We start from the raw sequence: 57671 nt of genomic DNA, 5'->3' as shown, positions 1-57671 counted from the left end.
TATTACAAAAATGAAAACAAAATTGAGTTTGTTCTACTGTTGTTGGGCCCTCTAAACAAATTGTGTCAGTTCCATAATTCACAATTTCAAATTGAAGTTTGTAATTTTTAAATATGCGGTCGTTAAACGTGTTGAGTGCTATTTTTATTGCCTCAGCAGATAACGTTAAAGTAGGACTGGAAACTGGAAATTCATAAACAAAAATTCCTGTATCCTTTGGATCTTCAGGAAAGCATATTATAATCCTCTCCTTTCCATGGCAATGTTATGTTCAAGCGATTTTGCTAATTCTATCGAGTATTAATAGAGGAAAAAGAATTAGTCAAAATCATTATTGACATATGTTCAAAATCAAGTATAATTGACCAAAAAGGTATATGTCAATAATAAGAAGGGGGTAATCCGAATGCCAGGGAAAAATATGATGGGGCAAAGGACACGAGGACTCTCTAGGGGAAAAGAAACCGGGGTTTGTAACAGAGCAAATCCTGTAGACCAGAACATTGACAAATTTATGACACAGAAAGAATTACTGCAAGAACATAAGGGGGTATTCTAAAGTGAAAATTGCAGTTGCCAGTGATAATGGTATGGTTGCCGAGCATTTTGGTCATTGCCGTAGTTTCAGTATTTTTTCTGTGGAAAATAATCAAATTGTTAACGTCGAATCATTACTAAACCCTGGGCATAAGCCTGGCTTTTTACCCAACTTTTTAAATGACTTAGGAGTAGAAGTTATTGTTTCAGGTGGTATGGGCGGTGGCGCAATAGAAATATTTAATGAAAAGGGAATTCAAGTGATAACAGGCGCCGGGGGACATGCCCAGAGCGTTGCAGAGCAATATCTGCAAGGTACTCTCAAAACTAACGGTGCTGTTTGTAATGAACATATGCAACATAACGAATGTGGCCATTAAGATTTGAAAAAAGGCTCTAATTCTTATATAGTAGTAATTGGTAACTATTATTTTTTACTCAGGGAGAACAAATTAAGGAGGTTATATTAATGATTGCTGAAGTAAATCAAGATGAATGTATCGGGTGTGAATCCTGCCCTGCCTTTTGTCCTGAGGTATTCAGAATGGGTAATGATGGGTTAGCAGAAGTTTATACAACTCCAGTCCCCAGCGAATGTGAGGAAGCTGCTAAAGAAGCCGCTCAGGGTTGTCCTGCACATTGTATTTCTATTGAAGAGTAGTATATAAGAAAAGAGGAAAGCTGTAGAGAGGGTGTGATCACATCCTTTAATACAGCTTTCTTTTATTTCTATAATTAAAGAAGAAAATAAAAAGTGCAATCGGCAAAGAACCTAATAATTTCAAATCATGATTTGCTGATTTGAGTTAGGAGCAACACCTTTGGAGGATAGGCTTGTCTCAAATAGCACTACTCCGCAAATGGAGTTTAGTGCTATTATGTTTACTGAAAAAAGAGAGTTATCCAGACCAATGATTATTAAAAATATTAATTGGTAAGATAGCGATTAACTATAGACTTTAGACTTTGAGAATGTTATCCTTTACACAAGATCAATGGTGAGAAAGATATTAATAAAGTATAAGCATCTAAATGTATTTGAGAATGTGAATGTAAACACTATCTCATAAATAATAACTCAGTAGGCCGCACTTATCCCCCAGCTAATTAAGATTTTTTCCTTAGGGAATGCTATTTCAAGACCTTGAATTAAAGCTATAAAGGAGGCGTTGTATATGTTCGCATGGATTTCGATGATAATGTTAGCTATTTTTCTTGGGGCCTGCGCTGTAGTAATTGCTACTTCTTGTTATCACATTTCGAAACTGATTCGCAGGCATTTCAGTAAGCACAATTATATAATTAAACCTCAGCAATTAAAGACTAGTCATGGATAAGAATACTGGGAAAAATTCATAGAAATCAAGTCAAAAGGGGCTATCACTTTAAAAAAGTGGTAGTCCCTTTTAAAATAACCTGAAATCTTCAATTGGTATTTCCTTCGTAAAAGTTTCTGTTGGCGGGTTATTTCTATTGACTCCCGATAGCATAGCCTTGATGATTTGAGAACATTCCTTAATAAAGTTATCTAAACTCGAGCTAGTCATTCCCTCTTCATAAACCAGTTTACTATTTAAATAATTATTGAAATGATATTCTTTGCTTGAAAAGTATTCATCAAATCTTGCTTCAATTTGCGGCGGTCCAAATTTAGCTGCTTCCCGGCAAACATATAAACGGCACAGTGGTGTCGTGGCGTCTTTGGGTAAAATACAACCTGTATTACTTGCAAAGGGACAATGATTAAAACTAGATTTCATTTCCACCATTATTCCGTTATAGCCTTCGATTATTTGACCCTCATTTAAGATTAAGGTATAGATATCTGGATAATTTAGATATAAAAATACTAAATCGAAAAGACAAAATTCTGGTTCATAAGAGCAACAACCTAATTTTTCAGGATCATTTGCAGCATTTCGGCAACAAACTGAACAGAGATTGGTACAAATACTTGGGCGTAAAGGGTCATTAATAATAGTAAATTCTGCTATCATTCGCAAATCCCTCTCTCTAATCTTCTGTTGTTGAGTTCTTAATAACTGTAACTAAAACAGATTAATTATACTTTTTAACGTGACAATGCATCTTAACGGTACTATGATTATATAAAAATGGAGCATTTCTTACATTAAGACTAAAAAGTGTGACTAGTTTAACAAAATGCTTAAGGCTTGTAAAGTAGAAAAATGATAATACTAAATTATTAGATAGCCAATGTGAGAACGTTATGAAATCATGTGAAGAAAAGAGGATGGCAAGTGCATTTTGAAGCGGGATATTTTTCTGAACCAGACAAAAATTTAACAGCTACTTGGTTATTATTTAAAGGGAACAAAATTGTCACTCTAGATAGGAAACTGCAATTTAGTCCTTCAGAAATTGAGTCCTATAAATTGAAAAATTATTTAGTTCGAAGCCAGCAAATTGAAGGAGCAGACGGGCATTTGTTAAATATTGCGGAGCTCAGTCAGGAGACGGTTTTACCGGAGGAGATGACATGTATAAATCTTAGACAGTTACTGGGCGAAATTCCAGACGAATTATTTTTTTTGGCGGGAAAAGCTTCCCAACTATTGTTCTGGGATTATACCCATCAATTCTGCAGCCGGTGCGGAGGTCAAACAGAGAATAAGTACGATGAAAGAGCTAAAATTTGTCCTTCATGTGGGTTTGTCAATTATCCACGAATCTCTCCGGCAATTATTGTGGCGATTATTAAAGGACATGAAATTTTATTGGCCAAGGGAAGCCGCTTTCAAGGCGGTTTCTATAGCGTTTTAGCAGGGTTCGTGGAGCCGGGGGAAACCTTTGAGGAGTGTGTGCAACGGGAAGTCAGGGAAGAAGTAGGCATTAAGGTCAAAAATATCAAGTATTTCGGCAGTCAGCCCTGGCCATTCCCCGATTCATTAATGGTCGGTTTTACTGCTGAATATGCGAGCGGGGACATAATAATTGATAATAAAGAAATCATCGATGCCGGATGGTTTGCTATAGAAAATATGCCTTTAATACCAAAAACAGGGAGCATAGCCCGGCGATTAATTGATTGGTTTGTTGAAAGCCAAGATAAACAGGCAAGGTCTTGAGGAAACTGATTACGGTATTACGTGTTACGTATTATATGGGCAAGAACAAGGATATTAAAGGAGACCTATATTTGGAGGTTAACGATGACAACAAACATGATCTTGATTATCGCAGCTATCGTTATTGGAGTATTTATAGTTGTAAAATTTATACGATTTATAGTTAAAGGAATATTTTTATTGGCAGTGTTAGCTTTGGCCCTATTCCTACTTCTGAACTTGACTCAGGAAACACCATTAAAAAACATTACTAATGGTAAAGTACAAACTACAGTGCAAAGCGGGATCGGTAATGTTACTCAGAAACTTAAAACCATTAATTATAAGCAAGCTCAAACAAATTTCCAAAATGCTCTAACTCAAAGCATTGATTATGGTAAACGAGCATTAGCTAAAATAGGTCATTGATTTGGATGTTATAAAAAGAATGAAGCAGAATCTTACGGTTAAAAAGATAACACGGTTATATGAAAGCTGCTAGAAAATATAAAAGATTATAGTGGCAGAGCATATTTGCTTTTTCCTAATGAGAATGAGGATCTTGACACAAATACTACTAAAGATTTTCCGAAAGATGAGAAGGGATTTGTTTTAATAGATGGGGCATGGAAAGAAGCGAGAAAAATTGTCAGAAAGAGCAGCTGCTTAAACGATCTTCCTGTAGTTTCGATCAAGCCTTCTCGGGAATCGAGATTTCTATTGTGGAGAGGCAGAATTAAAGGAACTTTGTGCACTATTGAAGCAGCAATGGAAATCCTGAAAATTACAGGCGAGATAGAGCAGCAGCAAATTGCAGAGAATTATTTCAACATCTTTCTGTGTCATTATAATGCAGGGGCCAGTTCGCATCCACCGAAAGAATAGGTAAAAAAAGAAAAGGCCTAGGCTTTGCACCTAGGCCGAACCGTCTAAAAATGGAAAGGTTGGGGTGGCACATGAGGTCTCAATAGTTTGCGTAATACCCACAGTTCCCAGATGATTATTGACAACAGGACAATTATAATAATCAATGCCGTTATAATCATATAGTTCACTCCTTTATTTTGTGCTAATCTTAAGTGCGAGAGGATTCCTAATACATGCTATTCAGCATGTCCAGCAGATGTTCATGACTTTGAAAATTTGCATGAAAAAGCTCGAGAAATTCTGTAAAATTCTTGATGATTTGCGGTTGACAAATCCAAACAAGATGAGTATGATACATAGTAATTAAATAACTCACCCTAAACCGTTGAAGTGGAGATAAAAACAAATCGTGCACTTCCAGAGAGCCGGAGTTGCTGTGAACCGGCAGAACGCAGATTGTTAAATGGACCACGGAGGGCGCGATCAAAGGCTTTGACCAAGTATTTCGCGACGTGAAGGCATACGTCAGTTGCCAGGAATATGATGGTATTCTGTTAAGCGTGCGGAATTTTTTTCCGTGAAGCAAGGTGGCACCGCGGGTATTGTATTGAATTCAACCCGTCCTTGACTATAGTCATTGGACGGGTTTTTTGACGTTTGAAAACAAGGCCCTCCCGTCCATGAACGAAGAGCATGTTCAAAGGAGGTAATTATGTACAGACCAAGCTTAGATGAAGCCAGAGAAATTGCAGCAGATTACAACCTGATTCCCGTCAGCCGTGAAATATACTCGGATATCAGGACTCCCATCGAAGTGCTGAAAATCCTGAAAGGCGTCAGCAGTCACTGTTTTTTGCTGGAAAGTCTTCAGAGCGCCGAAACGTGGGGACGTTACACCTTTTTAGGTTTTGATCCCAAACTGGAAGTAACCTGTACAAACGGAACGATCACTACCAAATCATTATCGAAAATCAGTTCTCAGACCACGGAACACCCCCGAGAGTATATTCAACAGATCCTTGATGACAATAAAAGCCCGCGGTTAGAGTACCTGCCGCCTTTTACCGGCGGCTTGGTAGGGTATTTTTCTTATGATTATATCAAATACAATGAACCTTCCCTCAAACTGGATGCGGAAGATCAGGAAGGCTTTAAAGATGTAGATTTAATGCTCTTTGACAAGGTCATTGCTTTTGATAACTTGAAACAAAAAATCATTCTTATCGCCAATGTAAGAACGGATAAACTTGCTTCAAATTATAGCAAGGCTGTCAAGGAAATCGAAGCCATGGCTGACCTCATCAAACACGGGGTCTATCGAGAAACTCAACCTGGTAAAGTCACTTCCGAATTTCGCCCGTTGTTTAAGGAAAACGAATATTGCGAGATGGTAAACAAAGGTAAGCATTATATCCATGAAGGGGATATCTTTCAAGTCGTGCTCTCAAATCGTTTCGAAGCAGATTTTGCAGGCAGCCTTCTTAATGCTTATCGTGTGCTGAGAACCTTAAACCCATCTCCCTATATGTTTTATATCTCCAGCAATGATTTGGAAATTGCCGGCGCTTCTCCGGAAACCTTAGTTAAACTTCAAAATGGAACACTCTTCACTTTTCCTTTGGCAGGAACTAAACCAAGAGGAAAAAATGCTGAGGAGGACATTCAGAACGAAAAAGATTTGCTCTCCGATCCTAAAGAATTGGCCGAGCATAATATGCTGGTGGATTTGGGCAGAAACGACTTGGGCAGAATCAGCAAATTTGGCACCGTTAAGGTTGAAAAATATCAGTCGATCGAGCGTTTCTCACATGTTATGCATCTCGGATCGACGGTTAAAGGGGAAATAAGAGAGGATAAAAAAGCTTTAGATGCTGTTGATGCTGTACTGCCGGCCGGCACGCTTTCTGGGGCCCCTAAAATCAGAGCCTGTGAGATTATCAATGAACTTGAAAATAATAAGCGCGGCATCTACGGGGGAGCCATTGGCTATATCGATTTTACCGGCAACTTAGATACCTGTATTGCCATCCGCATTGTCTTTAAAAAGAACGGTAAGATCTTTGTCCGTTCCGGAGCCGGTATTGTTGCCGACAGTGTGCCGGAAAAGGAATATCAAGAATGCCTCAACAAAGCCCAAGCTGTCATGAAAGCTCTTAAAATGTCTGAGGAGGTTATCGACTGATGATTCTCTTAATCGATAATTATGATAGTTTTTCCTATAACCTCTATCAACTTATTGGTTCCATCAATCCTGATATTAAGGTCATTCGCAACGATGAACTAAGCATACCGGAAATCGAGGCTTTGGAACCTGAAGCAATTATTCTCTCTCCCGGGCCGGGTAAACCGGCGGACGCCGGCGTCTGTATTGAGAGTTCCAGATATTTCGCAGGCAAAATCCCTGTCTTCGGGGTTTGCCTAGGCCATCAGTCGATTTGCGAAGCCTTCGGGGCCACAGTGTCCTATGCTCGAGAGCTAATGCACGGCAAACAATCGACAATAAAGATAGATACGGATTGTTCGCTTTTCCAAGGCTTGCCGGATACTATCGCAGGAGCGCGCTATCATTCTCTGGCCGCTCTGGAAGAAACCATACCCAAGGAACTAAAGGTCATCGCCCGAACGGATGACGGGGAAATAATGGCCGTTAAACACAAGGATTACAAGGTTTATGGCGTTCAGTTTCATCCGGAATCGATCCTCACACCACAGGGGAAAACCATTATGGAAAATTTTTTGAGGGGGAATAAGCATGATAACCGAAGCAATATACAAGGTCATTAAAGGTGAAGACCTGGACTTTGAGACGGCCAAGACGGTTATGGGGGAAATGATGGATGGGAGCGCTACCCATGCCCAAATGGGCGCTTTCCTCGCCGCCCTGAGGATGAAGGGCGAAAGTATTGATGAAATTACCGCCAGCGCTCAGGCCATGCGTGAAAAAGCCCTGCACCTTGATCAGGTTCACGACGTTATGGATATTGTAGGCACCGGCGGAGACGAGGCGGGGACGTTTAATATTTCGACAACGACAGCCTTTGTTGTTGCTGCCGCGGGAGTCCCTGTAGCCAAGCACGGCAACCGTAGTGTTTCCAGTAAAAGCGGAGCAGCCGATGTATTAGAAAAGTTGGGCATTAATATCGCTATTTCTGCTGAGCGGAGCCGCAAAATTTTAGAATCTATTAATTTGTGTTTTATGTTTGCTCAAACCTATCATAGCTCAATGAAACACTGTGCTCCTGTACGGCGTGAGATGGGCGTCCGCACAATCTTCAATATCCTTGGCCCTCTTGCCAACCCTGCCGGGGCTAAGCGGCAGTTAATGGGTGTCTATGACGAGAAACTTGTGGAACCTTTGGCAAGGGTGCTTTCCAATCTCGGTGTCAAGCGGGGCATGGTGGTTCACGGTTGTGATGGCTTAGATGAGGCAACGCTGACCACGAGGACGAAGGTTTGTGAAATAGAGGATGGGAACCTTAAAAGTTATTATCTGGACCCTCAGGAATTAGGATTTAATTATTGTAATTTGGAGGAGCTCATTGGAGGGGATGCTGAAGAAAATGCTCAGATAACCCGCAATATCTTAAACGGTTCTGAGCGGGGTGCCAAACGTGATGTTGTCGTTCTCAATGCTGCTCTCTGTTTGTACCTGGCTGACAAGGCTGCGACGATTCAGGCTGCTGTCCCTCTTGCCCAAGATCTTATCGACAGCGGCGCAGCTTTCAGCAAGCTTGAAGAATTTGCCGGACTTTCCAACGAGGTGCTGGGACATTGATTTTAGAGAAAATAGCGCAGCGAACCGTGGAGCGAGTCGCTGAACTGAAACGAAAAGAAACGGAAGAGCAAATTATTTTAGAAGCCAAGGCTTTAGATCCCAATACAGGCTTTCCCTTTGAAGAGGCTCTCAGAGCTGAGGGACTATCTTTTATCTGTGAGGTAAAAAGAGCGTCACCATCTAAAGGAATTATTGCTCAAGATTTTCCCTATTTACAGATTGCCAGGGACTATGAAGCGGCAGGCGCTGCAGCGATTTCCGTGCTGACGGAACCCTATTGGTTTCAAGGTCAGGACCGCTATCTCACGGAGATTCGCCAGGAAGTAAAGCTTCCTCTCCTGCGCAAGGATTTTATTGTGGACAGCTATCAAATATACGAAGCCAAGATCATTGGGGCCTCTGCTATCCTGCTCATTTGCGCTTTGTTGGCTGCGGATACACTCAAAACCTATCTGGAAATTGCTCATAGTTTGGGCTTAAGTGCCCTTGTGGAAGCTCATACTGCAGAGGAGGTCAGCTCGGCCTTGCAGGCCGGGGCCAGAGTGATCGGAGTCAATAACCGTAACCTTAAAACCTTTGAAGTTGATCTGAACACCAGTATCAGGCTGCGTAAATTAGTCCCTAAAGACATTCTCTTTGTCTCGGAAAGCGGCATTAAATTGCCGGAGGATGTGGCTGTCTTAAAGGCCAATAAGACCGACGCCGTTCTGATCGGGGAAACCTTGATGCGCAGCCGTCATAAAAAAGAAGAGCTTGCCCTGCTGCGGGGGGACAATTAAGCTATGAAAATTAAAATCTGCGGACTCTTTCAAAATTGTGATATTGACTTTGTCAATGAGGCTAAACCAGATTTTATCGGTTTTGTTTTTGCCAAGAGCCGCCGACAGATACCTGTGGAATGGGCAAAGGCCATGCGGCCGAAACTAAGTCCGGAAATCACACCAGTGGGTGTCTTTGTTAATGAATCGTTAACCAAGATCGCTGAACTTTTGAATGATAATATTATTGAAATGGCTCAGCTCCATGGGAACGAAGGTGAAACCTATATCCGGGAATTAAAAACCTTGACCTCTAAACCAATAATTAAGGCAATTCATGTGAAAACACACGTTGATATTGAGGCGATGCAGGACAGCGCGGCCGATTTTTTACTCCTCGATCACGGAGCAGGCGGGACCGGTCAGACTTTTGACTGGAGTATGGTCGGAGAAGTAAAAAAACCCTTTTTTTTGGCCGGAGGACTAAAGGCAGATAATATTGAGCAGGCAATTAGGGCAGCAAAGCCTTTTGCCGTTGATCTCAGCAGCGGAGTGGAGACAGATGGGAAGAAAGACAAGGCTAAAATTCTAGAAATAGTTAGGAGAATGCGATATGAGTAAAGGCAGATACGGCATTCACGGGGGGCAATATATCCCGGAAACTCTGATGAATGAAATCATCAACCTGGAAAAAGCTTACGAACATTTTAAGAATGACCCCGAGTTTAAGGCAGAGCTTAAAAAGCTGCTGAACGAGTATGCGGGAAGACCTTCGCTGCTCTATTATGCCGAGAAAATGAGCAAAGACTTAGGGGGCGCCAAAATCTATTTAAAGCGTGAAGACCTGAATCATACCGGTTCCCATAAAATCAACAACGTTTTAGGGCAGGCTTTGATGGCTAAGAAAATGGGCAAGACACGCGTTATTGCCGAAACTGGGGCCGGACAGCATGGTGTTGCCACTGCTACAGCGGCAGCCCTGCTCGGCCTAGAGTGTGAGATTTTTATGGGTAAGGAAGATACGGACAGGCAAGCGCTTAACGTTTACCGGATGGAGCTGCTGGGAGCCAAGGTTCATGCGGTAACCAGCGGCACTATGACCTTGAAGGATGCTGTAAACGAAACAATGCGTGAGTGGACGGCACGTGTTCATGATACTCATTATGTTTTAGGGTCTGTGATGGGTCCTCATCCTTTCCCCATGATCGTCCGTGATTTTCAAAGCGTCATCAGTGAGGAGGCCAGAGAACAGATTCTGGAACTTGAGGGCAAACTTCCCGATGTGGTGCTTGCCTGTGTCGGCGGCGGCAGTAATGCGATGGGGATGTTCTACAATTTCATCGCTGACGAAGGCGTTAAATTAATTGGCTGTGAAGCGGCGGGACACGGAATTAATACGGAAAAGCATGCTGCTACCATCGCTAAAGGAAAATTAGGGGTTTTCCATGGCATGAAGTCTTACTTCTGTCAGGATGAATATGGGCAAATTGCCCCGGTCTATTCGATTTCCGCCGGTCTCGATTATCCGGGGATAGGACCGGAACATGCCAATCTTCACGATTCAGGCAGGGCGGAATATGTCCCTATTACTGATGGCGAGGCGGTAGAAGCTTTTGAGTATCTAGCCAGAACTGAAGGAATTATTTGTGCGATTGAAAGTGCTCATGCTGTGGCTCATGCCAAGAAAATTGCCGGAAATCTGAGTAAGGATCAAATCATCATCATCTGTTTGTCAGGACGAGGAGATAAAGATGTTGCCGCGATTGCGCGCTACAAGGGGGTAAGTATCTATGAGTAATATTGCAGAGGCCTTTAAAAACGGGAAAGCCTTTATCGGATTTGTCACAGGGGGAGATCCTTCACTGGAAAAGAGTGAGGAATTCATTTTGGCAATGGTTCAGGGCGGTGCTGATTTAGTGGAAATTGGTATTCCTTTCTCTGATCCCATTGCTGAGGGACCGGTTATTCAAGAGGCGAACATCCGGGCCCTTGCAGCCGGAGCAACCGTGGACAAAATTTTTGACTTGGTGGTTTCAGTGCGCCAAAAGACTAAGGTGCCTCTCGTTTTTCTAACCTATTTGAATCCCGTCTTTAATTATGGGTACTCCCGCTTTTTTCAACGCTGTGCTGAAGTCGGGGTTGACGGCATTATTATCCCTGATCTGCCTTATGAAGAAAAAGGTGAGCTGACTGAAATTGCCGCTGGTTTTGGAGTTGACGTGATTTCCTTAATCGCCCCCACTTCGGAACAACGCATTAAACAGATTGCCGCGGAGGCGACAGGTTTTATTTATGTGGTCTCTTCCATGGGTGTCACAGGTATGAGAAGTGAAATTAAAACAGATTTGAGTTCGATCATAGGGGTTATAAGGGAATCAAGTTCTGTTCCTACGGCGGTAGGCTTTGGTATTAATACGCCAAAACAGGCTGAGGAAATTGCCAAAATTACCGATGGGGTGATTGTGGGCAGTGCGATTGTCAAAATTGTTGAGAAGTATGGTGAAGAGGCCGGTCCTCATATTTATGACTATGTTCGAAGTATGAAAGACGCGGTTAGAGATATTGATTAGATAGAAATATTATTTGTTTTGGCGGCTAAAATAACGGCAATACAACGGAAATAACAGCTCGAAAGGGCTGTTATTTCTTATTTTCGAATACTTCGGTTGTATACATTCCTCTAGCGTCAGGTACAAACTAACCTGCCACTTTCGTTGGAGGATAACAAATTCGAAGACAGTGTCTCGAATGCCAGCTAAGTTTTCTTCCTTACTTTAGCGTTGTTATTTTTAGAGAGAGCCGTATTTGAGATACCAGGATATAAAATGTAATAACCCTTGTTTAAATTAGTAGGATATTTCAAAAAAATGTTGAAACTTTATTTGTTGGGTTCCAATTTGAAGCAGATTTTTCGTAACTGTCGGGGGCATAATTTCGTTGCTGGATTGCATTAATATTTTTCAATGGAGCCGCATAATGCTTCATAGTTAAAACTATTTGGGGGGATTATGTATGGAAGAAAATCAATCAATTGTAAAGCTTACTATGGTTATCGTCATGATAACATCCTTTATCACCCCATTTATGAGTAATGCTATAAATCTTGGCATTCCCCAGATTGCTTTGGAATACGGGGTTGATCAATCCTGGCTGAACTGGGTGGTAACCAGCTACTTGTTGGCCACGGCAGCCTTTTTATTACCCTTTGGCCGTTTAGCTGATCTTGTCGGCCGCAAAAAGATTTTTATTCTGGGAATGATTGCTTTTGCTGTAACATCTTTGGGCTGCGGATTGGCTTTTTCTTTTCCCGTTTTAATTGTATTTAGGGTTTTTCAAGGAATTGCCAGTGCCATGATCTTTGGTACTTCGATGGCCATCTTAACATCTGTCGTCCCGGCAAAAGACCGGGGAAAGGCAATGGGGTTAAGTGCAGCAGCTACCTATATTGGCCTCTCTTTAGGTCCCGTCCTGGGAGGATTCATCTGCAGCACCATCAGCTGGCGCGGGATATTTCTCTTAAATTTTGTGATTTCTTTGGTAATTCTTGGTTTGACTTTAACCAAACTATCCGGGGAATGGATTGGAGCAGATCATGAAAACCTGGATAAATGGGGGAGTATTCTGTGGATACTTGGCATTTTGCTTTTCCTTTATGGATTATCTGATATTGCTGCAGGATACAACTATATGATTGCCTTTGCCTGCGGGCTTCTGCTTTTGGCTGCCTTTGTTATCTATGAAAATAAACTATCATATCCTCTTCTGCCCATGGGCTTGTTTCTCAGCAATCGTTCCTTTACCTTTTCCAACCTTGCTGCCCTTATTAACTACAGCGCGACGTTCGCTTTGGTTTACCTCATGTCAATATATCTGCAAAATGTCCAAAACGTTGAAATATCTCAGTCAGGTTTAATTCTTTTGTCTCAGCCCATTATTATGGCTTTTCTTTCTCCTTTGGCTGGCCGTTTATCGGATCGAATCAATTCTCAGATCCTCGCTTCTTTAGGCATGGGTATAACAACCTTAGGCTTGTTTTCATTCGTTTTTTTGCTTAAGAATACGTCTATTTTGCTTATTGTTCTTAATCTGGCCTTCATCGGACTCGGTTTTGCCCTCTTTTCCTCTCCTAATACTAATGCTGTAATGAGCTCTGTTGAACGGTCCCTTTATGGAGTAGCCTCCTCAACTCTGGGAACCATGAGGTTGCTGGGTCAAACATTAAGTATGACCATAGTGGCTTTAATTACTTCCTTAGACATGAAGGATATGACTCTTGATTCCCCGTATTACGTGACAAGTTTCCTAAAAAGCTCGAAAAACAGTTTCATTGTCTTTAGTTTTCTTTGTTTGATCGGTACCTTTGCCTCCTTAGCAAGAGGAAAAAGGATAAAATCTCCCCTTGAGTAGCCTTTGCCTCTGACTGATAACTTGAGCGGATTCTTGATATTTTAAAAAGTGGGAATTCTTAATGCCTAGGAATAAGGCAAGCTGAAGTTACATATTAGTAGGTAAGAACTCCGCCAGGGGGGCATGTTATGAAGAAAAGGGGATTATGGTTTCTCATTGGGATCAGTATCGTGTTGTTGGGGGGTATCATAGGATGGCTTAATTGGCCGCCAGACCCTACTAAGCTGGTAACACACGGCTTGGAAAAATTAAATGCTGCGCCCTCTTTTCGCTACAGTTTGACCCAGCATCAATGGGTTGAAGGAAAAGATCGGGTTCTTGCCCGAGTACAGGGGGAAAAAACCGGAGGAAACACTAGGATTTTAGGAGAATTGACGGGAAGCGAAGTTGAGCTGATCAAAATCGGCAAATCAACGTTCAGCAAAGATCCCTTTAGCAAAAAATGGATTAAATTTGCTAACGGGCAGGCTGCAGAAGAAGTCTTTCTGGCGGAGCTCGACCCCCTATCTTCATTACAAATGAAAGAACTTGGTGAGGTGGTGCTTAGCGGTCAAGGGAAGGTCAACGAACAAAAAGTTTGGGTTTGCCAGTTAAAGCCCAGTGTGCAAAATAAAATGATGGAGGAATTTTGGACCGATTTCCAGTACACACTTTATATTCGAAAGTCGGATAAAACGTTGGTAAAAGCGACAATCGAAGCCAAAAATAAAGCCAAATCTGACCCTATGACAATGACACTTGAGTTTTGGGATATTGGAAAGAAGATAACGATACAGGCCCCTACTCTTTAAAAGAGCGATAAAATAAAGTTTAGAAAGAGTCAAGGACATAAGCCAGGAAACCCGAGAGGTGTTCCTGGCTTTTATTTTTCTGTTTGCGGCGAGAAGACTGGTGAGATAACGAAGTGTAGGTAGGAGAGGTTCGCTTGCAGAAATGACAAGGCTCTGGTATAGTTTTTAAATAAGTTTTAATTGATTTTTTGTGTGGAGGGGTCCATTGTGGAAGAATATATCGGGAAGGTATTGATTTCCAAGGAGGGGTTAGCAAAACGCGTTGCCGAATTGGGAGCACAGATTACTCGGGATTACGAAGGTAAAAATCTTTTAGTGTTAGGGATCTTGAAAGGAGCCGTCCCTTTTATGGCGGATCTTATTCGTGAGATCAAGCTGCCATTGGCTTACGACTTTATGGCCTTATCGAGCTATGGTGTGTCAACAAAATCTTCTGGAGTCGTGCGGATTCTTAAAGATTTGGAACGTAGTGTGGATGACGTTCATATTTTGGTGGTCGAAGATATTGTCGATACCGGATTAACCCTGAAGTACTTGAAAGAAAATCTCAAAGCTCGTAACCCTTTGAGTGTTAAGGTGGTTACCCTGCTCGATAAGGCTGCCCGCCGGCAGGTGGAAGTAGTTCCTGATTATAACGGGTTTGCTATTCCCGATGAATTTGTTGTGGGCTACGGTTTGGATTTTAATGAAGAATATCGGAATTTACCCTACGTAGGAGTTCTGAAACAGGAAGCTTATGAAGTTAATTAACAAAGAAATGGTGATGAAATAACGTGACAAAGGAAGTCGTTTTAGTTCTGGATTTTGGAGGGCAATACAATCAGCTCATTGCAAGACGAGTACGTGAAGCTCATGTATATTCTGAGATGATTTCTTATAAAACGTCTATCGAGGACATAAAGGCACGGCAGCCTAAAGGCATTATCTTTTCCGGAGGGCCTGCCAGTGTTAATCAGCCGAATGCTCCAAAAGTGGACCCCGAAATTTATAACTTGGGAATTCCTATCCTGGGGATTTGCTACGGCATGCAGCTTATGGCCCTGCAATTGGGAGGTGCGGTGGAACGTCCCATAGCCAGTGAGTACGGTAAAGCCATGCTTACTGTGGACAAAGCAAACGATTTATGGGCCGGTTTAGGCGGGGAGCGTCCTTGCTGGATGAGCCATGGCGATTCTATTAAGTCTTTGCCTGAAGGCTTTGAGATTGCTGCCCATACTGGGCATACATCTATCGCAGCAATGATGGATTCTGCGCGCCATTTTTATGGCGTTCAATTTCATCCTGAAGTTAAACATACTCCTGACGGTCAAAAAATGCTTGAGCAATTTTTGTTTGATGTCTGTCACTGTGCCGGGGATTGGACTATGGAGTCATTCATTGAACTGCAAGTAGCTGAGATCCGGGCTAAGGTCGGAAAGGGACGAGTCCTCTGCGCCTTGAGCGGCGGTGTTGATTCTTCAGTAGCTGCCGCTTTAGTTCATAAAGCTGTAGGTGACCAATTGACCTGCGTTTTTGTCGATCATGGTTTTATGCGCAAGAACGAAGCGGAACAAGTCCGAAAAGTTTTCACGGAGCAGTTTCAGCTTAATTTAGTGTTTGTGGATGCTCGCGAGCGATTTATGGCCAAGCTTGAAGGAGTATCTGAGCCCGAGGTTAAACGTAAGGCGATCGGCAATGAGTTCATTAGAGTATTTGAAGCTGAGGCTGCAAAACTCGGTCAAGTTGACTTTCTGGTGCAGGGGACACTCTATCCGGACATTGTCGAGAGCGGCACGGAGACAGCGGAAACTATCAAGAGCCATCATAATGTTGGCGGCCTGCCGGAGGATATGCAGTTTAAGCTGGTTGAACCGCTGCGCATGTTATTTAAAGACGAAGTGCGCGAATTAGGGACGGAATTGGGCATGAGTGAAGAAATCGTTTGGCGTCAACCTTTCCCGGGACCTGGTCTGGCAATCCGTATTCTCGGTGAGGTAACCCGCGAGAAACTAGATATTCTGCGAGAAGCGGATGCCATTATTATCGAGGAAATTCGCCGCTCAGGCTTATATCGGGATCTGTGGCAAAGCTTTGCCGTCCTTCCCTCCATCAAAAGCGTTGGCGTAATGGGAGACGGCCGAACTTATGAATATCCAATAATCTTAAGAGCGGTGACGAGTGAAGACGCCATGACCGCTGATTGGGCCAGACTGCCCTATGACCTTCTCCACAACATCTCCTCACGGATTGTCAATGAAGTCCGCGGGGTAAACCGCGTCGTTTATGATATCACCAGCAAACCACCCGGAACGATTGAGTGGGAGTAGATGGACATTTAAAATAGTCATTATAAGCTATAAAATCTTGCGCTTTTTCACAATCTGCTATATAATAAGCTTATTAAATAAACGATTGGCGATGAGGCCTTACCGTGCTAAAGCATGTGTAAGGCTTTTTTTGTTCTTGTATACAATGTAATAGTAGTAAAGGTGCTGCTTTTCCTAGGTTTATCGCCGGGATTAAGCGGCTTTTTTTATTTAAGGGAGGTGAGTTCTGAAATGGGAGAATATTTAACTTAAGTGGAGGTGGAAAAGAGAAGGCTTCTAAAAGCAATTTAGCGACGTGTGTAAATTCAAAGGTTAGGATGTGAAAAATATGACGATTAAATTATCAAGAAATGAGATACTGCAAAGAGACTCTCAGCGTCTAAAAGAATTGGGCTATAAACAAGAATTGGCCCGTTCCATGAGTGGGTTTACTAATTTTGCAATTTCCTTCACGATTATTTCAGTTCTGGCTGGATCCTTAACTTTATTCGGTTTTGGCCTAGGTGCAGCCGGGCCCAGTGCCATGGTCTACGGTTGGCCCATCGTCAGTCTCTTCGCTATTTTGGTTGCTGCTGCTATGGCGGAAATTGCTTCTGCATACCCCACTGCCGGAGGTCTCTATTACTGGGCGTCAAAACTGGGCGGGCCCGGTTGGGGGTGGTTTACAGCCTGGTTTAATGTGATCGGGCAAATTGCCGTCACTGCCGGGATTGACTATGGCTTGGCGCTTTTTGTCAATGCTTTGCTGAACCAATATATACCTGCCCTGCCTACGGATGGAGTGGCTGGTTCCGTTGCCACATTGATTACTTATGCCATAATTCTTTCAGCCCAAGCCTATATCAATTCCCGAGGAATTCGACTGGTCTCTTTGCTCAATAATATCAGTGCCTGGTGGCATATTGGCGGTGTAATTCTCATTGTTGGCATTTTAATGTTTTTGGCACCACACCACGCCAATCCCATCAGTTTCATGTTCACTACTCGATTCACGAGTACAGGCTTTCCCTACTGGTATGGTTTTGCTCTAGGATTATTGTTGGCATCATATACGTTTACAGGGTATGATGCTTCCGCCCACGTTTCGGAGGAAACTGAAGGAGCCGAACTTTCGGCACCACGGGGGATCTTAATGGCTGTCGTCATCTCAGCCATTGCCGGTTATTTGCTGCTTATGGCGCTGCTGGTGGCTATGCCGGAACTGAAGGATACACTTAACTCCACGAATCCCGTGCTCTATATTTTAAATACCCGTTTAGGGTCAACCCTTGGTACGCTGCTCTTTCTAATCGCCATAGTTGCTCAGTTCTTCTGCGGCACAGCCTCGATCACTTCAAACTCGCGCATGCTTTTCGCCTTTGCCAGGGACGGTGGTTTGCCGGGTTCCAAGTTTTTGTACAAGCTCGATGGAAGACATGTTCCGATTAACGCCCTGCTGACTTCTATCACAGCTGCTTTTATTCTCGCCCTTCCGGCTCTCTTCAGTTCTGTCGTCTATGCTGCGGTCACTTCTATAGCTGTTATCGGTCTTTATATCGCCTATGTGATCCCCGTCTTTTTAAAGAACATTCACCCGGAACGATTTACGCCAGGGCCTTGGAACTTAGGTAACTGGAGCAAACTTGTCGGCTGGATTGCTATTGTTTGGGTCCTTTTTGCCAGCGTTTTGTTTGTTTTGCCTGTACAATCTCCCATAACCTTTGCCAACTTTAACTTTACCGGTGTTGTACTCTTAATCGTTTGGGCTTTGCTCATTCCATGGTATCTCATCAGTGTCCGCCGCTGGTTCAAAGGGCCGAAGTCGGCTTTTGATGACTCCGAAGATTTGGATTCTTCCGCATCCCAAGCAGTAAGCGCCAAGTAATAAAGAAGGAATTAAGTTGACACAACGGATGAGTTACGCTAAATTATTATCAAACTTAGGCAGCGAAGCCTTCAATACTCTGAACAGACCGTAACGATGTTCAGAATTTGAAGGCTTTTGTTTTTTCAGAGCTAGTGTAATGAGCAGGAGGCGGAGAAATGCTTGAGGTCAACGGTCTCTCTTTAAATCAAATGTTGCAGGTGCATACTCATCTCTCGGCAGCCGATATGGAGATCATTGAAACTCTCTGCGGAATTTTGGATTATATCGCCTCTTTGACGGAATCCGACATTTTTATTAATGCTTTGACTGTTAATGGTTACGATTCCGTCGTCTTAAAATGGGCCAAACCTCAGAACGGGTCACTTTATACACATTCTGTTGTTGGTCAACTGGCACACCCTTTTAATGAACCGGCGGTTTATCAAACTCTTGTTTCCGGAAAACCAAGTTTTGGAGTTAGAGGTTTGAGTCAGGAACGCATTCCCATTGCCCAAACTGTTGTGCCTGTTCGTAATCCTCATGGAAATATCATTGCTGCCTTAATTATGGAGCGTGATATCACTGAGCAAGTAAATCAGGAGGCGCAAGTGGAACTATTAAGCGAGACGGCGGAACATTTGGCGCGGACATTAATGGGCGTGTCGGTCAATAAAACGAGTTTTCCCGATCATCTGCGCGAAGGGGTTATCGTTTTAGATGGCCAAGGAGATATTCAATATATGAACCATATGGCGGACGGCCTCCTGCAGGTGGCCGTCGGTACAACGGAAATTCCCTGTCGCTTACAGGCGCTTCCACAACAACTCAGAGAATCTCTGGAGATTCCGGACCATAATCGAGCTTGGAGTCGTGAAGCTACCTTCGCCCAAAAATATTTAAAAATTGAAGGTATTCCTCTCATAACTAGGGGAAATGTTGAGGGAGCGGTAATTATTTTAAGTGATATTACAGATTTGCGGCTAAAAGAGAAAGAACTAATTTTGAAATCCGTTGCCATTCAGGAAATCCACCATCGAGTGAAGAACAATCTGCAGAATATAGCGAGTTTGTTGCGCCTGCAAATGCGTCGCCTCGATCATCCGTTAGTTAAAGATGCCTTTGCGGACAGTATTCGGCGGATTCTTTCCATGGCCATGGTCTATGACGTTTTAGCCAATCAAAGTATGGATGAGGTGGATCTGAAAGAACTTTGTGCGAAAATCATTGAACTGAGCTTTGCTGGTCTCTGCTCACAGGAGTGTAAGATTGACTGGCGGATCGTAGGTATTTCTTTTATCCTGCCCAGCATCCAGGCTGCAACTCTCTCCTTAATGCTTAATGAACTGATCAGCAATACTTTTAAACATGCCTTTGCCGGACGGGAAAATGGCAGTATTTATCTGGGAATTGAGGATTGTGGTTCGGAAATCCAACTGCAAATAAAAGACGACGGCGTTGGATTTTCACCCCAAATGGATGAAAAAGGACACCTGGGATTGAAAATTGTGAAAATCCTCGCCGAAGAAAAATTGAATGGATCTTTTTATATTATTAAACAGCAACAAGGAACATGTGCTGTCATTAGGTTCCCTAAAGAATTGTAAAGGAGGTCAAAGGTTATGCCCAAACTGCGCCTTGTGATCGCGGATGATGAAGTAATCATCCGGATGGATATTCGTGAAATCTTGGAGGATGCCGGCCACATGGTTGTTGGGGAAGCAGGCAACGGTAAGCGGGCCATTGACCTCGTGCAGACTGCGAAGCCCGACCTGGTGCTGTTGGATGTAAAAATGCCTGTTTTGGATGGCATTGAAGCTACGAAAGCCATTACAGACCTGGGTTATCCCGTGCTTCTGCTTACAGCCTTCAATCAACTGCAAATGGTTGAACGTGCGAAAAAGGTGGGCGCCATCAATTACTTGGTTAAACCGGTATCAGAAAGGGAACTTTTACCGGCCATTGAAATGGCCTTTGCCCTGCATCAACGGATAGCCTCGCTGCATCAAGAAGTGGCAACAGCCCGTACTGCCCTGATCCAGCGTAAAATCATAGAAAAGGCGTGTGCCGCCTATGCCCGCAGCTTGAGAATTTCCCACGACGCCGGATACAGGCGCATGGCCAAACTTGCCATGGATAAAAACAAACCTCTCTATCAGGTAGCCGATGAAATTCTTAAGCTTCTTTCCCGCAAAGAACGAAGCTTTAAAACCGGACCTCGGGCATCATCTCTTTAACTGAGGGAATAGCCCATATAAAGAAATAGCTTGGGTAAATAAGCATAAGCGCAACTAACCTGCCGCTTTCGCCAGAGGCTGCAAGAAGGGTTAATTCGTGCGAAGACAGTGTCTTCGAGCGCCAGCTAAGTTTTCTTTGCATAAAGGAGGCCAGCCATGATTCACAACTCAGAACGCCTTTTAAGTGTTGGCATCGATATCGGGACTTCCACAACCCAGCTTGTAATCAGTCACCTGACGATTGAAAATACTGCTCCGCTTACCGCGATTCCGCACTTTTGTATTACAGCCAAGATCCCTATCTTTATTAGTCCGGTCTATTTTACTCCTTTCGTCGATCGGCTGCATGTAGATGCATCGGCCTTGCGCAAGATTGTAGCTACGGAGTACGATCGAGCCGGTTTTAAGCCGGAAGAGATTGATACCGGAGCGGTAATTATCACAGGAGAGTCTGCTAAAAAGGAAAATGCCGAGGAAATTATTCATTCTTTGGCCGGATACGCAGGAGATTTCGTAACCGCTACTGCCGGACCTGATCTGGAGAGTGTGATCGCCGGCAAAGGGTCGGGAGCTTACCAATTGGCCAAGACCTTGGGCAGGTGCGTGATTAATGTCGATATTGGCGGTGGTACGGCCAATATTGTAGTCTTTGAGCGGGAACGGATTCAAAGCACTTCATGTCTGAATATTGGGGGACGATTGATTGAAATAGACCCTTATAACCATAAAGTCCGCTATATCGCCCCTGCTGCGGCTGCAATTCTCTCGGACCTCGGCGACCCCCTCAAGGTTGGTGATCCTGTAGACAAAGAACGCCTCATGCCGGTTGTGCGCAGGATGGTAGATATTTTGGACCAGGTTCTCCTTGCTGAAGACCTTGATTACCTTGGCTCCCGCTTGCTGATGACCGCTCCGCTTAGGTTGGATTTACGGGAACCCTTAATCATGTTCAGCGGAGGAGTAGGAACATATTTCAATACTCGAAGTGAAGACTGGTTTGCCCACGGAGATCTGGGGCCGCTCTTGGCTGAGGCTTTAAAGGAGGCGCGGGTTCTGAAGAAATACCTCTTCCTTCCTGCGGCGGAAACACTTCATGCCACGGTTTTAGGTGCAGGAACCCATACGCTGGAGGTTTCCGGAAGTACTACAAGTTTTGATAACCATTGTTTACCTTTGCGAAATTTGCCAGTCATTCCTCTGGAACTTGACTGCCGGGATCGCTTCGACAAATGGGCTGAGTTCCGTTTACGATACCCGCCAAACGAAACGGTCGCCTATTGGCTCCCTTCTCTTCCCCAACCGAACTTCTCTGAAGTCAACGTCTTAGCCCAAGATCTACTTCTGCTGCTGGCTAAATTCCCCCAAGACCCACTGATAGTTTTAACGAAAGACGACATCGGCAAAGCATTGGGTCAATCGATCCGCTTTCACACGCACCTGCCACTTCATCTTATTTGTCTGGACCAAATCACTGTGCAGAACGGAGACTACATTGATATCAACAAAGCTTTGCCCGGTCAGGAAGCCGTGCCCCTTATCGTAAAAACCCTGGTCTTTGGACAGTAAGAACTGAACTAAGTATAGTAAAGGAGAAGCGACATGAGACTGAATGCGAGGCTCTTAGGACAAACTTACGCTTTTCACACAGTCAAAGAAGTATTAGCAAAGGCCAATGAAGAAAAAAGCGGTGATATGTTAGCTGGAATCGCCGCTGCTTCGGCTGCTGAGCGCCTTGCCGCTAAACAAGTATTAGCGGAAATAGCCCTTGAAGATTTGCGAAAAAATCCCGTCGTTCCTTTAGAAGATGATGAAGTTTCCCGTATTATTGACGCCGATATTCGTGAAGAGGTTTATCAGAAAATCAAGAGCTGGACGGTATCGGAACTGCGTGAGTATATTCTTGGTTCTAATGTCGGGCCCGTGGAACTCAGGGTATTAGGAACCGGATTAAGCAGTGAGATGGTTGCTGCGGTGACGAAACTGATGAGCAATCTTGATCTAATGCTCGCAAGCAATAAGATGGAAAATCTGGCTCATGCTAATGTAACGATTGGCCAAAAAGGATGTCTGGCCTCCAGGCTGCAGCCTAACCATCCGACCGACAGCCCAGAGGGTATTCTCGCTTCCGTTCGGGAAGGCTTATCTTATGGTGTCGGTGATGCAGTCATTGGTTTAAATCCAGTAGAGGATACTTTGCCGGCTGCCGCTCGTTCCCTTAGTACGTTGTATGACTTTGTAGAGAGATGGGAGATCCCCACGCAAATCTGCGTTCTGGCCCATTTGACGACACAGATGAAGGCTATTTGTGAAGGAAGCCCAATTCACCTGCTTTTTCAAAGTCTGGCCGGTACGGAAAAGGGAAATCAGGCTTTTGGTATTCACAAAGGCCTGCTCGATGAGGCTTTTGATTTAGGACGTAAACTTGGGCGGGCAAAAGGACCCAACATTATGTACTTTGAAACCGGTCAGGGCAGTGAACTTTCGGCGGAAGCTCACCATGGTGCCGATCAGCTTACCTTGGAAGCCCGTTGTTATGGACTGGCCCGTCATTATCAACCGTTTTTGGTCAATACTGTAGTCGGGTTCATCGGGCCGGAATATTTATATGACTCCCGTCAAGTGACCCGGGCAGGCTTGGAAGATCATTTCATGGGTAAGCTTACCGGCTTGCCGATGGGCGTTGATGTTTGTTATACCAATCATATGAGAGTCGACCAAAATGACATCGAAAATTTAGCCACCTTGTTAACCGCTGCCGGCTGTGCGTATTTTATGGGAATTCCCATGGGTGACGATGTTATGTTGAATTACCAGTGTACTAGCTTCCATGATGTCGCCAGCTTGCGGGAGATGTTTAACCTGCACCCCCTGCCGGAATTTGAAGCTTGGCTGGAAAAACATGAGATCATGGTCAATGGAAAACTCACTGCCCGTGCCGGCGATGCCAGCCTTTTTCTAAAATAACACAGCCCAAAAATATTGACAGCATTTTGGAGGAGAATGTCATGCAAAATCCTTATGAGACTGTTGCCTTGCTCAAGGAAAGAAAGGAAGAAAGAGAAAAGATAGATCAGGTTTTGCCTGATCTGGCGAAGATTAATATTCAAGAACAGCTGTTGGTTCCGCAGCCTGCAGACGAATCCCTTTATCGGGAAATGATGCACCTCACTCCGGCACGTATCGGGGTGTGGCGCACTGGGACTAGGCCTCTCACCAGGACTATGCTGCGTTTTCGGGCTGATCATGCTTTGGCCCAGGATTCTGTGTTGGGTATGGTTCCGGAAGAGTTTGCCTCTGCTCATGGCCTGCTTCCAATTCAGACTCAGGTGGAGAATAAAGAGCAGTATTTGACTCGGCCGGATTTGGGCAGGAAGCTAAGCCTTGAAGCCAGAGAAACATTAACTAAGGGAGGTACTGCAGCTTGTCAGGTTCAAGTTGTCGTTGCGGACGGTCTAAGTTCAAAAGCAATTGGGGCCAATATCCCCGATCTCTTGCCTGCCTTAATGCAAGGACTAGCCCATTATGGATTCATTATCGGAAGACCAATCTTCGTGAAATACGGACGAGTAGCTTGTATGGATGAAATCGGCGAAATACTCCATCCCGAAAGTTTGGTTATATTAATAGGCGAACGGCCCGGACTTGGTACTGCTGAAAGCTTAAGTGCTTATATGGCTTATAAACCACATCGAAGTATGCTCGAATCGGAACGTTCCGTTATTTCGAACATCCACCGTGGAGGGATTCCTCCGCTAGAAGCTGGAGCACATTTAGCCAGCCTTATGAAGCAAATTTTAGCCTCAAAGGCCAGCGGTGTCCGCTATTAAGCAAATTAGTAAAACAATAAGAAAACTATAAGAACTACCTTTGAACATGGGTAGTTCTTATAGTTTTACGGCAAATTAGATTTCATGATTAAAATGTATATCTAATGTTCTAGTGAATACCGCAGTGATTTTCAACATCTGTTGAAGGTTGGGTAAGCAAATGTGATGGAATTGATAACGAATCAGTAAAATTTGAGGAGAGTATTTTATCTTCGTTTTGTTTAGCCTGAGCAGAAGGGAATACTGATGGATGAGCTAACCACACCATTGAGAGAGCGGATGTTATACCATAAAGAAAGTTGTGAAATAGGTAGGAATAATGTGTTTTCGTTAAATGAGGTTTAGCTGAGTAGAATCCTTTTTTTATGCCAAAAGAATATAAGGTTCCCCATGTCAACAAACCGCAAAAACCACCTTTAAGAATCAGGTAATCCCTGCCGGTCTTTTTAAGGATATAAAATAGAGGTAAACCTAAAGTTGCTCCTGTTATCAAATGAAAAAATTGACCGATTATTATGTTCTTTTTCTGGTTTGTTCGGTAGGGCCTCATAAACATGGAGGCACCTAAATGGGCATAAAGCATTTCAGTCCGATTCTTTTTCCATAAGATAAAATTGGATACATCAATAAATAGTGTTCCGATTAAACCTCCAAAGAGACCTATAGCTATCGAATCCTTGAGTTGCAGGCCTCTTGTTATAAACTTGAAAAGTTTTATCAGCCTTGAATTATTCATAGAATCTTCTCCTTTCTTCACTCTCAAAATGTCTTACAAATCCCAAAAAAGCCTCGTTAAGTAGATTTCATAGTTTTGTTTCGATTATTTCATGGCGCTGACTGGGATTCTGAAATAAATAATAATACTGACGCCTATTACTGTTGCAAGTCCCCAAGCCCAAGGCGGATGTTTATAATGAATCCGCATTAATGGAAACATACAAGAGTTGAAAATAACGGACCAGACGATGTCCCATCCATGACTATATTTAAGATAACCGAAAAAGCCTAAAATTAACTCAAATACAGAGAAATATGAAATCCAAAAGATAATATAACAAATTCGTTGTAAACAAATTGCCTTTTGGGGATAATTTGCTAAATATATTAGTCCTGCGAATGGAAAGACAAATACACAAAAAATTAGTTCATTAAACGTAATCTTTTCTCCGGGAGACGTTAATTCCCAAAGAGGATAATTATATGTAAGAAATAAAGAGATTAAATTACCTATGATCCAAAACTCAATTGTTGAGTAATAGTTTCTCCAATTTCTGAAATTTCCAAGTTTATAGGCTATAAAACTATAAATAATACCCATAACTACTCGTAATACCATGATTCCTCCAAATAGGAAAAATATTTTTTGAATATTATTAACATATATTGCGTTTTTATTCTCCCTTTGCTTAGTAACTTGGTTAAAGTCATTTATGAATTGATTCGAAGGAACAAAAAGAAGACGCCCGACAAGGCGTCTTTTAGCTTTATCACGATTGATGAAAAAGAGATTTAGTAATCTCTGAAAATGTTATAGGGAAATTCGGAGTTATCGTGTCCGCCTACTGGATTATGAGAACCGCAAGAAGGACATTCCCAACCACCGCCATTGAAACTAAAATTTGTTGACTTCTTGCACTTTCTGCAATAGGCAGCTACTGTGCGAGTCATTTTAAAGCCCCCTCTACAAAGAACAATGCTAAACGTTACTCTAACCATAAAATTTATTCTTAAACATTTTTTTCATCTTCATAAAATCTTAAAGTCTTGGTCACAATCTCATTAAAAGTTCGATGTATGCTATATCATGGTTGATAGGGCCGGATAGAATTTCGTAAAACAAAGACCACGCTGAAAAGAAAAACTTGTATGAATAGGGGGATATTAAGTTTATGCAGAAACGATTCCTAGTCCAAAAAGCTTGGAAAAAACCATCATTATTAATTGGGGTATTACTTTTGGCCGCACTGATTGGAGTAAGCGGCTGCAGTTCAACTACTGCAAGTTCGTCAAATTCTGATCAGTCAACGACACAGTCCCAATCAACTCAAGGCCAAACAAGTCAAGGTCAAGCTACTCAAACGAAGAGAACGATTAATCCTGCTCAACAGGCCGCTATGGAAATTCGTCGTTTAGAAAATAGCCAACAAAACCCATTAACGAGTGACCAGAAGAATAAACTCAAACCCATTCTGCAAGAATTGATTAAGACTACGAGTCCAAGTCAGGATTTTTTACAGCAGCAAGCTGATGCTATCAATGCTGTATTTACTGATCAACAAAAAACCGAACTAAAATCGGCTCCGCAAAGACCTTCTAAAGGGAACAATCAAAACGCAAATAGTCAAAGCCAAACTCAAAATAACCAAAGCAGTACTGCTAATGGGTCGAATTCCCAACGCAAAGCCGGCGGGCAACGAGGTACATTTAATCCACAGCAATTGTATCAACAAGTATTAGATTCTTTGAATAAGTAGTAAACCTCCCCCACCTACATTTCGTTTAGAACGAAAACACTGTTTTCGCAGAAGGATGGGAGTCTTCTCGCTGAAATATATGATCCTATAGTATGCTCCTTAATAGCAGGTAAACATCCCTACTATGAGGGAGCATTTTTGGTTCCTAAAACATGTAACCATTAGTTGGGATAAACAACAGATTAAGCTATCCGTTCGACAATAATTTACCTAAAATTGGATAATTTATTCTTGTCATTTCAGCAAAAAAACAATACAATTCTTACTGAAAAGACTTTTCGGGAGGAATCCAAGTGGAAAAGAAACTTTTGAAAAGAATTGAGGTTTTACGCAGAAGACTCAACAAATTTGGTCTCAATCGGGAATTAATTGATAGTGAAGTTGTCGAGGTTAGTCAGCAATTAGATAGATTATTGAACCAGTACCAGCGGATTACTTCTATGGAACAGCTTAGTTTTTGGTAAATACACAGCCATAGCTAGAGTTATAGTTATATAGTTATAGTTATATAATTATGGTCTGAAATGTAGTTATAGTTTTAACCTGGTGAGGCAAGAAGTCTCCCATCTCTAAGCGTTAGCGTAGGTTCACAATTGAGCCGTCATTTTTTGATGGCTTTTTGTTTTGACCTCTTCTTCATGGCCATTAATTTGTGAGCCATGGTACTTATTTCGCAGAATAAGATTTAACTTTTGCAGATTTGGTAAGATTACGTGAGTGCGTTTATGGTAAGGAGGGATTATAATAGAGTTATAGTGCAGGAGGGGCGTATGAATTACATTGTTTTTGATTTGGAATTTAATATGTTTTTTCGCTTTAAAGAGGGAGATTTAGCAAACCCTGCTTTAAAAAATGAAATTATACAGATTGGTGCCCTAAAACTGAATGATCAATTAGAGAAAATTGATGAGTTTAACTTATTAATCAAGCCCTTTGTTTATAAACGATTAAATCCTTATGTAAAGAGAAAGACAAACATCAACACAAGCAAAATCATTCCAAGAAGGCCTTTTATGGAAGCCATGGAAAGCTTTGAAGCCTGGGTCGGAAATGAAGCCGTTTTATGTTCTTGGGGGCAGGATGATATCCTGGGATTACGAGAAAATTGCTCCTTTTTTGGTGTCGATGCGAAATTCTTCAATAAGTATATAGACATTCAAAAAATATATATGAAGTTTGAAGGCTTGCATCAACAACCGAGCCTGGAGAGCGCCGTGGATGGCTTAGAAATCGCAAAGGAATTGCCTTTCCATGATGCGTTTAGTGATGCTGCCTACACAGTGGATATTTTCAGAAAGGTTTATGATTTTTCTCAAGAAGCTATTATTAATTGGGAAAAGGTACAGCGGGAAAATGAACTAAAGGTTAATGAATTAAAAGGCTTACTAAGTCAAACAGTCATTTACTGTCCTGAATGTGGAAATAGCGTGGAAAAAATCAAGGAAGCGAGTAAATCTAAAAAGTATTTTGCTCATGGGTATTGTCATCAATGCAAGATTCCCATAAAACACGTTGCCAGGATTATAAATAAAGACGGAGAATTTACGATAAGTTGCAAAGATAGTATTTATAAAAGAGATAGTTAATAAGGGCATAAACCTTAAGGTTAGATGAGGCTGTAATTGACTTTTTAAAAGTCGTGCAGCTTCTTTGCTTTCTTACGGTTCTTTGACAGATGGTCTGTTTTCAACTTATTTGAACATTGCTGCGGAAAAAGAGTTAAGCAAAACGTGTAATTCGAACGTTACATACAAAACATTAAATATTGTTCGAATTTGTTATTGACCTTTATAGTTCCTTCTTGTACAATGAACGTAACAAATACATACGAGTTCATATAATAGCGGAGATATGGTCCGCAAGTTTCTACCAGACTGCCGTAAATGGTCTGACTATGAGCGAAAGTGTACCTAGGGCAATCAGATTGTCCGAGTGGTACAGATTTGATTGCAGGATCAAATTACACCGAAGGGATAAAAGCCCAGGCGGGTAGGTTTCACTCTTTCTTTTTAAGGGGGAAATTTACTCGACTGGGCTTTGATTTTCATGGAAGTGAGGGATTTCTTTGAATCTGATCGGAGTCATTATGGGAAGTGATTCAGACTACAAGGTGATGGAAGATGCGCTTAAAATCCTAAGGCAATTTGAGGTGGGCTTTGAAGTAAAGATTTCTTCAGCTCATAGAACCTTAGAACGAACTCTTGATTGGGTCAAAGTTTTTGAGAATCAAGGAGGGAAACTCATTATTGCAGGTGCAGGGTTGGCAGCTCATTTGCCTGGAGTGATTGCGGGGTCAACCACCTTACCCGTGATTGGTGTCCCAATGAACAGCGGCCCCTTGAATGGCGTCGACGCTCTCTATGCCATTGTTCAGATGCCTCCCGGAATACCGGTTGCCACCGTTGGAATTGGCGCTGCTCGAAATGCGGCTTTGCTCGCAGTTCAAATATTAGCAACAGAAAATAGTGCTTTAAGAGCAAAGATTAAGGACTACCGGGCGAAGATGGCAGCGGATATTGCAGCCAAGGATGAGGCTTTGCAAAAGAAATTAATCGAAGGTTGAAGTAGAGAAATAGAAAGGAGATTCCACTTTGATTGACCGATATACACTTCCTGAAATGGGAGAAATTTGGACAGACGAACACCGACTTTCTCTGTGGTTGAACATCGAAATTGCCGCCTGTGAAGGTTGGGCAAAACTTGGCAGGATCCCTAATGAAGCTGTTGAGGTAATCCGAGAAAAGGCATCCTTCACATGGGAACGGGTTCAAGCGTTGGAAGAAGTGACTCAACATGATGTTTTGGCGTTTTTAACCAATGTGGCTGAGAATGTAGGCGATGAAGCCAAGTATATTCATCTGGGCTTAACCTCATCCGATATTCTCGATACGGCTTTATCCCTGCAGATGGTTGAAGCAACGGATCTACTGCTATCTAAGATGGAGGCCTTGGAGACAGTTCTCCGCCGCAGGGCAATCGAACACCGGGACACTCTGATGATGGGACGAACACATGGAATTCATGCTGAGCCCATTACCTTAGGCTTGAAGTTTGCACTTTGGTATGATGAAATCCGGCGTCAAAAAAACCGCTTGAGTATCGCTCGTGAAGAAGTTCGCGTTGGGAAAATCTCGGGTGCAGTTGGTACCTTTGCCAATGTGGACCCACAAGTTGAAGCCCATGTCTGCCAAACGCTCAATTTAAAACCTGCCTTGATTTCCACTCAAATCCTTCAGCGTGACCGTCACGCTTTCTATATGACGACTCTGGCGGGGATTGCCAGTTCTCTTGACAAGATGGCTACCGAAATCCGCAACTTACAGAGAACGGACGTTCATGAGGTTGAGGAGGCCTTCGGCAAAGGGCAAAAAGGGTCGTCAGCCATGCCGCATAAAAAGAACCCCATTACTCCGGAACGGATCTGTGGTATGGCCAGAGTTGTGCGGGCAAATGCTCAAGTGGCCCTGGAAAATGTTGCCTTGTGGCATGAACGGGATATCTCCCATTCTTCGGCGGAACGGATGATTTTGCCGGACAGTACCCTGGCCCTTTATTACATGCTTCATAAAATGGTTCAGTTAATCGATCGTTTGCAAGTTTTCCCCGAGCAAATGAAAATCAATATTGATAAAGGATTTGGATTGATTTTCTCACAACGTGTAATGCTGGCTTTAGTGGGAAAGGGAGTTAGCCGTGAAAACGCCTATGCAATGGTTCAGCGCAATGCCCTTGAAGCTTGGAATACGAAGGAACAATTTAAAAATTTAGTCGGTCGGGACAAAGGCATCAGAGAATATCTGCGTGAAGAAGAGATTGATAACTTATTTGACTATGACTATCACACCAAACATGTAGGAGATATATTTGCACGTTTAGGGCTCGTTTAAAGGGAACGAATATGTATCGTGGCAAAGCACCTGTTAGTGTTGGCTTATTATCTAATAAAAAAATTGAAAAGGGGTAACAACAATGGAAAAATTAGCGCTGAAATATGAGGGAAAAGCTAAGAAAGTCTATGAAACGGATGAAAAGGATTATTTTTGGGTGGCTTATAAAGATGATGCCACAGCGTTCAATGGTGAAAAAAAGGGACAGATCGCGGATAAAGGAGAAGTTAACAACCAGCTTTCAGCTCTTTTCTTTGCGGAAATTGAAAAAGCAGGAATTCCTACTCACTTTGTACGTTTGCTTGGGCAGCGGGATATGCTCGTACGGCGTTTGGATATGGTTCCCCTCGAAGTTGTTGTCCGCAATATTGTGGCAGGAAGTTTGTCAAAACGTCTCGGAGTGGAAGAGGGATTTGTCCTCTCTCAACCTGTTGTGGAATTATATTATAAAGATGACGCTTTGGGAGATCCGATGGTCAACGAATCTCATGTTGCGGCTATGGGATGGGCAAAGCTGGAGGTTGCCAAGGAGATTCAGGCTATGGGGCTGAAGATCAACGAAATATTGCGTAATATTCTCGTCAAGGCAGGCATTGATCTGATTGATTTCAAATTGGAATTTGGGATAAGCAACGGACAAGTCCTTTTAGGTGATGAGATATCCCCGGATACATGTCGATATTGGGACATAAAAACTCGGGAAAAGTTGGATAAGGATCGTTTTCGCCGCGACCTTGGGCAAGTTGAAGAGGCCTATCAGGAAGTCTTCCGCAGGGTTAAAGAGGTTCTGGCATCCGCTTAAGGGAAATTTTCAAAACCTGTAAGGTCACGACAAAGGTATTCTGTTTGTTGAGGAGGGCGGCGAAGAGCTTGTTAATCCAGTTAACCTATAAGTTAACGAGTTAAAGGCTTTTCGCCTTGTCTCACTAATTAAAGGGGGGACAGAATTGTTCGACTTTAGCCTGGACAAACCGCATGAGGAATGCGGGGTCTTTGGAATTTATGCGCCCAATCAAGAAGTGGCTCGTTTAACCTATTATGGGCTCTATGCTTTGCAGCATCGCGGGCAAGAAAGCGCCGGTATTGCTGTTTCTGATGGACGTGCAATAGAAGTTCATAAAGGAATGGGCCTTGTCTCGGAAGTGTTTTCTAACCATATTATTAAGAATTTACACGGAAAGATGGCAATTGGACATGTTCGCTACTCAACTACAGGCTCCAGTTTGTTGGCCAATGCCCAGCCCCTCGTCGTTCATTATCAAAAGGGTATGATGGCTTTAGCTCACAATGGAAATTTAACGAATGCCACGGAATTGCGGGAAGAATTAGGCCTGAACGGAGCCGTCTTTCAGACAACGACAGATAGTGAAGTCATTATCAACCTGATTACGCGCTATCGCCGGGAATCTCTTGAGGATGCCCTTGTCAAAACCATGATGGATTTGCGGGGGGCTTATGCGGTAGTCATTCTAGCAGAGGATAAACTTTTTGGTTTAAGAGATCCCCATGGAGTCCGGCCTCTTTGTATTGGGAAGAAAGGTGAGAGATATTGCCTGGCTTCAGAAAGCTGTGCTCTTGATACCGTCGGCGCCGAGTTCGTTCGGGATTTAGAACCCGGTGAAATTGTTGTTATTGATGAAAATGGGCTGCACTCCCGTCCAGGTTTAACGAAACACAAAAGTGCTTCTTGTGCCTTTGAATATATCTACTTCGCGCGTCCGGACAGTACCATCGATCAGATCAATGTCTCGGAAAGCCGCTTGAAAATGGGAATTGAATTAGCTCGTGAATGTCCAATAGATGCAGACCTTGTTATTGCTGTTCCCGATTCAGGAACAGCTTCGGCTCTGGGATATGCCACGACGTTGGGTTTGCCTTTTGCTGAAGGCTTAACAAAAAATCGTTATGTCGGACGAACTTTTATTCAACCGACTCAGGAAATGAGAGAAGTAGGCGTTCGCTTGAAGCTGAACGCTAATGCGAGCGTCCTTAAAGATAAACGAATTGTTATGATTGATGATTCCATTGTCCGTGGTACTACAAGTTCAAAATTAGTGGCGATGGTGAGAAAAGCAGGGGCTAAAGAAGTTCACTTTCTGATAAGTTCGCCCCCTGTGGCCTATCCGTGTTATTATGGAATAGACACAGCTGAACGGGAAAAGCTAATCGCCAATCGTATGGATATGGAAGGAATTCGCAAGTTTGTTGGAGCTGATTCGCTGCATTATATTTCAGAAGAAGGTTTGTTGCGGGCCCTCGGTACAGGAAATGTTTGCCTGGCCTGTTTTAATGGCTCTTACCCTATTCCTGTTTCAGACTTGAACCGCGGAAAGAATTCCTGCGGCTAAAATGATGGGCGAAAAATTAGGAGGAATTAATGTGGGATACTCTTACCGTGATGCTGGTGTTGATATACAAGCCGGTAATAATGCAGTTGAACGTATTAAACCGGCAGTAGCCCGAACGCTCCGTCCGGAAGTATTAGGCGGACTTGGCGGATTTGGGGGACTCTTTAAGTTAGATCTGGAAAAGTATTCAAATCCGGTTTTGGTTTCCGGAACGGATGGCGTGGGAACAAAGCTCTGTCTTGCCTTCCAGATGAATCGGCATGATACTATTGGACAAGATGCTGTGGCTATGTGTGTTAATGATATTTTGGTTCAAGGTGCGGAGCCTTTGTTCTTCCTCGATTATCTTGCCGTTGGCAAAGTGAATCCGGAAAGAGTTGCTGAAATTGTCGGTGGAGTTGCCCGGGCCTGTGAAATGGCCGGCTGTGCCTTAATCGGAGGAGAAACGGCAGAAATGCCAGGTTTCTATGCTGAGAATGATTATGATATTGCCGGTTTTTCCGTTGGAGTGGTCAACCGTGATCAGCTGATTGATGGGTCGAGCATTGAAGCCGGGGATGTTCTGATTGGCCTGCCTTCCACTGGATTGCACAGCAACGGGTATTCCTTAGCTCGCAAATTGTTTGAAAACTATTCTTTAGAGGAGGTTCTGCCGGAATTGGGAGAACCTTTGGGGGAAACCCTGCTGAGGCCCACGCGAATTTACGTTAAAACTATTCTGTCGCTCCTTGCAAAACAGAATATTAAGGGTATGGTTCATATTACAGGGGGAGGACTTACGGAGAATATTCCCCGTATTTTGCCTTCAGGACTGGGGGTTCAGATCGATCCGACATCTTGGAAACGTCCGGCAGTTTTTGATTTGCTTCAACGTTTAGGGGATGTTGCCTGGCCCGAGATGTATCGGACCTTTAACATGGGGATAGGATTTGTCATCATTGTCGGTGCGGAAGATGAAGAATCAATACGTCAGCAACTCAAGGAGATGGGTGAATTGAGTCATGTCATAGGACGAGTTGTTCACGGAGTAGGTGTCACCTATTGAGAACTGCAGTATTAGCTTCTGGAAGAGGAAGCAACTTTAAAGCATTGCTTGAGGCCTCAAAAAAAGAAGACTTACCGATTGAAATAGTTGCAGTCGGTTCCGATCAGCCGAGAGCTGCTGCCCTTGGCTTAGCAAAGGAATATGGGATTCCAACTGGGGCTTTTTCGATCAAGGACTATCCCCAACGTCAAGCCCAAGAAGAGGAACTTTTGATTTGGATGAGGAAACATCGTGTTGAACTTCTGCTCTTAGCAGGCTATATGCGGGTTTTGGGATCAGAGTTTATTCAACAGGCCAATTTTCCGATTCTGAATATTCATCCGTCTCTCCTTCCGTCGTTCCCCGGGCTTCATGCCCAGCGCCAAGCTTTGGAATATGGAGTCAAAGTAAGCGGCTGTACGGTTCATTTTGTCGATGAAGGTTTAGACAGCGGACCGATTATTTTACAGGAGGCTGTACCTATCTTAACAGCGGATACAGAGGATAGTTTATCTCAGAGAATTTTAGAAGCAGAACATCGTCTTTACCCTAAAGCCGTCCGGCTCTTAGTTTCTGGAAGCGTTAAACGGGTGGGGCGTCGAGTTCAGATATTGCAACAGGAGGGTTTGGAATGAAGCGAAGAGCCATTATCAGCGTTTCAGACAAGACGGGAATTGTCACTTTTGCTCAAGGACTTGTTGAGTTGGGATTTGAACTTATTTCGACGGGGGGGACTTTTAAAGCTCTTGATGAAGCCAATATCCCCGTGAAATATGTTAGTGAGGTCACAGGATTTCCGGAAGTACTAGGCGGACGGGTTAAAACCCTCCATCCGCTGATTCATGGCGGAATTCTGGCTCGGGATATTGAGGAACACCGCCAGCAGATGGAACAAAATGGCATAGGATTTATTGATTTGGTGGTCGTGAATTTATATCCTTTTCGGGAGACAATCTCCAAGCCGGGAGTGAGCTTTGAGGAAGCTATCGAAAACATTGACGTGGGAGGCCCGACCATGGTTCGCGCCGCAGCTAAAAATCATGGCAGGGTTACAGTATTGGTCAATCCTAAATCCTACGAAGAAGTCTTAAATGTCCTGCGTGAAACAGGGACTGTTTCCGCCGGTATGCGCAAGCGATTAGCGGCGGAGGCTTTCGCCCATACAGCGGAATATGATCGTCTGATTGCAGGTTATTTAGAACGGCAGCTTGAACCGGTCGGCGGTTTTCCCAGGACGCTGCGTCTAACTGCTCAAAAGGTTCAAGAATTGAGATATGGCGAAAATCCTCAGCAAAAGGCCGCTTTTTATATTAATTCTGAGGCCGCCCTAGGCAGTTTGGCAAGAGGAAAACAGCTTCAGGGAAAAGAACTTTCCTATAACAATTGGGTAGATATGGAGGCTGCGTGGAAACTTGCACGCGAGTTTGACTCATGTGCTGCAGCCATCATTAAGCACACCAATCCCTGTGGAGCGGCCTTAGGAAATACGCCCTTAGAAGCTTACAAAAGTGCTTTGGCTTCAGATCCTGTTTCGGCCTACGGTGGGATTATTGCTTTAAACCGAGTAGTTGACGGTCCTACTGCTGAGGCAATTAAGGAGTGTTTCTATGAGGTGATTGTGGCGCCGGATTTTAGTCCGGAGTCTCAGGACATTTTAAGTTCCAAGAAAAATCTCCGGCTCTTTGCAGTTGGCAGAGGCGAGAATGACCGAGTGACTCCTCGCGTGATGCTGAAAAGCGTTGACGGCGGGTATCTGGTTCAAGAGGTGGATCGAGGAACAACTCCTATTGATGAATGGGAATTTATTACCCAGCAGAAACCTACAGAGAACGATTTAAAGGCTCTTGATTTTGCTTGGCGTGTTGTTAAACACGTTAAATCAAACGCCATCGTCATAACTGATCACCGGCAAACATTAGGTGTCGGTGCGGGACAAATGAACCGTGTTGGATCTGTAAAGATTGCCGTTGAACAAGCCGGTGAAAAAACTAAAGGAGCATATTTAGCTTCCGATGCCTTCTTCCCCTTTTCGGATTCGATTGAATCTGCTGCTCAAGCAGGAATTCGAGCAATTATTCAGCCAGGGGGGTCTATCCATGATCCCGAAGTGATTGAGGCTGCTAATCGTTTAAATATTATCATGGTCTTTACGCATCGCAGACATTTTCAACATTAATTTTCCGGAAGGTAACTTTTGATAGCGGGTGAGAATATGAATAAACTTCGAGTGTTAGTCATAGGCAGCGGTGGGCGGGAACATGCCCTTGCCTGGAAACTCTTGCAAAGCCCGGCGTTGGAACGTCTCTATGTTGCACCCGGAAATGCCGGAACTGAACCTTGGAATATCCCTATTTCGGCCCAAGATATTTCAGGTCTGGTGGAGTTTGCCTTAAAAGAAGACATTGACCTGACTCTGGTTGGCCCTGAAGATCCGCTTAGCTTAGGAATCGTGGATGCTTTTCAAGAGGCCGGACTGCGAATTTTTGGGCCTGCTATGGCCGCGGCTCAGTTAGAGGGGAGTAAATCCTTCGCGAAAATGATTATGGAACGGGCTGAAATTCCCACGGCTAAATGGGAAGTCTTTGAAAATGCAGATCAGGCCAAAGCTTATATTAAGGACCTTGGAGCCCCTTGTGTTCTAAAAGCGGACGGTTTAGCGGCAGGAAAAGGTGTCATCGTGGCGATGGATTTAGATACTGCGCTTCAGGCCGTTGATGAAATCATGGATGGAAATTTTGGGGCAGCAGGGAAAAAACTTTTAGTTGAAGAGTTTCTTGAAGGGCAAGAAGTTAGTCTGCTCTGTTTTACGGACGGTACTGCAGCCCGCCCAATGGTTCCCGTACAGGATCATAAGCGTGCTTTAGATGGTGACAAAGGTCTTAATACCGGAGGTATGGGAACATACAGTCCTCCTCCAATTTGGACAACTGAGCTTGAAGAATCGGTAATGCGGAATCTTGTCAATCCGACGCTTAAGGTTATGGCTGAATTAGGAACTCCGTTTCAAGGAGTCCTTTTCCTGGGACTAATGCTTACGAAACAAGGACCAAAGCTTCTGGAATACAATGTTCGTTTCGGCGATCCGGAAACCCAGGTGGTAATGAAGCGCTTGAAGAGCGATCTTTTACCGATATTATGGGCTTGTACTGAAGGTCAGTTGTCTGAGGTTAAGCTGGAGTGGAAAAACGAAGCTGCCGTTTGTGTTGTGATGGCTGCACCTGGTTATCCTGCAAAGTATCCGAAAGGAATCCCGATTCACCTGTCGGAGACGACGGACAAGGATTCAGTAATTTTTCATGCCGGTACGGAAAGGAAAAATGGAATGCTCGAGAGCAGCGGCGGCCGGGTGTTAGGCGTTACGGCCGCGGGAAAAACTCTGCAGGAGGCTCGCGCTAAAGCTTATGCTCTTGCGGAGACCGTTGATTTCCCCGGAGCACATTTTCGGCGGGATATTGGTGTCAAAGGTCTGAATTGAGCTGGAGATTTGAGTGACCACTAAGAGTCTCCCCCCATATAATAATGGCAAGGTTCGATAAAAAGGGGGGATGAAGGTGTTTCATTATCGAAAGCATTTGTTTTATCCGGTACATGTTGAACGGCAAGATCCCGGGTTTGCCAAACTCTTGCTGGAACATTATGCCGGACGAAATAGTGAAATTTCCTCGTCGATTCAGTACTTAAATCAGCGTTCGAACATGCCAAATAGGTATGTTCGGGATTTACTGGGATTAATAGCAGCGGAAGAATTAGGGCATATGGAATTGATTGCTGCAGCTATTAGCAAATTAGGGGGGCCGCCGCTTACTTGTGTGAATTCTCAAGGCGCTCCCTGGGTTTTGAATTATATTGATCAAAATGCTGACTATATTACCATGCTGCAGGTAGATATTCAGTCAGAAACCAGGGCCGCCCTACTGTATCAACAACATTTGGAATCAACGACAGATCCTAATATGAAGAAAATGATCAACTTTTTAATTAATCGAGAAGGAGTACATAAACGTTTGCTCCAAAAAGCACTGCTGTTAATTCGAGAAAACGGGTCTCCGGAAGAACAAAATGAATTGATTTATGATTACAAGATGAGTCTGCAGGTTTTGGAATGAAGGTTTATTAGCAAGGGAAAGTAATTAACAAAGTCTATGAGGAACTGCGCAAAGAGTTTCGAGAGTGGGAAAAAGTCGTATTTGAGTAGTTAACCGAGGAACAATTTGATATCATGCTTAGCAACGTGGAAAAGTATGGTGGGCATTTGGGTGCATAAATAAAGAAGCAAGGTGTAGATATAGCAAATCGAAATGATTTTGAATAATGGGGTTGTATCAAAACGCTGAACCATTCAGTTGTAGGATACAGCTCTTTTTTATTATTGACAATGAAACAATAAATTAATAGGATAGTTATGATTTTCAAGGAAACATAAAACTATTCTTTTCGGAATTTTAAATATATATCGAATCAATCGACATACAAAACCAATCGTTGTTTAGGGAGGAAATGAAAATTATCGGACTCATTGCAAGATCTGCTTGTGCGATTCACACACCAGTCTTTAACGATATTAACGAGGTAGTGGCTGTTGTTGCCGTTTTTAAAAATATAGAAGTAGAATCAAAAATTGAAGAAATTGCCGCAATATCATCTACTTTTGCAAGTTCAGAAAGTTGTTTTGCAACACCGACAACCTCATCAGTCTAGTTCGTTATAGCCGAGTCGGCAATTACTGTGTTAATTAGCTGAAGTTTAAATGAAGTAGTATAAACAGGATTAAGACAATTAGCAGTAATATGTGCAAATGATAATCTTTACTGGCAGATATCTTTCTTCGTAACTTTAGTCCCAAGTGTAAAATGACCAATAGACAAATATATGCTCCAAGCCCCGTTGTCACTACTAAAGAATTTTCGGTGTGCTCAACTAAATACGTAAAAAAATAATAGATGCTGTGATAAGTCACTAAAATGAAAATCATTAAACCTAAAATGAAATGGATTTTTTCTAAAACTCGATAGTTTACATTAGGCAGAGATTCGTTGCGGCTAAAATCGATTAAAACCCATCTCAGCCCTGAAAGCACCATCAATAGTGCCATTATAAATGTGGCAATCCCTCCGGATTTCTGTGCGAGATCTGCTAAAAGTGCTGAATTCTGTAAGATGCTTCTGGCAAGCGCCATTCACTTTCACCTCCATTTTTCTTTTGCATTCTTCTCGTCTTTTGGTTAGACTCCTTTGAAACGATTTACAAATCTCGAATAAACTTTTTGTACATTGTTTAAACGTTTAGTATCATACTTACATGGAGGTGAAAAGAATGCAGAATGATTTACCGAAAGGGATTACCATCGGAGATTTAATTTGTTCCCTTCAGTTGAAAATTATAGAACCGATTGATTCACTTCCGGGTGTCGAAGGTTTGTCTATAGGGATTCTGAATCTAGAAGGAAAAGAAGAGCATGTCCTTCCGTTTGTGGGCTGCACTATCCAAATCAAACCGTTTAACAAAGTACATCAAAGTATCGTCTTTGAAATCACCGGACAATTGTACCACGATGAAACAGTTTCCTTGAAAACCAAGCAATTTTTTGCTGAGTCAAATTTTACTTGGCCGGATTTTTGCCTCAACGTAGAAGGTTGGCTGGCTATGGAACTTGGCCGCGTCTTGGTGGCCTGTGAAGAATGCTTTCAAATGTTGACCCGAAGTCTCTCAAATCAGCAAAGAGAAGCTGGGATCTCTGCTTTAAAAACGATATTAGGATATGATGTTTTTTTGCTCGATAATCAATTGGATGTCTTGGAGTGGGCAGGGGGAGAAAAATGGCCATTAAAACCCATTCCCTTTATGATTCCTAAATTCACCCGGCAAGCAGAAACAGAATCATCTCCTGTTTGGGATAACTTAAGGAGAGGCTATTGGAAGGATGAAGCCTTGAAAGATCTTCCTCTAACCTGGTACCCTATGTTTAGCCAACGTGGCCTCTTGGGCTATCTCGGGTTAGCCGTATCAATTTTAGAGATTAAAAGTATTGAGAAGTTTTTTTTAGACAAAGCAGTTTCTCTTTTTACATTAGAGTTGTTAAAGAATTATAGTGTACAAGAAAATGAACGCCTTCATCACCGCGATTTTCTCTTCGACCTCCTTTACAATAACTTTGATTCTTTGGACTTAATCATTTCACGCGGAAAGCTATGGGGATGGGATTTTAACAAGCCTCATTTGGTTATAGTCGGTGAGATTGAGAACCTTTCCTCCATTCCGATGGAGCGTCAACTCTTGGAGGAACTCATCGTGTACTTCGGACGAACTTTTCGTAATCTTCTACCGGGTTCCATCTGTTTGGATCGAAATGAACAGATCGTTATTCTTTTGCCGGTTGAAAAGATTAGTCCATCTCAGTGTCAAGGGATTGCCAAACATTATCTACAGATCATTAAGAAAACGGCACAGTCAGTAATCGACAACCGCAAACTTTCTTTTGGATTAGGAAATCTCTATCCAACAGCGCGCGAAATACATCGCAGTTTTCAAGAAGCAAGAGCTGCGCTTGAACTTGGACGTTTGCTTTTTCCAGACAAACTCTATACATCGTTTGCTGAGCTGGGAATTATGCGCTTGCTGCAACGATTGGATCATCAGGAGCTTGAGGATTTTTGTGTGGAGACGTTAAAACCATTATTGGAGTTTGATTCGGAAGCAAATTTGCAGCTTCAGGAAACGCTCCTTGCGTATTTTCTTTGTAATGGTGATCTGAATCAAGCGGCTCAACGACTTTTCCTTCATCCGAACACTTTGCGGTACCGGCTTAAGAAAGCGTCCGAAGTACTTGACAAGGATATCTTTCGTTTTGATAATCAAGTAAATTTATTCATTGCACTCCAAATCAGCCAACTTCAGGCCCTTTGGTCAGAATAAACGATCTTTATATGAAAGGTTAGATAACGCTTCTTTTCCAGTAATAGGAAGAGAGGCGTTATTGTATTTTACTACAAAAATCATATATTCTTTTCATTTCCTATACCAAAGACAGTTTTAATAACCTAATTTATACTTTATTTAAGTGAAGTCTTGCACAACCTGAACAGTGAGGGAGGGATACTAAGTGACTGAGGTCTTAAGGATTGACCTACCAAATGAGAGTGTAGCACACTTTAAAGAAATTGCTTCTGTTCTCTTGGCATTGAGTCGGGTTTTTAGTCATGGTGGTGAAAGTTTGGATAAAACTTTACCAATGATGGTTAAAACGTGTCATCAACTTGGTGAATATTACCCTGAACTTTTATCGATGAGTGCAGAGTTGGAAAACCATAGTTTATTGAATGAGATCGAGCAACAGCAGCTATGTTTTGAATTCAATCGTCTCTTCATCGGTCCCACGCCTCCAATAGCTCCACCCTACGAATCAGTTTACCTATCTCAGGATCAATTAGTTATGCAGGAGCAAACTGTTAAAGTACGTAGTTTGTACCAAGATGAGAATCTAATGGTGATTTCGCAAGGAAAAAATCCGGATGACTTTATGGCAACGGAGCTGGAATTTGCAGCTTACCTCTTAAGAAACGCAGATAAGGAAGCTATGCAAAACAAAGGCTTGAATCGTCTGAAATATTACGAGCTTTACACGGAATTTTCACAAGAACACCTCAGGAAATGGCTACCGAAGTTTGTGGAAAGAGTCCATCAAAAGGCGAATCATCCGGTTTTCCCAATGCTTATGGATGTGCTTTTATGTACTATTGAACTGCCTTTACAACAAAGGAGGAACGTATGATGAAAATCTCCCGGAGACAATTTCTAGGGGCAACTGCCGCTGTGACTGCGGGTGCCGGTCTGTTTAGTTTTGAAATGCTGACAAAGCTTGATCCAGCTTCTGCTGCAGCTGATAATTCAGAGACGAAGCAATTTCGTAATGTGTGTCCACGCAACTGCTATGACACCTGTGGGCAGATATCTTTTGTCCAGGACGGCATGTTAAAGAAAGTGGACGGCGATCCCAAGCATGGTTATACCAACGGCAGGCTATGCGTTAAGGGATACACCTATACTCGACGTGTTTATAGTCCTGATCGCATTAAATATCCGATGAAACAAATGCCGCGTGGTTCAGGTAATTGGACAAGAATAAGCTGGGACGAGGCTATGGATACGATCGCTAAAAAGATTTTGGATCTAAAAAAGCGTTATGGTTCAACGCTGCCGATCTGCTTTGATAAATATTCCGGAAACTTTGGCATCCTCCATTATGCAGCCGATGGAACAATGTCCAGTATTGGGTATACAACACGTGCTGTAGGGACGCCTTGTTGGCCAGCCGGGATTGATGCTCAAACCTACGACTTTGGAACGCTTTATAATAATGACCCTGAGGATATGGTTAATACCAAATATCTCATTCTTTGGGGACAAAATTTAGCCTGGACCGCCATTCATTCCCTTCCGTTTGCCCAAAAAGCTCGTGAAAATGGTGCTAAACTTGTAGTCATCGATCCAATCTTAACTTCTACGGCTTCGAAGGCTGATCTCTATATTCAGATCAAGCCGAGCACAGACGGCGCTTTGGCTTTGGGCATGGCACGGTATATTCTCGATAATAACTGGGTGGATTGGGATTACGCACGCGCTAACAGCGTTGGTTTTGATGAGTGGATTGATTATTTAAAAAACAATGTCACCTTAGATTGGGCCGCAAGCAAAACAGGAGTTCCCAAAGAGATCATTATGGAAATTGCACGCGAGTATGCCACAAGCAAACCAGCCAGTATGTGGGTGGGGTATGGGATGCAAAGGCATACAAACGGCGGGCAAAATGTCCGAATTATTGATGCCCTGGGCGTAATGACGGGTAATGTGGGAAAATCCGGTGGAGGAGTTAACTACGGCCAATTGGAAACTTGGGGGTTCAATTATGGGGCGATGTCATATTCGGCACCAAAAGGGTCGCGTGGTATAGTAGGGGCGAATGGCAAAGAAGGGGATCGTTCCATCAACATCAACAACTTTGCCCATGATGTTATGGCCCAGCAAGATCCCCCGGTTAAAATGCTCTGGCTTGCTTGCCGTAACCCAGGAGGTCAAGACCCGGATACCCATGCTATCGAAAAAATGTTCGCTTCTATGGAATTTGTCGTTTCAGTCGACTCCTTCTTTAACAAAACCGTTCAAATGTCAGATATTGTTTTGCCGGCGACAACACATTTTGAGAATTGGGATGTTAACGCAAGTTATTGGCATTATTGGATTGGGATCAATGAGATGGCGATCCAACCGATGTATGAGTCAAAATCAGATCTGGAAATCGCCATGCTTCTTTCTAAGAAAATGAATGCCCTTGAAGCAGGTTCATGCACCTATCCAACCAGTGGCAGCGAGCAAGAATGGTTGGCTAAAGAGTTTAATGCTGCTCTCAATGCATCCTTAGGAATTTCGAATTATAAAGAACTGAGCAATGGACCGCGTAAAGTTAAAATGCCTCCGGCAGCTTGGTCCGATGGAAAATTCCGCACCCCTTCCAAAAAAATTGAAATACACAGCAACCAAGCAGAGAAAAACGGTCTGCCTGCCCTGCCGATTTGGGTGGAGGAAATGAAAGCGCCGGAAAAATATCCGGTACGATTAATGACCCCTCATCCTCAGCTAGGTTTACACTCACAGTTCCAAAATCTTGACTGGATGATGGCGGCAAATCCTGAACCGAAGTTGGAGATTCATCCGAATTTAGCTGCAAAGTATGGTATTCAAGAAGGCGACAAGGTCAAAGTCTTTAATGATCTTGGTGATATAACTTTGAAAGCGCATTTAACGCGAACAACCTCAGAAAATGTCGTTGTATCTTATGAGGCATGGTATAACAAATCAAATTACAACGTGAATTATACCGTGAAGGCTATTCCGAGTGACATGGGAAAACAGGCCACGGGCAATAACGGTCTCGCTTTTCATGACAACTTTGTTGACTTGCAAAAAGTATGAGGAGGGATGAAAGATGAATAAACAACTTGGCTTCTTACACAATTCTGAGAAGTGCGTCGGATGCCGTGGTTGCGAAATGGCTTGTAAGAATTTATATCAAACAGATATTTCCCAACGTTGGCGTCAGGTTTTTCAAATTGATGAAAATGCCTATCCGCTCCCCAGTCGGATGTTTATTTCGATAGGTTGCAATCATTGTTCAGAACCTCAATGTATGAAGGTCTGTCCAGTTGGCGCATATACTAAACGAGACGATGGCATCGTCATTCATGATGATAACCGCTGTATCGGCTGCCGTCTTTGTGTTATGGCCTGCCCCTATGGTCGTCCGCAATTTAATTCTGTTATAAACATTGTTCAAAAGTGTAATCTTTGTTATCAAAGAGTGGACAAGGGAGAGAAACCGGCTTGTGTAGCCTCTTGTGTAGCAGGAGCGCTTGAATTAGTCCAGATCAACTCCAGTCTCGACGCGAAGACGGGAGTACTAAAAACACTCCCCGGTTTGCCAAGTCCTTCGATTACGAATCCATCAATACGTTTTGTCGGACCAAAACAAGGAAAGCAAGTTAGGAGGGATTAGAATGGGAACTATGGAATGGCCGCTCGTATTATTTACTGTTTTAGGAGAAACAGCTATTGGTATCATCTTCGTTTTATGGTGGTTAGACCGTGCAGAGGTGGACCCTATTTTTTATAAGAAAGCAGCATTGTTGTCGGGTCTACTTTTGGCCCTTGCGCTAATTGCTTCTTTGTTTCACCTTGGTCGGCCGGAATATGCTTATCGTGCAGTTTCCCATTTATCCACTTCTTGGCTTAGCCGGGAAATCCTCTGTTTCCTATTCGCTGCTGTTGCCTGGCTTTATTTCTATTCTCAGGTGCGACAACCAAAAGGAAAGCGGCGCTTGGCGGCAGGTATTACCAGTACTTTTGGGTTACTAGGGATTTTTAGCAGCTCTATGATTTATGTCTTACCACGTGTGCCTGCCTGGGACAGCGTGCAAACACCGCTCTTTTTCCTCTTAACAACGGGTTTACTCGGTGGATTAACGTGCCTTGTTCTTGGCCGAAAAACATTAAAGTTGTCCCAGCTTCAGGAGCTTTTATTGATCGTCTTCACCTGTGTACTGGTCAGCATTCTTTCCTTCGCCATCTATTTGTCCATGCTTAACACAGCAGGCATGGAAGGAATGTCCACAGTTCAATTTTTACTAGCCAGCCCGCTGTTTTGGCTTCGAGTTGTGGCTAATTGGCTTCTGCCGTTAATATTACTTGTCACATACTTTTCGAAGCAAAAAACAATTAATGCCAACTTAGTTATAATGTTGTTTATCGCCTGTAGCATTGGGGAACTTCTGGGGCGTGCCCTCTTTTATCTCAGTGCTGTCGGAATCAGCATCACCGCTCTGAAGTAAAGTGTTTACATTACCAGGATCTTGTATCAAAATGTTTAAGGGTACGCAAAATAATTATGGTTTACTTTTTAAAGGATTTGACTGCCTTTTAGCGAAGTGTTTTTAGGGCGGCAATGTTACAAATGCTCAGAAAGGATGTCATCATTTGCCAGAAAAGCATTATCATGTTTGTCCGAGAAATTGTTATGATACGTGCAGTATAATCAGTACCACAGTCAACGGTGTACTCGTTTCCATTGAGGGCAATCCCGCTCATGATTATACCAAAGGCAAATTATGTCCAAAAGCAATGAATGATATCCAAAAAGTATACAATCCTTCACGCATCCGTTATCCTATGCGACAACGGCAACGCTTTAGCGGAAATTGGGAACGGATGAGTTGGGATGAAGCCCTAGACATGATTGCTCAGAAAATAATAGATAGTAAAAAACACGATGGAAACACGTTATCTCTAGCTTTAAACAAGTACTCAGGAAATTTCGGAGCCCTGCATAATGCGATGGAATGGCTTTTTTCCGGAATGGGTCCTACGACCAGGGCAGTGGGTTCACCGTGTTGGTCCGCAGGTGTTGATGCTCAGACGTATGATTTCGGTAAGTTTTTCTGCTCCGAACCCAGGGAAATGGGGCATGCCAAATTATTATGGCTTTGGGGGGTCAATCCGGCATGGACAGCGGTTCATCAAATGCCCATCATTTTTGATGCCATGGATAGAGGAAGCAAAGTTATTTGTTTTGATACCTACCTCAGTGATACGGCCGCACGTTCCCACCGGTTTATACAAGTTAAACCAGGTACAGATGGTCTCCTTGCATTGGCTATGTGTAAGGTTCTTTGCGAGGAAAATCTGATGGATGACAAATTATACGATTACACTTTGGGACTAGTAGAATTTATTGATTACCTTACAAATTCAATCGATTTGACGGAAGCGGCAGAAATAACCGGAGTCAAGGCTGAGATCATTCGCGAACTAGCCATTGAATATGGACAAACCTGCCCAGCATGTATTTGGGTTGGTTTTGGTCTCCAACGCTATACAAACGGAGGGCAAACCCTTCGTGCCATTGATGCTTTAGGCGCATTAGCAGGTCATATTGGGGAAAAGGGCGGGGGAGTTCACTATGGTCATTTTGAGACGTGGAAATTTGCAGGTGCTGGTTTACCAGAGCAGCAAAACAGACAACTCAATATTAACCGATTTGCACGCGAAGCACTGGCATGTGATAAGCCTCCTTTAAGAGTTTTATGGCTCAGCGGAAGAAATCCCTTGGCGCAAGATGCCGACCTTAAACATTGGCATCGGCTTATTCAGCAACTTGAGTTGATCGTCATCAACGATTTGTTTTTGACGAAATCCGCTCAAGCAGCTGATATTTTTCTGCCTGCAACAACCCATTATGAGCATTGGGATCTTAATTCAAGCTATTGGCATTATTGGGTAGGAATTAATGAACCTGCCATCAATCCAGTCGGTGAAGCGAAGTCTGATTTGGAGATCGCTTGGAATCTTTCGGCAAAATTGAATCGATTTGAAAAAGGCAGCTGTTCTTTTCCAACCTCTGGATCGGAAAGAGAAACTGCGTTAAAGCAACTTGGTCCGGATATGCTTCGTATGCTGGGGTTAAACACTCCGGAAGAAATCCTTGATCGACCGATTAAGGCAAAATTCCCTCCAACCGCCTGGGAGAATCACGAATTTGTAACCCCATCCAAACGTTATGAATTCCAATCTTCGCGTGCTCTTGCAGCCGGATTACCGGCTCTCCCTGTTTTTGAACCCGCTCTGCTACCCTCAAAGGAGACTCCCTTGCGTTTATTGACACCGCATCATTCGATGATGATCAATTCTCAATCTTATCAGGATGCCTTATCTGATTATTACGATCTCTATATTAACCCTCGACTCCTTGAAAATTACGGCCTGAAAATTGGAGAAACCGCAGAAATCTGGAATGAATATGCCAGCTTACAGGTTAAAGTGAAAGTTGACATGAGTCTGCCTGAGGATGTAGTCATCATTTATCAACAGGCTATAGAACAAAGAGCTCAAGCCCGAAATGCCCTGTTAAATTCAAACCTATCCGATATGGGCGATGTGGCCGCTGGAGGTAAGGGACTTGCGATCAATGAGACGTTTGTAAGTCTGAGAAAATTAACTCCTTCCGAACGCAGCTTCTAGTGAAAACGTAATTATTGTGATTATAGAAAAATCAACGATGCTGCGAGGTGATGATATGCTCAAGCAAATAGGTTTTATATTAGATGCTAACCGTTGTTTAGGCTGCGGAGCCTGCCTTAAAGCCTGTCAGATCAATCATAACCTCCCACCGACTCTGACATGGAGAACCATACGAAAAATTGAGGATGAAAGTTCAGACGGGAAAAGAAGATTTTATCTTTCGAGTGCCTGTAATCATTGCGCAAATCCGGAATGCATGCGAGTATGTCCCTCTGGTGCTTATTCTAAACGCCGTGATGGTATCGTGGTTCATAATTCTTCAAAATGCATGGGATGTAAATCATGTGTAGCTTCCTGTCCTTTTAGTGTTCCCAAGATTCATCCTGAAACGGGGAAAGCAACCAAATGTCTTCTCTGTTATGATCGTTTAGATCTAGGTATGACGCCCTATTGCGTTAAAGCATGTCCAACAAGAGCCTTGCTCTGTCAAGAAATACATTCTATATCACTTGATCAGCTAATTCGTCTAACGGCACCACTGCCAGGGTTACGATTGACGAATCCATCTGTCTATTATAAAGAACCAAGGAGATTAAATTATTAGAATAACAAAAAGGTCTTATTTTTGTATTTTTATACAAAGATAAGACCTTTTTGTTGTGATTTTTTACAAAAAATAATTCGTTATTTGTATCGCATTTTTTATTATGAATTTATAGCCTACGCTTCTCAAGGTTCTAATGAAGGAGGGTTTGTTTTTACTTTGTTTAATATATTTGTCCTTTTTAGTCTAGCCGGCTGTGGTAGTGTTTCCAAGCAGCCTGATTATGAACGGAGTTGAAACCAAATGAGTTATGGAAGATTATTAACGGCGATGGTCACGCCTCTGAATGAAAAGTTTGAAGTTGATTACGCAGAGGCAAGTAGATTAGCTCAACATTTGGTCGCGCATGGCTCCGAGGGAATAGTCGTAGACAGCACGACGGGAGAATCACCTATATTGACCACTGAGGAAAAGCTTGAGTTATTTAGAGTCGTAAAAAAGTCAGTTGGCTCTAAGTCTAAAGTAATTGCAGGAGTAGGGTCAAATTCTACCCAAGCAAGTGTCGCTATGGCACTTCGGGCCATAGAGGCTGATTTGGACGGATTAATTGCGGTAGTACCTTATTACAATAAACCTTCCCAGGAAAGGCTGTATCGACATTTTGCACGATCGCAGAAGCAACGCCGATCCCGTTTATCCGCCACAAGTCGTTTGGACAAGAGCTTTGGAATCAACGACAGATCCTAACTATGAAGAAAATGATCAGCTTTTTAATTACTCGAGAAGGAGTACATAAACGTTTGCTCCAAAAAGCATTGCTGTTATTCGAGAAAACGGGTCTCCGGAAGAACAAAATGATTTGATTTATGATTACAAGATGAGCTTGCAGGTTCTGGAATAACGGGTCTGTCTCCTAAAAGAGGGTGTTGCAAAACGGTCACTTGTGCAGGCAGTTGGAACGGGGTTACTGCTACTCCATTGTACGTTCAGTCAAATATTGATCCCCTTTCTGTAACACCGAACGGATATAGGACAGCTTCAATTAATCCATCCAGGGCCGGCGGAATTTTTACGTCATTCCCGGCAATCCAAAGCAATGGCTACGGAGATTTTCTCTTTGGGGTTGACGGGGGATACCCAGTGCTCTAGGAAACTAAGTGAAGTGAAGAGACTTGAAATCTAGCTATTGGGACTTTCTTGAAGTCTACTGATATTTACTGATTGCATAGCCGACTTTAACTGATTATTTAGTTTTTATCTATTATTTGGCCAGTTTATCTAATTCGAGGTAAACTGGCTGGATTTGTTGTTGAAAGCATAAAACCATGAGCTTCATAATTTTTTAGTCAATACATTGCAAATTAGTACGATCGTATCCACCGATAAAAAGTTATTTGTAGATTCGCGACAATGTAATTGCAATAAAATCTGATTACTTAATTGTTTTTTAAAAATCTATCCACTTAAGATACAGGCTTTGAATTATTGAACTTGATAAAAGCAATAATCATCTCACTAAGAAATTTAATTGTTGATTTATCCAAACCGGATATTATTCCCAGAAGTTTATTGATTTCCATATTTTTTGAATCATCATCTTGTATTAATAAGCCCGGATCAATATCAAGAGCGTTTGCAATTTTAAATAAAATGACTAAGGAAGGGATTTTTGAACTACGTTCCAAGTAACTAATATACATTGGACTCACTTCAATTTTTTCTGCTAATTTTTCTTGAGTTAAACCCTTTAGTTTCCTGAAATATTTTAAATTCTTGCTTATTCTATCCTTAATTATGTCTTCCATTTTTAATCACGCTCCTTACAACAATTGTAAGGGTATTCCCGAATAGAACTTATAAACTAAAAGTTATAGTAAATTATTGAAAAGTATTACTATCAGTATTAGAATTAGAAATAGATGTCGATAATTGTTTAATTATGGCATTGTAACAACTGAAAATTATAAATGTAATTCGTTAGAAAAAGCTCTGCGACAAATACAAACAAGATATTTAAATATATTTCACAATCGCATTTGAACTGTAATTTTGATATCCAACTAACCGCATTTATTTTTAACATGGTCACCAATTTGATGTAGTATGTACAACAAAGGAGAGGTTAAACAATGAATTGGTTGTTAGAACGAGTGCAACCAAACTTAACTATTGGAACGACCGCAAACGTCGATCTTTTTAATGGCTTTGGAGTTTTATTATTGTGCAAGGGAAAACAAATAACCGAAGACATAAGTAAACTGCTGCAAAAACGTGAAGTTTATGTATGGAAAAAGCAGGAGACAAGTTCAAATGTAAGGCCAAAAGCATTTCCCAAAGATAAATATACAAAACTAGTAGGTTCTTTATGGGGGATTTACCATGAAGCAAAACTTATTCAACCAGAGCAGATCGAAAAAACAGTTACCCTTGTGGAGACAATTTTTAATGAGCTAAAGCAAATCGAAATATATTTAGATTTAGAGGTTTCACGAATAGATTTGGAGAAGTTTAAGCAAAATGATTATGGAACATTTGTTCATAGCGTCAATGTAGCGTTATTATCAACAATGACGGGTAAGCGCTTGGGGTACACTGATAAGAAACTTAAGAATTTGATATTAGGTGCCTTGCTTCATGATATAGGAAAACTTAGGGTCCCGAAGGAAATCTTGAATAAGCCGGGTAGTTTAACAGATGATGAATATATCGTCATGAAACAACACCCACAGTATGGCGTAGAAATGTTGAGAGATGTTCGTTTATCACCAAGTATAACAGCGATCGTTGGAGAGCATCATGAACGATGGAATATAAAAGGTTATCCTTATGGATTACAAGGACACGACATTCATCCTGACGCTCAAATCGTAGCTGTAAACGATGTTTATGATGCATTAACTGCAGATAGGCCGTACCGTAAAAGTTTGCCTCCTTATCATGCACTGGAAATGATACTAACTTGGTCGGGTAGGGACTTTGCCCCTAAAGTTGTACAGGCCTTTAAGGAATCTCTTGTTTTGTATCCTGAACATGCAGTTGTTACTCTCAATACAGGGGAAATAGGAGTGGTCTTGGCAGTGCCTTTACATTTTCCCACCCGTCCTCTTATTCGCTTATTATTTGACAGAAATGGTAAATTTATTAATGAAGAGATTTATGTGGATTTGATGCAAAATCTAACGTATTTCATAAGTCACGTCGAATTCGATGAGGCGGTATAAAAGGTTTCATCGAATAATGATGGGGGCAATTTTACATATAGGATTACTTTTAATGAATGTAGAAATTTTGTATAATTTTAGAGATGGGTTATTGCCATAATCTTTCGCAAGAAGATGGTGCTTTTGCAGAAATTAAAGATTACATCGGTCAACTCGTCAAATAAATTGGAGGTCTAACCGTGAGCGTTATGAAGGAAGCCAAAAAAGCAGAAATTCAAATGCACTTGACTGAATTTGAAATGCCGCCTATGCAAGATGTTGTTATTGTTGGACGTAATGCACCTATAGGTCCAGAGGCATTGAAAAGGATGGTTGATGTTCTCAGTCCGGACCAATATAAGATCATCAGAGTTGATCATCCGGTCATCGAGGCCATAGTAGTACGAAATGCTCTCATAAATATGATCCCAGAAGAAAAATTAAGCAAGTTTATATTAGAAGAGGGGGAAAAGATTGTTGATGAAAGCACGATTATAAAGGCACATGTCGATATAACTGTGCATGTCAGCAAATCTATTGACTTATGATAAATATTGAGCGTGTTGCGAATATTTATTCTAAAGAATTTTCTGTAGTGGATGTTTTGGATGGGGTCTCCAAGGTAAGGGCGTTATTATTAGATAAGGACATTTCCTGTTGCCCTGTGATGAATGAAGGTAATTTAATCGGTATAATAACATATAAAAATTTGTTAAGAACGCATCCTAATCGAATTATTGCAGATGTAGCATGTGAGGAACCTGTTATTGTTTCTGCAGAAATGTCGCTTTGGCAAGCCAAGGAACTTTTTGAAGAAACCAAATCGGAGGTCATCTTAGTAGAGGAGAATGGATACTTATCAGGTATCCTATCCCGTACATTACTAGAAAAGCGCTTAGGGTCGCATATTGATTTGTTAACTGGCCTTTATAAAAGTGATTACATATATTATCACGGTGCACGACTCCTGAAAAATCAACAAGAAATCTGTATAGTATTTTTTGACGTAAATAACTTTGGAGTTATTGATAAAACCTACGGTCATACAGTAGGGGACATCATATTAACCGAGGTGAGTAAACTGTTAAGTGCAAATACACCTTCCAATGCCTTTTTATGTCGTTTTGGCGGAGATGAATTTGCAGTTTTATTACCTGCACACTTAGATGAGGGGACTGCCTTAGCCTATCGTTTGGCAGATATTATAAGCCGACATCGTTATGTTCGCGAGATTGAGATAAGTATTTCAGCAGGGGTAATCGGGGGACGGCGGCGTGGAGAGCGTGCAATTGATCCGTGGAATACAATGGAGCAATTGATGAATATTGCAAGCCTAAGGTCAACAGAAGCTAAAAAGAATAAAACGACGCTTTCAGTGGCAAGCATTGAAGGCGATGAAATCGCCTAGCAATGAAAGTAAAACTAACAATTATCCGAAAAGGATATCTTACATTTAGTATTTCAACGATTCCTTTATTTTTCTTCTACAATGAATTTCAACAAGAGTAAATCTTTGTATTATAAAGCTCGAAACACCAAAGATGATATTAATCGGAAATATTTAGAAAATTATTTTGTTCGTTGATAAGCAAAAGATACCTGGAAAAGAGTCATAGAGACTTCGTGGATGAAGTCTCTATGACTCTTTTAGTCTATATTAGTCCCAAACCCTTATTAGACAGCTTTCCCCTTACTTTGCGGGAAAGTTATGAGATGATTGGGTTAAGCCTTTCCTGACATGGGGTCCCATGTCAGGCCAATCCCAGAGAATATCTCACTATTACTTAAGAACAAACCCTTAATGCAAGAACAAATAAAATAAAGTGGAAAGGAGATAATTTACATTTCTAAAATTGTGTCTTGATAAAGGGATTCGTGATATAGGTATTTAGCTAATAGTTGTAAAATAATAACAATATATGAGAAAAATGGTGAGATCTTCAGAATATTAAAATAAGGAGGGAAGAAAATGACAGATAATTTTGCTGCAGTAGGATTGCTGCTTGCGTTTGCAATAGGTTTACCTATCGTTGTCATGGCTGTTGTTCATCTATTGGCACCCCATAAGCCGCATAAGGAAAAGTTAACAACCTATGAATGCGGTAATGAGCCAATTGGCAGGGCGTGGATTGGATTCAAAAGTAACTACTTTCTTTATGCTATTGTCTTTACCGCCTTCGATGTAGAAACAATTTTTTTGTATCCTTGGGCATTGACATTCCGCAAATTAGGAACTTTTGCTTTTGTTGAAATGTTTATCTTCATGATCATTCTCATAGTTGGTTTTTGGTACGCTTGGAAAGAAGGTGCTTTGGAGTGGATGTAAAGAGAGAGAAAGAACTGCGTGATGCTGAGGCTGCGGCTGAGAAGAATATTCTGCTTACCAGTGTCGAGAAGTTTTTGAACTGGGGTCGAGTTCATTCCTTCTGGCCTTGCTCTTTTGGTCTGGCTTGTTGTGCTATTGAGATGGCATCATCGGGAGATCCTCGTTATGACTTATCACGTTTCGGCTATGAGGTGTTTCAGGCGTCACCGAGACAAGCAGATTTAATGATCGTGGCGGGAACTTTGACACGGAAAATGGCCCCTATTGCTCGTCGTATCTATGATCAAATGCCGGAGCCCAAATGGGTCATTGCCATGGGCAATTGTGCCTGCTCAGGGGGGCCGTTTGCAGATTCTTACGCTGTGGTGCCGGGGGCGGATAGTATTGTTCCGATTGATGTCTATATTCCTGGCTGCCCACCAAGACCGGAATCCTTGATTTTTGGGATGTTGCATCTTAAGCAGAAAATACAAAATCCTGCTAAGGCGAGGTTAATTAAGCATGTTAAATAAAATTTTGCGAGCGCGAGTATCCGAGTTGGCAGATAAGGTTAATGGACAAGTTGAAGAGAGCCTTGGCGTTCTCGAATTAACTATTAATTATCCATATGTGCTGGAAGTTTTGACGCGTGTTAAGAATTTCGCGGATGTCCCGTGTGATTTTTTGCATGACCTAGCCGGAATGGATCTGGAGGATCACTTCGAGGTTGTCTACCAATTATCCAGTCTGCGCGGTCCACAGCGTTTACGTATTATAGCTACAATTGAACGGGAAAATCCCGTGATTGACTCGGCTACTCCCCTTTGGAAGGGGGCAGACTTTTTAGAGCGTGAAGCCTTCGATATGTTCGGCATTCAATTCAGGGGACATCCCAATTTGAAGCGTATCTATATGTGGGACGATTTTGAAGGACATCCGATGCGTAAAGATTATGTTATTGAGAGTCATGAACAACGAGCGGTAATGCGAATAAGAAAAGAAGGGGAATAGGTGGGGAAACAATGATGATTGATGGAACTCAAGAGTATTCTGTGAACATGGGTCCCCAACATCCAAGTACGCATGGTGTGTTCCGTATGGTGGTCCATTTGGATGGAGAAGTTGTTACTAACGTTGAACCTAAAATTGGATATCTGCATCGTGGTCTGGAAAAAATGGCAGAAAGTCGTACTTATAATCAGTTTATTCCGTACACTGACCGCCTGGATTATCTGGCAGGGCCGCATAACAGTTTAGGTTACGTCCAAGCCGTTGAAAAATTGATGGGTATAGAAGTCCCCGAACGTGCAGAATACCTCCGCGTTATATTTGCGGAATTGGGGAGGGTTGCCAGTCACTTGTTTATGATTGCGAGTGGGTCTTTGGATATTTGTGGTTGGACTCCTTGGAGTTATTGTACTCGTGATCGCGAGCGTATTCTCGATTTATTTGAAATGACTGCGGGTAATCGTATGACTCTAAATTATTTCAGAATTGGTGGGGTCAGCCATGATGTTCCAGACGAATTTATTCCTGCACTTAAGAGTTTTCTCGATGATATGCCTGAAATGATTGAGGAGTATTATGGCATTTTTTTCGGTAATGAGATTGCGCAGTCACGTATGAAAAGTGTGGGTATCCTCCCTAAAGAATTGGCAGAAAACCTGCTAATCACGGGAGCGAATCTACGGGCATCCGGAGTACAGTATGACGTACGCAAAGCCGAACCTTACGGCATTTACGATAGGTTTGATTTTAATGTACCGGTATTGTATGGTTGCGATACCTATGATCGACACTTTATTCGGCTTCTTGAGATTCAAGAGAGCAGAAAAATTCTTCAACAGGCACTGAGAGATATTCCAGAAGGGCCTGTGATGGCGAAGGTTCCGAAAGTGGTTAAGCCTCCAGCCGGCAAAGTTTATCATCGAGTTGAGAACCCAAAAGGAGAGATGGGGTGGTACATAGTTAGTAATGGGACGACGAAGCCAGCCCGGGTACGTATACGTACCGGAGCATTTGTTAACGTTCAAATGCTTCCAGCTATAGTGACCGGCTGGAAGATTCAAGACCTTGTGACTATTTTCGCTTCCATGGACCTCGTCTTAGGGGAAGTGGATAAGTAAAAATCCTCAATGAAGGGAGAAGAAGATGGACGCTTTAAACAATATATTTGTGAATATAGCGGCCTATATCCGCGGATTATTTGCGGATTCGCATTCTTTAAGCGCTGATTTGGCGATTAATATTATAGTATTTATCATGCTCTTTTTGATTATGGTTGTCGCAGCTCTATTTCTCAGTTTAGTGGAACGTAAATTTGCCCACTGGGTATCACAAAGATCGGGTCCCAATCGCCTCGGTCCACACGGATGGTTTCAATTTATTGCTGATGCGGTAAAAATGTTGGGTAAGGAAGATATCTACCCAGCTAATGTGGATCTCTTCCTCTTTAAGATTGCTCCAATGATGCTCGTAGGGATTACGTTAATGGCGTATGGTGTTATTCCCTTCGGTAAGGGAATGGTGGCCATTAATCTTGACTTAGGTATATTCTACTTTTTGGCAGTTTCCTCAATTTCAACGTTGGCACTTTTGATGGCCGGGTGGGCATCAAACAATAAATTTTCTTTACTAGGCGGATTCCGAGCAGTAGCTCAAATGATAAGTTATGAAATACCTTTGCTCTTTTCTTTGCTAGGTGTCATCATGATTACTCAGACTTTCAACCTTTCTTCTATTGTTGAGGCTCAGAAAACCATTCCCTTCATATTCCTGCAGCCGTTGGCCTTCTTGATTTATTTAATAGCCGGTATAGCTGAAACTAACAGGGCTCCGTTTGATCAAGTTCAAGGGGAGCAGGAGATTGTAGCCGGACCTTTTACGGAGTATTCCGGACTCAGGTGGGGGCTATTTATGCTTGCTGAATACGGCAACGTGGTCGCAACATCTGCCATTGCAGTTTCGATGTTTTTGGGTGGCTGGTACGGCCCGGGATTTCTGCCTGGATGGCTGTGGTTTATTCTTAAGATATGGCTCGTAATTTTTATAATGATGTGGGTCCGTTGGACCTTTGTCCGGATGAGAGTCGATCATCTTATGCATTTTGCATGGAAGATCTTGCTTCCTTTATCGCTGGCAAACATCTTTTTAACAGGTCTAGGTATTTATATTTACCAGCTATTCATTCCGCGGATAGGAGGGTGAAAAAGTGTTTGGTAATGGTTTAATAAAGGGCTTGCGCATTACGCTTAAACGTTTCTATGGACCAAATCTTACAGAGTATTATCCTGAAGTAAAGCCTAACCTTCCTCCCCGTACACGGAGTTCCATGGCTCTAGAACCTGAGAAGTGTATTTCTTGTGGGCTCTGTGTAAATATTTGTCCGAATCAAGTCATCAATCTAACGAGCGAAAAGGATGGGAACAATAAGAGAGTATTAAAGACTTACCATATGAACATTGGTCGCTGCCTTCTTTGTGGGTTATGTACGCAAAGCTGCCCGACTGGTGCTCTTAGACTCTCCCAAGAGTTTGAAAATGCGGTCTACCATCGCGAAGAATTACAATGGGATATGATTGCGCGGTCCAAGCGATCGAACAAGCTAAGTGGGAAGGAGGGGTAAACGTGGGCACGATCGTTTTCTTTATCTTTGCTATCTTGGCAATAGCCGCAGCTTGGGGGGTCGTCACTTCCAGGAATATCGTTCATAGCGCATTCTATCTGGCACTTTCCTTTTCGGGAGTAGCCGTGCTTTATGTCCTGATGAACGCAGATTTCCTCGCAGCTGTTCAATTGCTCGTCTATACCGGTGCCGTATCGATTATGGTCGTTTTCGCAGTGATGCTGACTTTGCGCGGAGAGGTCAGTGACAGTAATCCGGAGAATCGCAAATGGGGATGGGGAGCGT

Annotated in this window: 60 protein-coding genes, 1 pseudogene and 1 riboswitch; of the genes and pseudogenes, 55 read left to right on the top strand and 6 right to left on the bottom strand. The window is 42.6% G+C overall.

Annotated features, from left to right (window positions below):
• The first annotated feature begins 406 nt into the window (after nucleotides 1-406).
• The 3 genes from B5Y67_RS25270 to B5Y67_RS07595 all read left to right on the top strand — a co-directional run bounded on the left by B5Y67_RS25270 (nucleotide 407) and on the right by B5Y67_RS07595 (nucleotide 1198).
• Nucleotides 407-559 carry a hypothetical protein gene (locus B5Y67_RS25270; RefSeq protein WP_170932626.1) on the top strand — a complete coding sequence of 51 codons (153 nt, stop codon included), beginning with the start codon at nucleotides 407-409 and terminating at the stop codon, nucleotides 557-559.
• A 31-nt stretch (nucleotides 560-590) separates the two neighbouring features.
• Nucleotides 591-917 (top strand): NifB/NifX family molybdenum-iron cluster-binding protein, encoded by a 327-nt coding sequence (locus tag B5Y67_RS07600; protein WP_088225860.1) that lies wholly within the window; start codon nucleotides 591-593, stop codon nucleotides 915-917.
• 89 nt (nucleotides 918-1006) lie between these two features.
• On the top strand, nucleotides 1007-1198 hold the full coding sequence (locus B5Y67_RS07595) for a ferredoxin (protein ID WP_088225851.1): 192 nt from the start codon (nucleotides 1007-1009) through the stop codon (nucleotides 1196-1198).
• Between the two features lie 745 nt (nucleotides 1199-1943).
• Here B5Y67_RS07595 and B5Y67_RS07590 read toward each other — a convergent pair.
• Entirely contained in the window at nucleotides 1944-2534 is a 591-nt protein-coding gene (locus B5Y67_RS07590; protein WP_088225850.1) for a hypothetical protein, read from the bottom strand.
• Nucleotides 2535-2798: 264 nt separating this feature from the next.
• Here B5Y67_RS07590 and nudC point away from each other — a divergent pair, with 264 nt between their 5' ends.
• The 20 genes from nudC (at nucleotide 2799) to eutC (ending at nucleotide 24416) form a co-directional block, all read left to right on the top strand.
• On the top strand, nucleotides 2799-3626 hold the full coding sequence (gene nudC / locus B5Y67_RS07585; RefSeq protein WP_088225849.1) for an NAD(+) diphosphatase: 828 nt from the start codon (nucleotides 2799-2801) through the stop codon (nucleotides 3624-3626).
• A gap of 84 nt (nucleotides 3627-3710) precedes the next feature.
• On the top strand, nucleotides 3711-4034 hold the full coding sequence (locus B5Y67_RS07580; RefSeq protein ID WP_088225848.1) for a hypothetical protein: 324 nt from the start codon (nucleotides 3711-3713) through the stop codon (nucleotides 4032-4034).
• Nucleotides 4035-4100: 66 nt separating this feature from the next.
• On the top strand, nucleotides 4101-4490 hold the full coding sequence (locus B5Y67_RS07575) for a tRNA-uridine aminocarboxypropyltransferase (RefSeq protein WP_088225847.1): 390 nt from the start codon (nucleotides 4101-4103) through the stop codon (nucleotides 4488-4490).
• Nucleotides 4491-5184: 694 nt separating this feature from the next.
• The gene (gene trpE / locus B5Y67_RS07570) at nucleotides 5185-6654 is read left to right on the top strand and encodes an anthranilate synthase component I (RefSeq protein ID WP_088225846.1); all 1470 of its coding nucleotides are present in this window, start codon (nucleotides 5185-5187) and stop codon (nucleotides 6652-6654) included.
• Nucleotides 6654-7256 carry an aminodeoxychorismate/anthranilate synthase component II gene (locus tag B5Y67_RS07565; protein ID WP_088225845.1) on the top strand — a complete coding sequence of 201 codons (603 nt, stop codon included), beginning with the start codon at nucleotides 6654-6656 and terminating at the stop codon, nucleotides 7254-7256. The genes trpE and B5Y67_RS07565 overlap by 1 nt, the downstream gene beginning before the upstream one ends.
• A complete protein-coding gene (trpD, locus tag B5Y67_RS07560; protein WP_088225844.1) occupies nucleotides 7225-8247 on the top strand; it encodes an anthranilate phosphoribosyltransferase in 1023 nt (340 codons plus the stop codon). The genes B5Y67_RS07565 and trpD overlap by 32 nt, the downstream gene beginning before the upstream one ends.
• On the top strand, nucleotides 8244-9026 hold the full coding sequence (gene trpC / locus B5Y67_RS07555; RefSeq protein ID WP_088225843.1) for an indole-3-glycerol phosphate synthase TrpC: 783 nt from the start codon (nucleotides 8244-8246) through the stop codon (nucleotides 9024-9026). Before trpD ends, trpC begins: the two co-directional genes overlap by 4 nt.
• Before the next feature lie 3 nt (nucleotides 9027-9029).
• Complete coding sequence (locus B5Y67_RS07550) at nucleotides 9030-9626, top strand: phosphoribosylanthranilate isomerase (RefSeq protein ID WP_088225842.1); 597 nt, start codon at nucleotides 9030-9032, stop codon at nucleotides 9624-9626.
• Complete coding sequence (gene trpB / locus B5Y67_RS07545; RefSeq protein ID WP_088225841.1) at nucleotides 9619-10803, top strand: tryptophan synthase subunit beta; 1185 nt, start codon at nucleotides 9619-9621, stop codon at nucleotides 10801-10803. Before B5Y67_RS07550 ends, trpB begins: the two co-directional genes overlap by 8 nt.
• On the top strand, nucleotides 10796-11575 hold the full coding sequence (gene trpA / locus B5Y67_RS07540) for a tryptophan synthase subunit alpha (RefSeq protein WP_088225840.1): 780 nt from the start codon (nucleotides 10796-10798) through the stop codon (nucleotides 11573-11575). The genes trpB and trpA overlap by 8 nt, the downstream gene beginning before the upstream one ends.
• A 442-nt stretch (nucleotides 11576-12017) precedes the next feature.
• The gene (locus B5Y67_RS07535; RefSeq protein WP_088225839.1) at nucleotides 12018-13412 is read left to right on the top strand and encodes an MFS transporter; all 1395 of its coding nucleotides are present in this window, start codon (nucleotides 12018-12020) and stop codon (nucleotides 13410-13412) included.
• A gap of 128 nt (nucleotides 13413-13540) precedes the next feature.
• Nucleotides 13541-14203 (top strand): hypothetical protein, encoded by a 663-nt coding sequence (locus tag B5Y67_RS07530; RefSeq protein ID WP_088225838.1) that lies wholly within the window; start codon nucleotides 13541-13543, stop codon nucleotides 14201-14203.
• 207 nt (nucleotides 14204-14410) lie between these two features.
• The gene (gene hpt, locus B5Y67_RS07525) at nucleotides 14411-14953 is read left to right on the top strand and encodes a hypoxanthine phosphoribosyltransferase (protein ID WP_088225837.1); all 543 of its coding nucleotides are present in this window, start codon (nucleotides 14411-14413) and stop codon (nucleotides 14951-14953) included.
• Nucleotides 14954-14976: 23 nt separating this feature from the next.
• The gene (guaA, locus tag B5Y67_RS07520) at nucleotides 14977-16509 is read left to right on the top strand and encodes a glutamine-hydrolyzing GMP synthase (protein ID WP_088225836.1); all 1533 of its coding nucleotides are present in this window, start codon (nucleotides 14977-14979) and stop codon (nucleotides 16507-16509) included.
• 328 nt (nucleotides 16510-16837) lie between these two features.
• Nucleotides 16838-18373, top strand: a complete 1536-nt coding sequence (locus B5Y67_RS07515; protein ID WP_088225835.1) for an amino acid permease — start codon at nucleotides 16838-16840, stop codon at nucleotides 18371-18373.
• A gap of 158 nt (nucleotides 18374-18531) precedes the next feature.
• Nucleotides 18532-19959: a histidine kinase N-terminal domain-containing protein gene (locus B5Y67_RS07510; protein ID WP_088225834.1), complete on the top strand. Its 1428-nt coding sequence runs from the start codon at nucleotides 18532-18534 to the stop codon at nucleotides 19957-19959.
• Nucleotides 19960-19974: 15 nt separating this feature from the next.
• Nucleotides 19975-20589 (top strand): response regulator, encoded by a 615-nt coding sequence (locus tag B5Y67_RS07505; RefSeq protein ID WP_088225833.1) that lies wholly within the window; start codon nucleotides 19975-19977, stop codon nucleotides 20587-20589.
• A 156-nt stretch (nucleotides 20590-20745) separates the two neighbouring features.
• On the top strand, nucleotides 20746-22155 hold the full coding sequence (locus B5Y67_RS07500; RefSeq protein WP_088225832.1) for an ethanolamine ammonia-lyase reactivating factor EutA: 1410 nt from the start codon (nucleotides 20746-20748) through the stop codon (nucleotides 22153-22155).
• A 33-nt stretch (nucleotides 22156-22188) separates the two neighbouring features.
• On the top strand, nucleotides 22189-23553 hold the full coding sequence (locus B5Y67_RS07495) for an ethanolamine ammonia-lyase subunit EutB (RefSeq protein ID WP_088225831.1): 1365 nt from the start codon (nucleotides 22189-22191) through the stop codon (nucleotides 23551-23553).
• Between the two features lie 41 nt (nucleotides 23554-23594).
• Nucleotides 23595-24416 (top strand): ethanolamine ammonia-lyase subunit EutC, encoded by an 822-nt coding sequence (eutC, locus tag B5Y67_RS07490; RefSeq protein ID WP_088225830.1) that lies wholly within the window; start codon nucleotides 23595-23597, stop codon nucleotides 24414-24416.
• Between the two features lie 109 nt (nucleotides 24417-24525).
• On the opposite strand, the gene B5Y67_RS07485 is transcribed toward eutC, so the two are convergent.
• From B5Y67_RS07485 to B5Y67_RS25260, 3 genes are all read right to left on the bottom strand, one after another.
• Nucleotides 24526-25152 (bottom strand): hypothetical protein, encoded by a 627-nt coding sequence (locus B5Y67_RS07485; protein WP_088225829.1) that lies wholly within the window; start codon nucleotides 25150-25152, stop codon nucleotides 24526-24528.
• Nucleotides 25153-25236: 84 nt separating this feature from the next.
• The gene (locus B5Y67_RS25265) at nucleotides 25237-25752 is read right to left on the bottom strand and encodes a CBO0543 family protein (protein ID WP_088225828.1); all 516 of its coding nucleotides are present in this window, start codon (nucleotides 25750-25752) and stop codon (nucleotides 25237-25239) included.
• Nucleotides 25753-25925: 173 nt separating this feature from the next.
• Nucleotides 25926-26084 (bottom strand): hypothetical protein, encoded by a 159-nt coding sequence (locus B5Y67_RS25260; RefSeq protein WP_170932624.1) that lies wholly within the window; start codon nucleotides 26082-26084, stop codon nucleotides 25926-25928.
• 221 nt (nucleotides 26085-26305) lie between these two features.
• Between B5Y67_RS25260 and B5Y67_RS07475 the strand changes: the two genes are divergently transcribed.
• From B5Y67_RS07475 to B5Y67_RS07415, 13 genes are all read left to right on the top strand, one after another.
• Nucleotides 26306-26890, top strand: a complete 585-nt coding sequence (locus tag B5Y67_RS07475) for a hypothetical protein (protein WP_088225827.1) — start codon at nucleotides 26306-26308, stop codon at nucleotides 26888-26890.
• Between the two features lie 293 nt (nucleotides 26891-27183).
• Nucleotides 27184-27354 carry an aspartyl-phosphate phosphatase Spo0E family protein gene (locus tag B5Y67_RS07470; RefSeq protein ID WP_088225826.1) on the top strand — a complete coding sequence of 57 codons (171 nt, stop codon included), beginning with the start codon at nucleotides 27184-27186 and terminating at the stop codon, nucleotides 27352-27354.
• A gap of 306 nt (nucleotides 27355-27660) precedes the next feature.
• Nucleotides 27661-28476, top strand: coding sequence for a 3'-5' exonuclease (locus B5Y67_RS07465; RefSeq protein ID WP_088225825.1), 816 nt, complete (start codon nucleotides 27661-27663; stop codon nucleotides 28474-28476).
• 227 nt (nucleotides 28477-28703) lie between these two features.
• Nucleotides 28704-28805: riboswitch (purine riboswitch) on the top strand.
• 150 nt (nucleotides 28806-28955) lie between these two features.
• The gene (purE, locus tag B5Y67_RS07460) at nucleotides 28956-29453 is read left to right on the top strand and encodes a 5-(carboxyamino)imidazole ribonucleotide mutase (RefSeq protein WP_088225824.1); all 498 of its coding nucleotides are present in this window, start codon (nucleotides 28956-28958) and stop codon (nucleotides 29451-29453) included.
• Nucleotides 29454-29481: 28 nt separating this feature from the next.
• On the top strand, nucleotides 29482-30777 hold the full coding sequence (gene purB, locus B5Y67_RS07455; RefSeq protein ID WP_088225823.1) for an adenylosuccinate lyase: 1296 nt from the start codon (nucleotides 29482-29484) through the stop codon (nucleotides 30775-30777).
• Between the two features lie 82 nt (nucleotides 30778-30859).
• Complete coding sequence (gene purC / locus B5Y67_RS07450) at nucleotides 30860-31579, top strand: phosphoribosylaminoimidazolesuccinocarboxamide synthase (RefSeq protein ID WP_088225822.1); 720 nt, start codon at nucleotides 30860-30862, stop codon at nucleotides 31577-31579.
• 145 nt (nucleotides 31580-31724) lie between these two features.
• Complete coding sequence (gene purF / locus B5Y67_RS07445) at nucleotides 31725-33125, top strand: amidophosphoribosyltransferase (RefSeq protein WP_088225821.1); 1401 nt, start codon at nucleotides 31725-31727, stop codon at nucleotides 33123-33125.
• Nucleotides 33126-33156: 31 nt separating this feature from the next.
• Nucleotides 33157-34170, top strand: coding sequence for a phosphoribosylformylglycinamidine cyclo-ligase (gene purM / locus B5Y67_RS07440; RefSeq protein WP_088225820.1), 1014 nt, complete (start codon nucleotides 33157-33159; stop codon nucleotides 34168-34170).
• A complete protein-coding gene (gene purN, locus B5Y67_RS07435; protein WP_088225819.1) occupies nucleotides 34167-34784 on the top strand; it encodes a phosphoribosylglycinamide formyltransferase in 618 nt (205 codons plus the stop codon). The genes purM and purN overlap by 4 nt, the downstream gene beginning before the upstream one ends.
• A complete protein-coding gene (gene purH, locus B5Y67_RS07430; RefSeq protein ID WP_088225818.1) occupies nucleotides 34781-36325 on the top strand; it encodes a bifunctional phosphoribosylaminoimidazolecarboxamide formyltransferase/IMP cyclohydrolase in 1545 nt (514 codons plus the stop codon). The genes purN and purH overlap by 4 nt, the downstream gene beginning before the upstream one ends.
• A gap of 36 nt (nucleotides 36326-36361) precedes the next feature.
• Nucleotides 36362-37624: a phosphoribosylamine--glycine ligase gene (gene purD / locus B5Y67_RS07425; RefSeq protein ID WP_088225859.1), complete on the top strand. Its 1263-nt coding sequence runs from the start codon at nucleotides 36362-36364 to the stop codon at nucleotides 37622-37624.
• A gap of 76 nt (nucleotides 37625-37700) precedes the next feature.
• On the top strand, nucleotides 37701-38255 hold the full coding sequence (locus B5Y67_RS07420) for a manganese catalase family protein (protein ID WP_088225817.1): 555 nt from the start codon (nucleotides 37701-37703) through the stop codon (nucleotides 38253-38255).
• Between the two features lie 391 nt (nucleotides 38256-38646).
• On the top strand, nucleotides 38647-38847 hold the full coding sequence (locus tag B5Y67_RS07415) for a hypothetical protein (RefSeq protein ID WP_088225816.1): 201 nt from the start codon (nucleotides 38647-38649) through the stop codon (nucleotides 38845-38847).
• Between the two features lie 34 nt (nucleotides 38848-38881).
• Here the strand turns inward: B5Y67_RS07415 and B5Y67_RS07410 are convergent, their stop codons facing one another.
• On the bottom strand, nucleotides 38882-39325 hold the full coding sequence (locus B5Y67_RS07410; protein ID WP_088225815.1) for a hypothetical protein: 444 nt from the start codon (nucleotides 39323-39325) through the stop codon (nucleotides 38882-38884).
• Between the two features lie 137 nt (nucleotides 39326-39462).
• On the opposite strand from B5Y67_RS07410, the gene B5Y67_RS07405 reads away from it, so the two are divergent.
• The 9 genes and pseudogenes from B5Y67_RS07405 (at nucleotide 39463) to B5Y67_RS25255 (ending at nucleotide 49405) form a co-directional block, all read left to right on the top strand.
• Nucleotides 39463-41061 (top strand): helix-turn-helix domain-containing protein, encoded by a 1599-nt coding sequence (locus B5Y67_RS07405; protein WP_170932623.1) that lies wholly within the window; start codon nucleotides 39463-39465, stop codon nucleotides 41059-41061.
• A gap of 187 nt (nucleotides 41062-41248) precedes the next feature.
• Nucleotides 41249-41917, top strand: coding sequence for a molecular chaperone TorD family protein (locus B5Y67_RS07400; RefSeq protein ID WP_088225813.1), 669 nt, complete (start codon nucleotides 41249-41251; stop codon nucleotides 41915-41917).
• A complete protein-coding gene (locus tag B5Y67_RS07395) occupies nucleotides 41914-44115 on the top strand; it encodes a molybdopterin-dependent oxidoreductase (RefSeq protein ID WP_242975897.1) in 2202 nt (733 codons plus the stop codon). Before B5Y67_RS07400 ends, B5Y67_RS07395 begins: the two co-directional genes overlap by 4 nt.
• 13 nt (nucleotides 44116-44128) lie before the next feature.
• Nucleotides 44129-44695: a 4Fe-4S dicluster domain-containing protein gene (locus B5Y67_RS07390; RefSeq protein WP_088225811.1), complete on the top strand. Its 567-nt coding sequence runs from the start codon at nucleotides 44129-44131 to the stop codon at nucleotides 44693-44695.
• A 1-nt stretch (nucleotide 44696) separates the two neighbouring features.
• A complete protein-coding gene (locus B5Y67_RS07385; protein ID WP_088225810.1) occupies nucleotides 44697-45527 on the top strand; it encodes a DmsC/YnfH family molybdoenzyme membrane anchor subunit in 831 nt (276 codons plus the stop codon).
• Nucleotides 45528-45672: 145 nt separating this feature from the next.
• Complete coding sequence (locus B5Y67_RS07380; RefSeq protein WP_088225809.1) at nucleotides 45673-47712, top strand: molybdopterin-dependent oxidoreductase; 2040 nt, start codon at nucleotides 45673-45675, stop codon at nucleotides 47710-47712.
• 55 nt (nucleotides 47713-47767) lie between these two features.
• Nucleotides 47768-48316: a 4Fe-4S dicluster domain-containing protein gene (locus B5Y67_RS07375; RefSeq protein WP_088225858.1), complete on the top strand. Its 549-nt coding sequence runs from the start codon at nucleotides 47768-47770 to the stop codon at nucleotides 48314-48316.
• Between the two features lie 243 nt (nucleotides 48317-48559).
• Nucleotides 48560-48954: pseudogene (locus B5Y67_RS07365) on the top strand (dihydrodipicolinate synthase family protein); the annotation flags it as partial.
• 280 nt (nucleotides 48955-49234) lie between these two features.
• A complete protein-coding gene (locus B5Y67_RS25255; protein ID WP_170932622.1) occupies nucleotides 49235-49405 on the top strand; it encodes a hypothetical protein in 171 nt (56 codons plus the stop codon).
• 314 nt (nucleotides 49406-49719) lie between these two features.
• On the opposite strand, the gene B5Y67_RS07360 is transcribed toward B5Y67_RS25255, so the two are convergent.
• On the bottom strand, nucleotides 49720-50061 hold the full coding sequence (locus B5Y67_RS07360) for a helix-turn-helix transcriptional regulator (RefSeq protein ID WP_088225807.1): 342 nt from the start codon (nucleotides 50059-50061) through the stop codon (nucleotides 49720-49722).
• Between the two features lie 324 nt (nucleotides 50062-50385).
• Between B5Y67_RS07360 and B5Y67_RS07355 the strand changes: the two genes are divergently transcribed.
• From B5Y67_RS07355 to B5Y67_RS07310, 10 genes are all read left to right on the top strand, one after another.
• On the top strand, nucleotides 50386-51477 hold the full coding sequence (locus tag B5Y67_RS07355; protein ID WP_088225806.1) for an HD-GYP domain-containing protein: 1092 nt from the start codon (nucleotides 50386-50388) through the stop codon (nucleotides 51475-51477).
• A gap of 188 nt (nucleotides 51478-51665) precedes the next feature.
• Complete coding sequence (locus B5Y67_RS07350) at nucleotides 51666-52004, top strand: hypothetical protein (RefSeq protein ID WP_088225857.1); 339 nt, start codon at nucleotides 51666-51668, stop codon at nucleotides 52002-52004.
• Nucleotides 52001-52864, top strand: coding sequence for a GGDEF domain-containing protein (locus tag B5Y67_RS07345; protein ID WP_088225805.1), 864 nt, complete (start codon nucleotides 52001-52003; stop codon nucleotides 52862-52864). The genes B5Y67_RS07350 and B5Y67_RS07345 overlap by 4 nt, the downstream gene beginning before the upstream one ends.
• A 561-nt stretch (nucleotides 52865-53425) precedes the next feature.
• A complete protein-coding gene (locus tag B5Y67_RS07340; protein WP_088225804.1) occupies nucleotides 53426-53782 on the top strand; it encodes an NADH-quinone oxidoreductase subunit A in 357 nt (118 codons plus the stop codon).
• Nucleotides 53773-54294: an NADH-quinone oxidoreductase subunit B gene (locus B5Y67_RS07335; protein ID WP_088225803.1), complete on the top strand. Its 522-nt coding sequence runs from the start codon at nucleotides 53773-53775 to the stop codon at nucleotides 54292-54294. The genes B5Y67_RS07340 and B5Y67_RS07335 overlap by 10 nt, the downstream gene beginning before the upstream one ends.
• Nucleotides 54284-54772, top strand: a complete 489-nt coding sequence (locus B5Y67_RS07330; RefSeq protein WP_088225802.1) for an NADH-quinone oxidoreductase subunit C — start codon at nucleotides 54284-54286, stop codon at nucleotides 54770-54772. The genes B5Y67_RS07335 and B5Y67_RS07330 overlap by 11 nt, the downstream gene beginning before the upstream one ends.
• An 11-nt stretch (nucleotides 54773-54783) precedes the next feature.
• Nucleotides 54784-55887, top strand: coding sequence for an NADH-quinone oxidoreductase subunit D (locus tag B5Y67_RS07325; protein WP_088225801.1), 1104 nt, complete (start codon nucleotides 54784-54786; stop codon nucleotides 55885-55887).
• A 25-nt stretch (nucleotides 55888-55912) separates the two neighbouring features.
• Nucleotides 55913-56968: an NADH-quinone oxidoreductase subunit NuoH gene (nuoH, locus tag B5Y67_RS07320; RefSeq protein ID WP_088225800.1), complete on the top strand. Its 1056-nt coding sequence runs from the start codon at nucleotides 55913-55915 to the stop codon at nucleotides 56966-56968.
• Nucleotides 56969-56972: 4 nt separating this feature from the next.
• Entirely contained in the window at nucleotides 56973-57386 is a 414-nt protein-coding gene (locus B5Y67_RS07315; protein WP_088225799.1) for an NADH-quinone oxidoreductase subunit I, read from the top strand.
• Between the two features lie 2 nt (nucleotides 57387-57388).
• On the top strand, nucleotides 57389-57671 hold a 283-nt coding region (locus tag B5Y67_RS07310; RefSeq protein WP_170932621.1), incomplete at its 3' end, for an NADH-quinone oxidoreductase subunit J.

Origin of the sequence: Desulfosporosinus sp. FKB (assembly GCF_002196705.1) — a bacterium.
Classification (GTDB): Bacteria; Bacillota; Desulfitobacteriia; order Desulfitobacteriales; family Desulfitobacteriaceae; genus Desulfosporosinus.
This window is presented reverse-complemented; position numbering and strand designations above follow the sequence as displayed.

Coding starts and splice junctions, on each gene's coding strand:
- B5Y67_RS07500 (WP_088225832.1), top strand. CDS start 20,746: ATGATTCACAACTCAGAACGCCTTTTAAGTGTTGGCATCGATATCGGG.
- B5Y67_RS07415 (WP_088225816.1), top strand. CDS start 38,647: ATGAAAATTATCGGACTCATTGCAAGATCTGCTTGTGCGATTCACACA.
- B5Y67_RS07535 (WP_088225839.1), top strand. CDS start 12,018: ATGGAAGAAAATCAATCAATTGTAAAGCTTACTATGGTTATCGTCATG.
- purC (WP_088225822.1), top strand. CDS start 30,860: ATGGAAAAATTAGCGCTGAAATATGAGGGAAAAGCTAAGAAAGTCTAT.
- B5Y67_RS07465 (WP_088225825.1), top strand. CDS start 27,661: ATGAATTACATTGTTTTTGATTTGGAATTTAATATGTTTTTTCGCTTT.
- B5Y67_RS07550 (WP_088225842.1), top strand. CDS start 9,030: ATGAAAATTAAAATCTGCGGACTCTTTCAAAATTGTGATATTGACTTT.
- B5Y67_RS07375 (WP_088225858.1), top strand. CDS start 47,768: ATGCTCAAGCAAATAGGTTTTATATTAGATGCTAACCGTTGTTTAGGC.
- B5Y67_RS07475 (WP_088225827.1), top strand. CDS start 26,306: ATGCAGAAACGATTCCTAGTCCAAAAAGCTTGGAAAAAACCATCATTA.
- B5Y67_RS07495 (WP_088225831.1), top strand. CDS start 22,189: ATGAGACTGAATGCGAGGCTCTTAGGACAAACTTACGCTTTTCACACA.
- B5Y67_RS07590 (WP_088225850.1), bottom strand. CDS start 2,534: ATGATAGCAGAATTTACTATTATTAATGACCCTTTACGCCCAAGTATT.
- trpD (WP_088225844.1), top strand. CDS start 7,225: ATGATAACCGAAGCAATATACAAGGTCATTAAAGGTGAAGACCTGGAC.
- B5Y67_RS07485 (WP_088225829.1), bottom strand. CDS start 25,152: ATGAATAATTCAAGGCTGATAAAACTTTTCAAGTTTATAACAAGAGGC.
- B5Y67_RS25265 (WP_088225828.1), bottom strand. CDS start 25,752: ATGGTATTACGAGTAGTTATGGGTATTATTTATAGTTTTATAGCCTAT.
- B5Y67_RS07360 (WP_088225807.1), bottom strand. CDS start 50,061: ATGGAAGACATAATTAAGGATAGAATAAGCAAGAATTTAAAATATTTC.
- B5Y67_RS07395 (WP_242975897.1), top strand. CDS start 41,914: ATGATGAAAATCTCCCGGAGACAATTTCTAGGGGCAACTGCCGCTGTG.
- B5Y67_RS07580 (WP_088225848.1), top strand. CDS start 3,711: ATGACAACAAACATGATCTTGATTATCGCAGCTATCGTTATTGGAGTA.
- B5Y67_RS07565 (WP_088225845.1), top strand. CDS start 6,654: ATGATTCTCTTAATCGATAATTATGATAGTTTTTCCTATAACCTCTAT.
- nuoH (WP_088225800.1), top strand. CDS start 55,913: ATGGACGCTTTAAACAATATATTTGTGAATATAGCGGCCTATATCCGC.
- B5Y67_RS07530 (WP_088225838.1), top strand. CDS start 13,541: ATGAAGAAAAGGGGATTATGGTTTCTCATTGGGATCAGTATCGTGTTG.
- B5Y67_RS07515 (WP_088225835.1), top strand. CDS start 16,838: ATGACGATTAAATTATCAAGAAATGAGATACTGCAAAGAGACTCTCAG.
- B5Y67_RS25260 (WP_170932624.1), bottom strand. CDS start 26,084: ATGACTCGCACAGTAGCTGCCTATTGCAGAAAGTGCAAGAAGTCAACA.
- B5Y67_RS07600 (WP_088225860.1), top strand. CDS start 591: ATGGTTGCCGAGCATTTTGGTCATTGCCGTAGTTTCAGTATTTTTTCT.
- B5Y67_RS07355 (WP_088225806.1), top strand. CDS start 50,386: ATGAATTGGTTGTTAGAACGAGTGCAACCAAACTTAACTATTGGAACG.
- trpA (WP_088225840.1), top strand. CDS start 10,796: ATGAGTAATATTGCAGAGGCCTTTAAAAACGGGAAAGCCTTTATCGGA.
- purH (WP_088225818.1), top strand. CDS start 34,781: ATGAAGCGAAGAGCCATTATCAGCGTTTCAGACAAGACGGGAATTGTC.
- trpB (WP_088225841.1), top strand. CDS start 9,619: ATGAGTAAAGGCAGATACGGCATTCACGGGGGGCAATATATCCCGGAA.
- B5Y67_RS07350 (WP_088225857.1), top strand. CDS start 51,666: ATGAAGGAAGCCAAAAAAGCAGAAATTCAAATGCACTTGACTGAATTT.
- B5Y67_RS07325 (WP_088225801.1), top strand. CDS start 54,784: ATGATGATTGATGGAACTCAAGAGTATTCTGTGAACATGGGTCCCCAA.
- B5Y67_RS25270 (WP_170932626.1), top strand. CDS start 407: ATGCCAGGGAAAAATATGATGGGGCAAAGGACACGAGGACTCTCTAGG.
- B5Y67_RS07340 (WP_088225804.1), top strand. CDS start 53,426: ATGACAGATAATTTTGCTGCAGTAGGATTGCTGCTTGCGTTTGCAATA.
- eutC (WP_088225830.1), top strand. CDS start 23,595: ATGCAAAATCCTTATGAGACTGTTGCCTTGCTCAAGGAAAGAAAGGAA.
- trpE (WP_088225846.1), top strand. CDS start 5,185: ATGTACAGACCAAGCTTAGATGAAGCCAGAGAAATTGCAGCAGATTAC.
- B5Y67_RS07390 (WP_088225811.1), top strand. CDS start 44,129: ATGAATAAACAACTTGGCTTCTTACACAATTCTGAGAAGTGCGTCGGA.
- B5Y67_RS07505 (WP_088225833.1), top strand. CDS start 19,975: ATGCCCAAACTGCGCCTTGTGATCGCGGATGATGAAGTAATCATCCGG.
- B5Y67_RS07410 (WP_088225815.1), bottom strand. CDS start 39,325: ATGGCGCTTGCCAGAAGCATCTTACAGAATTCAGCACTTTTAGCAGAT.
- B5Y67_RS07595 (WP_088225851.1), top strand. CDS start 1,007: ATGATTGCTGAAGTAAATCAAGATGAATGTATCGGGTGTGAATCCTGC.
- purD (WP_088225859.1), top strand. CDS start 36,362: ATGAATAAACTTCGAGTGTTAGTCATAGGCAGCGGTGGGCGGGAACAT.
- B5Y67_RS07510 (WP_088225834.1), top strand. CDS start 18,532: ATGCTTGAGGTCAACGGTCTCTCTTTAAATCAAATGTTGCAGGTGCAT.
- B5Y67_RS07405 (WP_170932623.1), top strand. CDS start 39,463: ATGCAGAATGATTTACCGAAAGGGATTACCATCGGAGATTTAATTTGT.
- B5Y67_RS07330 (WP_088225802.1), top strand. CDS start 54,284: ATGTTAAATAAAATTTTGCGAGCGCGAGTATCCGAGTTGGCAGATAAG.
- B5Y67_RS07385 (WP_088225810.1), top strand. CDS start 44,697: ATGGGAACTATGGAATGGCCGCTCGTATTATTTACTGTTTTAGGAGAA.
- B5Y67_RS07345 (WP_088225805.1), top strand. CDS start 52,001: ATGATAAATATTGAGCGTGTTGCGAATATTTATTCTAAAGAATTTTCT.